General features: G+C 63.4%; 50 protein-coding genes (2 of these 50 cut by a window edge). 21 read left to right on the forward strand and 29 right to left on the reverse strand.

Features of this window, described 5'->3' with window-relative positions:
* The 3 genes in view from IAG25_RS26695 to IAG25_RS26705 are tightly spaced (each overlapping or abutting the next) and all read right to left on the reverse strand, a layout consistent with a single transcriptional unit that may run on beyond the window.
* Nucleotides 1–131 carry the 5' end (the start) of a PqiB family protein gene (locus IAG25_RS26695; RefSeq protein ID WP_187607507.1) on the reverse strand. It extends 1,552 nt beyond the left edge of the window, so 131 of the gene's 1,683 nt are visible here — the first part of the coding sequence; its start codon is at nt 129–131; its stop codon lies off the left edge, out of view.
* Nucleotides 124–804 carry a paraquat-inducible protein A gene (locus IAG25_RS26700; protein WP_187607508.1) on the reverse strand — a complete coding sequence of 227 codons (681 nt, stop codon included), beginning with the start codon at nt 802–804 and terminating at the stop codon, nt 124–126. Before IAG25_RS26700 ends, IAG25_RS26695 begins: the two co-directional genes overlap by 8 nt.
* A complete protein-coding gene (locus tag IAG25_RS26705; RefSeq protein WP_187607509.1) occupies nt 801–1,481 on the reverse strand; it encodes a paraquat-inducible protein A in 681 nt (226 codons plus the stop codon). Before IAG25_RS26705 ends, IAG25_RS26700 begins: the two co-directional genes overlap by 4 nt.
* A gap of 460 nt (nt 1,482–1,941) precedes the next feature.
* Here IAG25_RS26705 and IAG25_RS26710 point away from each other — a divergent pair, with 460 nt between their 5' ends.
* From IAG25_RS26710 to IAG25_RS26720, 3 genes are all read left to right on the forward strand, one after another.
* Complete coding sequence (locus IAG25_RS26710; RefSeq protein WP_187607510.1) at nt 1,942–2,511, forward strand: cytochrome b; 570 nt, start codon at nt 1,942–1,944, stop codon at nt 2,509–2,511.
* Nucleotides 2,512–2,627: 116 nt separating this feature from the next.
* Nucleotides 2,628–3,185: a YceI family protein gene (locus tag IAG25_RS26715; protein ID WP_187607511.1), complete on the forward strand. Its 558-nt coding sequence runs from the start codon at nt 2,628–2,630 to the stop codon at nt 3,183–3,185.
* Between the two features lie 56 nt (nt 3,186–3,241).
* Nucleotides 3,242–3,820 (forward strand): YceI family protein, encoded by a 579-nt coding sequence (locus IAG25_RS26720; protein WP_187607512.1) that lies wholly within the window; start codon nt 3,242–3,244, stop codon nt 3,818–3,820.
* A gap of 76 nt (nt 3,821–3,896) precedes the next feature.
* Here the strand turns inward: IAG25_RS26720 and secF are convergent, their stop codons facing one another.
* From secF to queA, 5 genes are all read right to left on the reverse strand, one after another.
* A complete protein-coding gene (gene secF / locus IAG25_RS26725; protein ID WP_187607513.1) occupies nt 3,897–4,847 on the reverse strand; it encodes a protein translocase subunit SecF in 951 nt (316 codons plus the stop codon).
* A gap of 26 nt (nt 4,848–4,873) precedes the next feature.
* A complete protein-coding gene (secD, locus tag IAG25_RS26730) occupies nt 4,874–6,940 on the reverse strand; it encodes a protein translocase subunit SecD (protein ID WP_187607514.1) in 2,067 nt (688 codons plus the stop codon).
* 127 nt (nt 6,941–7,067) lie between these two features.
* Nucleotides 7,068–7,397 carry a preprotein translocase subunit YajC gene (gene yajC, locus IAG25_RS26735; RefSeq protein WP_035497714.1) on the reverse strand — a complete coding sequence of 110 codons (330 nt, stop codon included), beginning with the start codon at nt 7,395–7,397 and terminating at the stop codon, nt 7,068–7,070.
* A gap of 209 nt (nt 7,398–7,606) precedes the next feature.
* Nucleotides 7,607–8,767 carry a tRNA guanosine(34) transglycosylase Tgt gene (gene tgt / locus IAG25_RS26740; protein ID WP_187607515.1) on the reverse strand — a complete coding sequence of 387 codons (1,161 nt, stop codon included), beginning with the start codon at nt 8,765–8,767 and terminating at the stop codon, nt 7,607–7,609.
* A 46-nt stretch (nt 8,768–8,813) separates the two neighbouring features.
* The gene (gene queA / locus IAG25_RS26745; RefSeq protein ID WP_187607516.1) at nt 8,814–9,860 is read right to left on the reverse strand and encodes a tRNA preQ1(34) S-adenosylmethionine ribosyltransferase-isomerase QueA; all 1,047 of its coding nucleotides are present in this window, start codon (nt 9,858–9,860) and stop codon (nt 8,814–8,816) included.
* 3 nt (nt 9,861–9,863) lie between these two features.
* Here queA and recG point away from each other — a divergent pair, with 3 nt between their 5' ends.
* The 6 genes from recG (at nt 9,864) to IAG25_RS26775 (ending at nt 16,383) form a co-directional block, all read left to right on the forward strand.
* Complete coding sequence (gene recG / locus IAG25_RS26750) at nt 9,864–12,122, forward strand: ATP-dependent DNA helicase RecG (RefSeq protein WP_187607517.1); 2,259 nt, start codon at nt 9,864–9,866, stop codon at nt 12,120–12,122.
* A gap of 130 nt (nt 12,123–12,252) precedes the next feature.
* Nucleotides 12,253–13,212, forward strand: a complete 960-nt coding sequence (locus tag IAG25_RS26755; protein ID WP_187607518.1) for a hydrogen peroxide-inducible genes activator — start codon at nt 12,253–12,255, stop codon at nt 13,210–13,212.
* Between the two features lie 226 nt (nt 13,213–13,438).
* Nucleotides 13,439–13,591 carry a hypothetical protein gene (locus tag IAG25_RS26760; protein ID WP_187607519.1) on the forward strand — a complete coding sequence of 51 codons (153 nt, stop codon included), beginning with the start codon at nt 13,439–13,441 and terminating at the stop codon, nt 13,589–13,591.
* Between the two features lie 144 nt (nt 13,592–13,735).
* Entirely contained in the window at nt 13,736–14,224 is a 489-nt protein-coding gene (locus IAG25_RS26765) for a Dps family protein (RefSeq protein WP_035497719.1), read from the forward strand.
* Nucleotides 14,225–14,343: 119 nt separating this feature from the next.
* Nucleotides 14,344–15,204: a 4-hydroxybenzoate octaprenyltransferase gene (ubiA, locus tag IAG25_RS26770; protein WP_187607520.1), complete on the forward strand. Its 861-nt coding sequence runs from the start codon at nt 14,344–14,346 to the stop codon at nt 15,202–15,204.
* A 417-nt stretch (nt 15,205–15,621) separates the two neighbouring features.
* The gene (locus tag IAG25_RS26775; protein ID WP_309243968.1) at nt 15,622–16,383 is read left to right on the forward strand and encodes an FkbM family methyltransferase; all 762 of its coding nucleotides are present in this window, start codon (nt 15,622–15,624) and stop codon (nt 16,381–16,383) included.
* A gap of 31 nt (nt 16,384–16,414) precedes the next feature.
* Here IAG25_RS26775 and proC read toward each other — a convergent pair whose 3' ends face one another.
* The 6 genes from proC to IAG25_RS26805 form a co-directional block, all read right to left on the reverse strand.
* Nucleotides 16,415–17,227 (reverse strand): pyrroline-5-carboxylate reductase, encoded by an 813-nt coding sequence (gene proC, locus IAG25_RS26780; protein WP_187607522.1) that lies wholly within the window; start codon nt 17,225–17,227, stop codon nt 16,415–16,417.
* A 13-nt stretch (nt 17,228–17,240) separates the two neighbouring features.
* Entirely contained in the window at nt 17,241–17,936 is a 696-nt protein-coding gene (locus tag IAG25_RS26785; protein ID WP_187607523.1) for a YggS family pyridoxal phosphate-dependent enzyme, read from the reverse strand.
* Nucleotides 17,937–17,980: 44 nt separating this feature from the next.
* Nucleotides 17,981–19,207 carry a glycolate oxidase subunit GlcF gene (glcF, locus tag IAG25_RS26790; protein ID WP_035497726.1) on the reverse strand — a complete coding sequence of 409 codons (1,227 nt, stop codon included), beginning with the start codon at nt 19,205–19,207 and terminating at the stop codon, nt 17,981–17,983.
* Between the two features lie 8 nt (nt 19,208–19,215).
* On the reverse strand, nt 19,216–20,304 hold the full coding sequence (gene glcE, locus IAG25_RS26795; RefSeq protein ID WP_187607524.1) for a glycolate oxidase subunit GlcE: 1,089 nt from the start codon (nt 20,302–20,304) through the stop codon (nt 19,216–19,218).
* Nucleotides 20,305–20,448: 144 nt separating this feature from the next.
* Nucleotides 20,449–21,960, reverse strand: a complete 1,512-nt coding sequence (locus IAG25_RS26800) for an FAD-linked oxidase C-terminal domain-containing protein (RefSeq protein WP_035497956.1) — start codon at nt 21,958–21,960, stop codon at nt 20,449–20,451.
* Nucleotides 21,961–22,060: 100 nt separating this feature from the next.
* Nucleotides 22,061–23,479, reverse strand: a complete 1,419-nt coding sequence (locus tag IAG25_RS26805) for an FAD-binding oxidoreductase (protein WP_187607525.1) — start codon at nt 23,477–23,479, stop codon at nt 22,061–22,063.
* A 253-nt stretch (nt 23,480–23,732) separates the two neighbouring features.
* On the opposite strand from IAG25_RS26805, the gene IAG25_RS26810 reads away from it, so the two are divergent.
* On the forward strand, nt 23,733–24,287 hold the full coding sequence (locus IAG25_RS26810; RefSeq protein WP_187607526.1) for a cob(I)yrinic acid a,c-diamide adenosyltransferase: 555 nt from the start codon (nt 23,733–23,735) through the stop codon (nt 24,285–24,287).
* Between the two features lie 63 nt (nt 24,288–24,350).
* On the forward strand, nt 24,351–25,409 hold the full coding sequence (locus IAG25_RS26815; protein ID WP_187607527.1) for a hypothetical protein: 1,059 nt from the start codon (nt 24,351–24,353) through the stop codon (nt 25,407–25,409).
* A gap of 64 nt (nt 25,410–25,473) precedes the next feature.
* On the opposite strand, the gene aroG is transcribed toward IAG25_RS26815, so the two are convergent.
* From aroG to IAG25_RS26835, 4 genes are all read right to left on the reverse strand, one after another.
* Nucleotides 25,474–26,547, reverse strand: a complete 1,074-nt coding sequence (gene aroG, locus IAG25_RS26820) for a 3-deoxy-7-phosphoheptulonate synthase AroG (RefSeq protein ID WP_187607528.1) — start codon at nt 26,545–26,547, stop codon at nt 25,474–25,476.
* 331 nt (nt 26,548–26,878) lie between these two features.
* The gene (tldD, locus tag IAG25_RS26825; protein WP_035497732.1) at nt 26,879–28,345 is read right to left on the reverse strand and encodes a metalloprotease TldD; all 1,467 of its coding nucleotides are present in this window, start codon (nt 28,343–28,345) and stop codon (nt 26,879–26,881) included.
* Nucleotides 28,346–28,493: 148 nt separating this feature from the next.
* Nucleotides 28,494–29,324 carry a carbon-nitrogen hydrolase family protein gene (locus IAG25_RS26830; RefSeq protein ID WP_035497733.1) on the reverse strand — a complete coding sequence of 277 codons (831 nt, stop codon included), beginning with the start codon at nt 29,322–29,324 and terminating at the stop codon, nt 28,494–28,496.
* 67 nt (nt 29,325–29,391) lie between these two features.
* A complete protein-coding gene (locus IAG25_RS26835) occupies nt 29,392–33,681 on the reverse strand; it encodes a YhdP family protein (RefSeq protein WP_187607529.1) in 4,290 nt (1,429 codons plus the stop codon).
* 183 nt (nt 33,682–33,864) lie between these two features.
* On the opposite strand from IAG25_RS26835, the gene glnE reads away from it, so the two are divergent.
* Nucleotides 33,865–36,657, forward strand: coding sequence for a bifunctional [glutamate--ammonia ligase]-adenylyl-L-tyrosine phosphorylase/[glutamate--ammonia-ligase] adenylyltransferase (glnE, locus tag IAG25_RS26840; protein ID WP_187607530.1), 2,793 nt, complete (start codon nt 33,865–33,867; stop codon nt 36,655–36,657).
* 9 nt (nt 36,658–36,666) lie between these two features.
* Here the strand turns inward: glnE and recN are convergent, their stop codons facing one another.
* A complete protein-coding gene (recN, locus tag IAG25_RS26845; RefSeq protein ID WP_187607531.1) occupies nt 36,667–38,319 on the reverse strand; it encodes a DNA repair protein RecN in 1,653 nt (550 codons plus the stop codon).
* 31 nt (nt 38,320–38,350) lie between these two features.
* Complete coding sequence (locus IAG25_RS26850; RefSeq protein ID WP_035497738.1) at nt 38,351–39,247, reverse strand: NAD kinase; 897 nt, start codon at nt 39,245–39,247, stop codon at nt 38,351–38,353.
* Between the two features lie 185 nt (nt 39,248–39,432).
* Between IAG25_RS26850 and hrcA the strand changes: the two genes are divergently transcribed.
* From hrcA to IAG25_RS26865, 3 genes are all read left to right on the forward strand, one after another.
* On the forward strand, nt 39,433–40,449 hold the full coding sequence (gene hrcA, locus IAG25_RS26855) for a heat-inducible transcriptional repressor HrcA (RefSeq protein ID WP_187607532.1): 1,017 nt from the start codon (nt 39,433–39,435) through the stop codon (nt 40,447–40,449).
* Between the two features lie 123 nt (nt 40,450–40,572).
* Nucleotides 40,573–41,640, forward strand: coding sequence for a ferrochelatase (hemH, locus tag IAG25_RS26860; RefSeq protein ID WP_187607533.1), 1,068 nt, complete (start codon nt 40,573–40,575; stop codon nt 41,638–41,640).
* Nucleotides 41,641–41,665: 25 nt separating this feature from the next.
* The gene (locus IAG25_RS26865; protein ID WP_187607534.1) at nt 41,666–42,073 is read left to right on the forward strand and encodes an RNA-binding S4 domain-containing protein; all 408 of its coding nucleotides are present in this window, start codon (nt 41,666–41,668) and stop codon (nt 42,071–42,073) included.
* Here IAG25_RS26865 and IAG25_RS41215 read toward each other — a convergent pair.
* Complete coding sequence (locus tag IAG25_RS41215; RefSeq protein ID WP_181291003.1) at nt 42,045–42,206, reverse strand: hypothetical protein; 162 nt, start codon at nt 42,204–42,206, stop codon at nt 42,045–42,047. The two genes, IAG25_RS26865 and IAG25_RS41215, sit on opposite strands and share 29 nt — an antisense overlap.
* A gap of 361 nt (nt 42,207–42,567) precedes the next feature.
* Here IAG25_RS41215 and grpE point away from each other — a divergent pair, with 361 nt between their 5' ends.
* From grpE to pabB, 4 genes are all read left to right on the forward strand, one after another.
* A complete protein-coding gene (grpE, locus tag IAG25_RS26870) occupies nt 42,568–43,158 on the forward strand; it encodes a nucleotide exchange factor GrpE (protein WP_187607535.1) in 591 nt (196 codons plus the stop codon).
* 263 nt (nt 43,159–43,421) lie between these two features.
* Nucleotides 43,422–45,377, forward strand: coding sequence for a molecular chaperone DnaK (dnaK, locus tag IAG25_RS26875; RefSeq protein ID WP_187607536.1), 1,956 nt, complete (start codon nt 43,422–43,424; stop codon nt 45,375–45,377).
* Nucleotides 45,378–45,613: 236 nt separating this feature from the next.
* Nucleotides 45,614–46,750 (forward strand): molecular chaperone DnaJ, encoded by a 1,137-nt coding sequence (gene dnaJ / locus IAG25_RS26880; RefSeq protein WP_035497750.1) that lies wholly within the window; start codon nt 45,614–45,616, stop codon nt 46,748–46,750.
* 37 nt (nt 46,751–46,787) lie between these two features.
* Nucleotides 46,788–48,575 carry an aminodeoxychorismate synthase component I gene (gene pabB / locus IAG25_RS26885; RefSeq protein ID WP_187607620.1) on the forward strand — a complete coding sequence of 596 codons (1,788 nt, stop codon included), beginning with the start codon at nt 46,788–46,790 and terminating at the stop codon, nt 48,573–48,575.
* A gap of 5 nt (nt 48,576–48,580) precedes the next feature.
* Here the strand turns inward: pabB and dgoD are convergent, their stop codons facing one another.
* Entirely contained in the window at nt 48,581–49,729 is a 1,149-nt protein-coding gene (dgoD, locus tag IAG25_RS26890) for a galactonate dehydratase (RefSeq protein WP_187607537.1), read from the reverse strand.
* A gap of 182 nt (nt 49,730–49,911) precedes the next feature.
* Between dgoD and IAG25_RS26895 the strand changes: the two genes are divergently transcribed.
* Nucleotides 49,912–50,547, forward strand: a complete 636-nt coding sequence (locus tag IAG25_RS26895) for a FadR/GntR family transcriptional regulator (protein ID WP_255503955.1) — start codon at nt 49,912–49,914, stop codon at nt 50,545–50,547.
* On the opposite strand, the gene IAG25_RS26900 is transcribed toward IAG25_RS26895, so the two are convergent.
* Complete coding sequence (locus tag IAG25_RS26900) at nt 50,544–51,404, reverse strand: MBL fold metallo-hydrolase (RefSeq protein ID WP_309243969.1); 861 nt, start codon at nt 51,402–51,404, stop codon at nt 50,544–50,546. The two genes, IAG25_RS26895 and IAG25_RS26900, sit on opposite strands and share 4 nt — an antisense overlap.
* 150 nt (nt 51,405–51,554) lie before the next feature.
* Here IAG25_RS26900 and IAG25_RS26905 point away from each other — a divergent pair, with 150 nt between their 5' ends.
* Nucleotides 51,555–52,571: a DedA family protein/thiosulfate sulfurtransferase GlpE gene (locus tag IAG25_RS26905; protein WP_187607538.1), complete on the forward strand. Its 1,017-nt coding sequence runs from the start codon at nt 51,555–51,557 to the stop codon at nt 52,569–52,571.
* A 1-nt stretch (nt 52,572) separates the two neighbouring features.
* Here the strand turns inward: IAG25_RS26905 and IAG25_RS26910 are convergent, their stop codons facing one another.
* From IAG25_RS26910 to glyS, 6 genes are all read right to left on the reverse strand, one after another.
* The gene (locus IAG25_RS26910; RefSeq protein WP_187607539.1) at nt 52,573–53,502 is read right to left on the reverse strand and encodes a DMT family transporter; all 930 of its coding nucleotides are present in this window, start codon (nt 53,500–53,502) and stop codon (nt 52,573–52,575) included.
* Between the two features lie 152 nt (nt 53,503–53,654).
* Nucleotides 53,655–54,041 (reverse strand): lactoylglutathione lyase, encoded by a 387-nt coding sequence (gloA, locus tag IAG25_RS26915; protein WP_061117759.1) that lies wholly within the window; start codon nt 54,039–54,041, stop codon nt 53,655–53,657.
* 81 nt (nt 54,042–54,122) lie between these two features.
* The gene (locus tag IAG25_RS26920; RefSeq protein ID WP_187607623.1) at nt 54,123–55,043 is read right to left on the reverse strand and encodes a M48 family metallopeptidase; all 921 of its coding nucleotides are present in this window, start codon (nt 55,041–55,043) and stop codon (nt 54,123–54,125) included.
* An 82-nt stretch (nt 55,044–55,125) separates the two neighbouring features.
* On the reverse strand, nt 55,126–55,899 hold the full coding sequence (locus IAG25_RS26925) for a lysophospholipid acyltransferase family protein (protein ID WP_187607540.1): 774 nt from the start codon (nt 55,897–55,899) through the stop codon (nt 55,126–55,128).
* A 12-nt stretch (nt 55,900–55,911) separates the two neighbouring features.
* Nucleotides 55,912–56,484 carry a D-glycero-beta-D-manno-heptose 1,7-bisphosphate 7-phosphatase gene (gmhB, locus tag IAG25_RS26930; RefSeq protein WP_187607541.1) on the reverse strand — a complete coding sequence of 191 codons (573 nt, stop codon included), beginning with the start codon at nt 56,482–56,484 and terminating at the stop codon, nt 55,912–55,914.
* 9 nt (nt 56,485–56,493) lie between these two features.
* A protein-coding gene (gene glyS, locus IAG25_RS26935) for a glycine--tRNA ligase subunit beta (RefSeq protein WP_187607542.1) crosses the window boundary here: on the reverse strand, nt 56,494–57,671 show its 3' portion. 922 nt of this gene lie beyond the right edge of the window; only the last 1,178 of its 2,100 coding nucleotides appear in the window; its start codon lies off the right edge, out of view; it ends in the stop codon at nt 56,494–56,496.

Below are 57,671 nucleotides of genomic sequence, written 5' to 3' on the forward strand. Positions count from 1 at the left end.
CTGCGCGGCTCGATCACGGGATCGGGCAGGTTCGGCGGCAGGCCGCCGCCTTTGCCTTTGTTGCCGTCGCCGGGGTTGTCTGACGGCGGCGCCGGCTGCTTCGGGTCGTTCGGACCTTGGGCACTAGTCATATTTCTTTCCTGACGGTTCGATGTTGTCCCACATGAGGCGCGGGTCGAATTGCATGGACGCGATCATCGTCAGTACGACGACCGATGCGAACGCGAGCGCGCCCGGCCCCGGCGTGATGACCGCGAGCGACTTGAAGCGCACGAGCGCGATGGTGAGCGTGATCACGAAGACGTCGAGCATCGACCAGCGGCCGATGCCTTCGACGATGCGAAACAGCGTCGTGCGCTGACGCGGCCGCCAGATGGAGCGCCGCTGCACGCTGATGGTGAGAAAGCCGAGCGTGGCGAGCTTCAGCATCGGCACGAGAATGCTGGCGACGAAAATCACCGCGGCGAGCGGATAGTCGCCGTCGTTCCAGAAGAGCGCGACGCCGCTCATGATGGTGTCGTCCTCGGAGCCGAGAATCGACGACGTGTGCATGATCGGAAAGAGATTCGCCGGGATATAAAGGATCGCCGCGCTGATGAGCAGCGCCCAGGTGCGCGCGATGCTGTCGGGATGGCGCCGGTGCACCACCGCGTCGCAGCGCGTGCAGCGTTGCTTCTCGACGGTGCGCGCGAGCGGCTGCACGAGCCCGCATGCATGACACGACACGACGTTCGCGCGCGACGCCGTGGTGTAGTACGTCTCGCTGGCTTGCTCGCCGGTGGCCGGATCGATCGGATCGTTCACGATTTCTGCCTCGCTTCAGAGGGGATGCGCTTGCGGCCGTTCGCGCGCTGTGTCGCGTCGCGCCGGCCGAGTTCGGTCGCGATGTCCCAGAGCGCGCGCGGATCGAAACTCACGACGACCGCGAACATGAGCGTCAGCGCGCCGAACGCGAAGAGCGCCGCTTCGGGAATCACGCGCGCGATGCTGACCATCTTCACGAGCGTGACGAGCACGCCGAGCATGAAGACTTCAATCATTCCCCACGGGCGCACGAACTGAATGCCGCGCAGCAGCGCGTTGAAGCCCGGCGGAACGTAGCCCGAGCGCAGCGGCAGCAGCACATAGAGCAGCGCGAGCAGTTCGCACAACGGAAACAGAATGGTCGAGCAGAAGACGAGCACCGCCATCAGTTCCATCTGCTCGTTCCACAGCGCGACGATCGCGCCGATGAGCGTGGTCTGCGACGTAAGGCCGTTCGCATCCAGTTCGACGATGGGAAAGCCCTGCGCGATCACGAACGTGACGAGCGCCGCCAGCGTCATCGCGCAGATTTTGTCGAGGTTCGACGAGATGCTGCGATAGAGCAGCGATCCGCATCGCGGACATTTCGCCGAAGTGCGCTGAGGCAGCGCACGTTTATGGAAGAGCGCGTCGCATTCGTGACACGCGATGAGATCATCCGGTTCGTTCGCGTTCATGGTCGAGGCCCGAGACTTGTCGAGCATAGTGGTCGGGCGCCGCGAAGGCCGGCTCCGACGGAGCTTAGCAAGCCGTGGGCCAGCACAAAAAGTAACAGCATGGTATCAAATGGCGAGTCGCTGACGGATGTGGCGGGATGCTTCGTGCGTGCGGAATGAAATCGCCACTCCGCTCGTTAATACATTGATGCCGGAATCAAGCGCGGATCGCGCCGCTTGTTCGCGCCTTCATCGACCGTTGCACGCGTGGAATAGTTCGTTGCATGCGCGGCACCCGAAGGCTCCGCAACATGGTTCGAAAGCCTGCAAAGCCGCGCCGGGACTGGCTTTGCGGGTTCGGTGCGGGCTTTTTCGCGCGCGCTGGCAATTCGTTATCGTTGATGTAGCATGGCGGCCTTGAACACCTGTCGTCGGCTGGCGACTGGGCAGGGCAACATCGAACATATGAGGTGAAAGGAAAATGGAAAGCACCGCTCGCATCGCGGCGACGCCGCCGGCGCAACGCTACAGCGCCACGGCGATCGGGCTGCATTGGCTGATCGCGTTGTTGATCGTGTGCGGCTTCTGGCTCGGCTGGATCATGACCGACATCCCGGGGTTCACGCCGACGAAGCTCAAATACTTCTCGTGGCACAAGTGGATCGGCGTGACGGTGTTCGCGCTCGCGCTGTTGCGCCTCATCTGGCGCGCGACGCATCAGGCGCCGCCGATGCCCGACGGCATGCCGCGCTGGCAGCACAACGCGGCGAATCTCGCGCATTTTTTGCTCTACGTGCTGATGCTCGTCATTCCCGCGTCCGGATATCTCTACAGCTCGGCGGCCGGCATCCAGGTGGTCTATCTCGGCGTGCTGCCGCTGCCGACGATCATCGGTCCGGACAAGGCGCTGAAGGCAACGCTGCGCATCGTGCATGTCGCGCTGAACTATACGTTGCTGTTCTTCGTCGTGATGCACGTGCTCGCTGCGCTGAAGCACCATTTCGTCGATCGCGACGGCTTGCTCGCTCGTATGCTGCCGTTCCTCAAGTAAGCGCATCGCATTGTTTCTTCGCCGTTGGCAGGGCGTTTCCCGGCGGCTGATTGTTATCGCGTTCTAATGATTTCCAATACCGGTTTGTTCGATCGGACCGTTTGAATAGGGCACACATGAAAGTGAAACTCAATCGTTGGATGCTGGCTACGGCGGCTTCGCTTGCTCTGGTCGCCGGCGCACAGGCGCAGGTGGATGCGAGCAAGAGCACGGTGATCGCCACCTCGAAGCAGATGAACGTCCCCACCGACGGCAAGTTCAACAAGTTCAGCGCGCAGATCGCCTTCGATCCGGCGAAGCCGACCGCGGGCACGGCGAACATCACGATCGACACCGGCAGCTACGACCTCGGCGACGACGACTACAACAAGCAGGTCCGCGGCGCGGAATGGTTCGATGCAGCCAAGTTCCCGACGGCGACCTTCGTCTCCAGCGCGATCGCGCCGGCGGGTGGCAACAAGTACAACGTGACCGGCAAGATCACGATCAAGGGCAAGTCGCAGACGGTCACGGTTCCTGTGACGGTCACGCAGCAGGGCGCGACTGAAACCTTCGACGGCGCGCTGCCGATCAAGCGCACCCAGTTCGATGTCGGGACGGGCGAATGGAAAGACACGTCGATCGTCGCGGACGACGTCGTCATCAAGTTTCACATCGTTGCCGCGAAGAAGTGAGCGGCGGTTTTGTCACACACGCATATTCAGCGTACTTAGTTAGTCAGGAGAAGAACTTGAAAAAGCTTTCGATCATCGCCGCGGGCGCGGTTGCACTGGGTCTGTCGTTCGGCGCGATGGCTGCCGACACGTACAAGCTCGACCCGAATCACACGTATCCGAGCTTCGAAGCCGATCACTTCGGCGGCGTGTCGACGTGGCGCGGCAAGTTCAACAAGAGCAGCGGCGAAGTCACGCTGGATCGCGCGGCGAAGACCGGCACGGTGAACGTGACGATCGACCTGTCGTCGGTCAACACGGGCAATCCGAAGCTGGACGAGCATCTGCAAAAGGCCGAGTTCTTCGACGTCGCGAAGTATCCGACGGCCGAGTACAAGGGCACGTCGATCAAGTTCGACGGCGACCAGCCCTCGGAAGTCATCGGTACGCTGACGATGCACGGCGTGACGAAGCCGATCAACCTGAAGGTCGAGAGCTTCAAGTGCTTCGTGAATCCGATGATGAAGAAGGAAGTGTGCGGCGTGGAAGCGACGACCACCTTCGATCGCGGCGACTTCGGAATGGACTACGGCAAGTCGTATGGTTTCAGCCTGAAGACGGTGCTGCATATTCAGGCCGAAGGCGTGAAGCAGTAAGTTCGACGCCTCAATGCAAAGCGGCCGGTCTGCGAAGACCGGCCGCTTTTTTACGCCCCTGCGAAGTGCGTGCGCTTCAAACCTGCGCGCCCGCGTTCGGATCGTTCGGGTCGAACTTGTCCTTCTTGTCCTTCACGAGATCCTCGCGCTTCACGCCGAACCACATCGCGAGCGCCGCCGCGACGAACACCGACGAATAGATACCGAACAGAATACCGACGGTCAGCGCCAGCGCGAAGTAATGCAGCGTCGGGCCGCCGAAGAAGAACATCGACAGCACCATCATTTCCGTACAGCCGTGGGTGATGATGGTTCGCGACATCGTGCTCGTGATCGCGTGGTCGATCACTTCCCGCACCGTCATCTTGCGCTGCTTGCGGAAGGTTTCGCGAATCCGGTCGAAGATAACCACCGACTCGTTCACCGAATAGCCGAGCACCGCGAGAATCGCCGCCAGCACGGACAGCGAGAACTCCCACTGGAAGTAGGCGAAGAAGCCGAGAATGATCACCACGTCGTGCAAGTTGGCGATGATGCCCGCCACCGCGTACTTCCATTCGAAGCGGAACGACAGATAAATCACGATGCCGATCACCACGCACGCAAGCGCGAGCAGGCCATTCGTCACGAGTTCCTTGCCGACCTGCGGACCGACGAACTCGACGCGCTGCAGCTTCACTTCGGCGTTGTCGGTCTTGAGCGCGGTCATCACCTGATCGCTCTGCTGCGCGGACGTCAGGCCCTGCTTGAGCGGCAGACGAATCAGCACATCCTGCGACGTGCCGAAGTTCTGCACTTGCGCGTCGGGGTAGCCGAGCCTCGACATCGACGCGCGCACCGGTTCGAGCTGCGCGGCTTGCGGATACTGCACTTCGACGACCGTGCCGCCGGTGAACTCCACCGACAGATGCAGGCCGCGATGCATGAGGAAAAATACGGCCACGAGAAACGTCACGAACGAAATCACGTTGAAGATCAACGCGCGTTCCATGAACGGCAAGTCGCGGCGAATACGGAAGAATTCCATTGTCTATCTCTCCGGACTCAGCGGAATCAGCGGGACTCGCCCGGTTTCTGTTGATCGATGCCGGGGCCCGAACGACGGCGCACCGTCGGCTTGCCCGAGCGCGCCTGCGCCTGAGGCGCCGGGCGCGGCGCGGCCACTGCCGTCTTCGTCTTGCCCTTCGCGGTCTTCACGATTTCGTCGACAGGCGATTCGTCGCCGCGCTGTGCCGCGAGATAGGCCGCCGCGGCCGCTTCGGCGTTCGCGCCTTCCGGACGCCACACCTGACCGATCGCGAGCGACTTCAGCTTCTTCTTGCCGCCGTACCACAGGTTCACGAGCCCGCGCGAGAAGAACACCGCCGAGAACATCGACGTAAGAATGCCGATACAGTGCACGACCGCGAAGCCGCGCACCGGACCCGAGCCGAACGCGAGCAACGCGAGACCGGCGATCAGCGTGGTGACGTTCGAGTCGAGAATCGTCGCCCAGGCGTGCTTGAAGCCTTCCTGAATCGCGGTCTGCGGCGGCGCGCCGTTACGCAGTTCCTCGCGGATACGTTCGTTGATCAGCACGTTCGCGTCGATTGCCATACCGAGCGCGAGCGCGATAGCCGCGATGCCCGGCAGGGTCAGCGTCGCCTGCAAAAGCGAGAGCACCGCGACGAGCAACAGCAGATTGACCGACAGCGCCAGCATCGAAAACACGCCGAACAGCAGGTAGTACGCGATCATGAAGATGGCGATCGCGGCGAAACCGTAGGTCACCGAATCGAAGCCCTTCTTGATGTTGTCCGCGCCGAGGCTCGGGCCGACCGTGCGTTCCTCGATGATGTCCATCGGCGCCGCGAGCGAACCGGCGCGCAGCAGCAGCGCGAGATCGGTGGCGGCTTGCGGCGTCGGCTGGCCGGTGATCGAGAAGCGGTCGCCGAGTTCGGACTGGATCGTCGCGACCGTCAGCACTTCGCCCTTGCCCTTTTCGAACAGGACCATGGCCATCGGCTTGCCGATGTTGTCGCGCGACACCGCCGACACCGCGCGGCCGCCGGCCGAGTCCAGACGGATATTGACCGACGGGCGCTGATGCTCGTCGAAGCCCGCCGATGCGTCGATGATGCGGTCGCCGGTGAAGATCACCTGCTTGCGCAAGAGCACGAGGCGGTCGCCCTGCTTGAACGCTTCGTCGCCGGGGGGCACCGCGTCGTTCGGGCCGATGTAGGTGTTGACCGGATCGGCCAGGCGCGCTTCGAGCGTCGCCGTGCGGCCGATGATGTCCTTCGCCTTCGCGGTGTCCTGCACGCCCGGCAGCTCGACCACGATGCGGTCCGAGCCCTGCTGCTGGATCACCGGCTCCGCGACGCCGAGTTCGTTCACGCGGTTATGCAGCGTCGTGATGTTCTGCTTGAGCGCGCTGTCCTCGACGATCTTCTGCGCGTCCGGCGAGAACGTGCCGACCACCTGGAAACCGTCGCCGCCCTGGCGCGTCGTCCATTGCAGTTCGGACACGCCCGTCTGGAGCTGCGTGCGCGCGCTGTCCGCGCTCGCCTGATCCGAGAAGTTCACGACCACTGATTGCCCGACGCGGTTCACGCCGCCATCGCGGATATTGCGATCGCGCAGATAGGTGCGCGCGTCGGCGGCATCGGAATCGAGCTTCTTGTTGAGCGCGCCGGCCATGTCGACCTGCAGCAGGAAGTGCACGCCGCCGCGCAGATCGAGACCGAGGTACATCGGCAGCGCGTGCAGCGCCGTCAGCCAGCGCGGCGAGGCGCTCTGCAGATTCAGCGCGACGATGTACTGCGGATCGGTCGGATCGGCGTTCAGCGCCTTCGAGAGAAGATCCTTCACGTGCAACTGCGTGTCGGTGTCCTTCAGGCGCACGCGGATGTTCGCGTTCAGCTGCGAGTTATCGAAGGTGACTTCGTCGGCCTTGATGTTGCTCGCGGCGAGCGCGGCTTCGACGTTCGCAAGCGTCGAGGAATCGAGCTTGACCGTCGCCTTGCCGCTCGACACCTGAACTGCAGGCGCCTCGCCGAAGAAGTTGGGGAGCGTGTACACGAGACCGATGACGAGCGCCACCAGCATCACGACATACTTCCAGAGGGGATAACGATTCATGGGAATGGCCGACCGGAAAGTTGGCTTCGGAGGAGAGGGCGTCCGGCGTTATGCGCGATGAGCCGGTCGTGAAGACTCGGACGGCTCGGTGAGCGAGGCCGCGCCGGACGCGGTGGAACGAGTGGCCTTACAGCGACTTGATCGTGCCCTTCGGGAGAATGGTCGTCACGGCAGCCTTCTGGATGGTGATTTCCGTGCCTTCGGCGATTTCGACGCCCACGTAAGCATCCGTGACCTTCGTGACCTTGCCGACGATGCCGCCGTTCGTCACCACTTCATCGCCCTTGGCCATGGCGGAGAGCATGTTGCGATGCTCCTTCTGACGCTTCATCTGCGGACGGATCATGATGAAGTACAGCACCGCGAACATCAGGATCAGCGGCAGGAAGCTCATCAGGCTCGATTCCGCGCCACCCGCGGTAAGGCCTTGTGCATAAGCATTGGAAATGAACGACACGTTGGTCTCTCCGTTAAAACGTCACAAATACGTTCGAAAAACTCGAATGGAAATTAGCCCGGTATTCTACCACTCGCGTATGCCGCGACACTCCGGGAATGCGCTTTGCCATCAAGCCGTTACGACGCGCTTTCCCGGACTTTCGCGGCATTTCTCGCAAGCGGTAGAAAGGCGATTGTAATGCTTGCCGCGCCGTTTCAAGACCTGGCCTAATCGACTCCGCGCGCCCGATTCTCCGCAAAGGTCTTGCGGAACGCTTCGAACGTATGATTTTCGATCGATTCCCGCACTTCGCCGATCAGCTCCAGGTAGTAGTGCAGGTTGTGAATCGTGTTCAGCTGCGCGCCGAGAATCTCGCCGACGCGATGCAGATGATGCAGATAGCCGCGCGTGAAGTTCCGGCACGTGTAGCAGCCGCAGCTTTCGTCGAGCGGCTTCATCGAGTTCTTGTGCGTCGCGTTCTTGATCTTGAGATCGCCGAAGCGCGTGAAGAGCCAGCCGTTGCGCGCGTTGCGCGTGGGCATCACGCAGTCGAACATGTCGACGCCCGCCGCGACGCCCGCGACGAGATCCTCCGGCGTGCCGACGCCCATCAGGTAATGCGGCTTGTCCGCCGACAGCTTCGGGCCGATGTGATTCAGCACGCGCATCATGTCTTCCTTCGGCTCGCCGACCGACAGCCCGCCGATCGCGAAGCCATGAAAACCGATGTCGGAAAGACCGGCGAGCGATTCGTCGCGCAAGTCTTCGAACATGCCGCCCTGCACGATGCCGAAGAGCGCGTTCGGGTTGCCGAGCTTGTTGAATTCGTCGATGGAGCGCTTCGCCCAGCGCATCGACATGCGCATCGAATCCGCGGCGTCCTTGTGCGAAGTCGGAATGCCGTTGGTCGAGTAGGGCGTGCATTCGTCGAACTGCATGACGATGTCGGAGTTCAGCACCTTTTGAATCTGCATCGACACTTCGGGCGACAGGAAGAGCTTGTCGCCATTGATCGGCGACGCGAACGTGACGCCTTCTTCCGTGATCTTGCGCAGTTCGCCGAGCGAAAACACCTGGAAGCCGCCCGAATCGGTCAGAATCGGCCGGTTCCAGCCCATGAACTTGTGCAAGCCGCCGTGCGCGCCGATCACTTCCAGCCCCGGACGCAGCCACAGGTGGAACGTGTTGCCGAGGATGATCTGCGCGCGAATCTCTTCGAGTTCGCGCGGCTGGATCGCCTTGACGGTGCCGTAGGTGCCGACCGGCATGAAGATCGGCGTCTCAACGACGCCGTGATTGAGCGTGAGACGGCCGCGGCGCGCCTGGCCGTCGGTCGTCAGCAATTCGAACTTGAGCCCGTTCTCGGGCGGGGTATGGGTTGCGGTCATTTGAATTCCTGCCACTGGAAAACAGTCCAGCGCATTGGTTAAAAATCTAGTCGCGGCGCGTCAGCAGCATGGCGTCGCCGTAACTGAAGAAACGGTACTTCTCCTCGATCGCGTGCGTGTACGCATCGCGGATCGTTTCCATGCCGGCGAACGCGGACACGAGCATCAGCAGCGTCGACTTCGGCAGATGGAAGTTCGTCACGAGCCGGTCGACGACGCGAAATCCGTAGCCCGGCGTGATGAAGATATCGGTTTCGGCCTGCGTCGCCGCGAGCGGCCGGCCGGCTTGGGCCGCATCGCGCGCGGCGGCTTCGAGCGCGCGCATCGACGTCGTGCCGACCGCGATCACCTTGTTGCCGCGCGCCTTCACCGCCGCGATGCGATCGACGAGCGATTGCGGCAGGTCGTACCACTCGCTGTGCATCTTGTGCTCGGCGATGTTCTCCACGCGCACCGGCTGGAACGTGCCCGCGCCGACGTGCAGCGTCAGCGTCGCGCGCTCGACGCCGCGTGCATCGAGCTCGGCGAAGAGCGCGTCGTCGAAATGCAGGCCGGCAGTCGGTGCGGCCACCGCGCCCGGATTCGCCGCATACACCGTCTGATAGCGCGTTTCGTCGTAGGCGTCGGCGTCGTGCTCGATATACGGCGGCAGCGGCAAGCGCCCGTATTGCTCGATGAGCGTCAGGCATTCGGCCGGAAAGTGCAGCGTGTAGAACGGCTCGACGCGTTCGCCGACGGTCACATCGAATGCATCGGCGAGGCGGATCGTGGTGCCTTCACCCGGGCTCTTGCTCGCGCGAATCTGCGCGAGCGCCGTGGTCGCGCCGGTCAGCCGCTCGACCAGCACCTCGACGCGCCCGCCGCTGGCCTTCTGGCCGAAGAAGCGCGCCTTCAGGACTTTGGTATCGTTGAACACCAAAAGATCGCCCGGCGCGATCAGATCGGGCAGTTCGGAGAAACGCCGGTCGATCAGCGTAGCGGGCGTGGCGCGGTTGTCCACCTCGAGCAGTCGGCTCGCGCTGCGCTCGGCGAGCGCGCTCTGCGCGATCAGCTCGGGCGGCAGATTAAAATCGAAATCGGAAAGCGTGAACATGGCGTGAACGAAGCGCGAACGACACGAGAAACGCGCCGAACAAACCTCATATTGTACTTGCGAAGAGAGTCAATGCCCTTGTCCGACCGCCGCCTGGCTTCCCCGACCGATGCGCTCCCGACTGCGGACGAAGCCGAAGCGCCTGTCGCGCGCAAGCGGGCAAAGACGGCCGAAAGCGCCGAGAAGAAGCCGAAACCCGTCGTCAGGACGGCGGACAAGCTCGCGAAGCTGGGCCTGAAATCCGACATCGATCTCGTGCTGCATCTGCCGATGCGCTATGAGGACGAAACCTCGCTCACGCCCATCGGCGAACTGATTCCGGGCGATATCGCGCAGACCGAAGGCGTCGTGTTCGACAACGAGATCGCGTATCGGCCGCGTCGCCAGTTGCTCGTGAAGATCAACGACGACGCCGGCGACGAACTCACGCTGCGCTTCCTCAACTTCTACGGCTCGCAGGTCAAGCAGATGGCCATCGGCGTGCGCCTGCGCGTGCGCGGCGACGTGCGCGGCGGCTTTTTCGGCATGGAGATGGTGCATCCGGCGGTGCGTCCCGTCGATGACGGCGCGCCGCTGCCACAAGCGCTCACGCCGGTTTATCCGTCGACGGCGGGCATCTCGCAGGCGTACTTGCGCAAGGCAATCGATTCCGCCATCTCGCGCGTGTCGCTGCCGGAACTGCTGCCCGAGCCGATCGCGCGCGCGCATCTCGCGCCGCTGAACGTGCCAGGCCTGCTCGATGCCGTGAAGACGCTGCATCATCCGCGCGCGGATTCGGATGAAACCGCGCTCATCGACGGCACGCATCCGGCATGGACGCGCATCAAGTTCGAGGAATTGCTCGCGCAGCAACTGTCGCTCAAGCGCGCGCACGAGGAACGGCGCACGCGCGCCGCGCCCGCGATGCCGCGCCGCCTGCCTGACGATGACGCTTCGCTCGTCGTGAAGCTGTTGCGCGCCTTGCCGTTCGCGTTGACCGGGGCGCAGCAGCGCGTGGTCGCGGAAATCGCGGGTGAATTGACGCTCGCGCATCCGATGCAGCGTCTGCTTCAAGGCGATGTCGGCAGCGGCAAGACGATCGTCGCGGCGCTGGCTGCGGCGCAGGCCATCGATGCCGGCTATCAGGCCGCGCTCATGGCGCCGACCGAAATCCTCGCGGAGCAGCACGCGCGCAAGCTGCGCGGCTGGCTGGAGCCGCTCGGCGTCACGGTCGCGTGGCTCGCGGGCAGCCTGAAGGCGAAGGAAAAGCGCGCAGCGACGGAGGCGGCGGCGCTCGGCACGGCGCAGCTCGTCATCGGCACGCACGCGATCATTCAGGATGCAGTGGAGTTCGCGCGCCTCGGACTCGTGATCGTCGACGAGCAGCATCGCTTCGGCGTCGCGCAGCGGCTCGCCTTGCGCGCGAAGGCGCTCAACGCGGCGGACGGCGCGCGCGATTTCCAGCCGCATCAACTGATGATGTCCGCGACGCCGATCCCCCGCACGCTCGCGATGACCTACTACGCGGATCTCGACGTCTCGACCATCGACGAACTGCCGCCCGGCCGCACGCCGATTCTGACCAAAGTGGTGTCGGACGGCAGGCGCGACGAGATCATCGGCCGTGTGCGCGAGGCGGCGCTGACCGGACGCCAGGTGTACTGGGTCTGTCCGCTGATCGAGGAAAGCGAGACGCTGCAGTTGCAGACGGCTGTCGAGACTTACGAGACGCTGGTCGCCGCGCTGCCCGAACTGCGCGTCGGGCTGGTTCACGGACGGCTCGCGCCCGCGGAAAAAGCGGGGGTGATGGACGCGTTCTCGCGCAACGAAGTGCAATTGCTCGTCGCGACGACGGTGATCGAAGTCGGCGTGGACGTGCCGAACGCGTCGCTGATGGTGATCGAACATGCGGAGCGTTTCGGCCTCGCGCAGTTGCATCAGTTGCGCGGGCGCGTGGGGCGGGGCAGCGCGGCGTCCGTGTGCGTGCTGATGTATGCGAACCCGCTATCGCAAACCGCGCGCGCGCGCCTGAAAACCATGCGCGAGACCACCGACGGCTTCGAGATCGCCCGCCGTGATCTCGAAATTCGCGGCCCCGGCGAGTTTCTCGGCGCGCGGCAATCGGGCGAAGCGATGCTGCGTTTCGCGAGTCTCGAAAACGATGGCTGGCTGATCGAGCCGGCGCGCGCCGCCGCCGATCAGATGCTCGCGCAATTCCCCGACGCGGTCACGCGGCACCTCGCACGCTGGCTGGGCGCGCGGGAGCACTATTTGAAGGCCTGACTGAACTCGCGCGGGTCATGTCGGTCCCTATTTAACCGATGCGGACCGGCGAATCGGCAGAAGTTGTCGAACGACGGTTGGCAGGTGTATAACTCAAACCTATTGAATCAACGTATTTCATTGGCCGCCAATGACCCTCACTGAACTGAAGTACATCGTCGCGGTCGCGCGCGAGCGGCATTTTGGTCGCGCGGCCGAGGCGTGCTTCGTCAGCCAGCCGACTTTGTCGGTGGCAATCAAGAAGCTCGAAGACGAACTCAATGTGCAGATCTTCGAGCGCGGCACGAGCGAAGTCAGCGTGACGCCTATCGGCGAGCAGATCGTGACGCAGGCGCAGCGCGTGCTCGAACAGACGCTCGCCATCAAGGAGATCGCCAAGCAGGGAAAAGATCCGCTCGTCGGACCGCTGCGCCTCGGCGTGATCTACACCATCGGACCGTATCTGCTGCCCACGCTCGTCAAGCAGATGATCAAGTCGGTCCCGCAGATGCCGCTCATGCTCCAGGAGAATTACACGCTCAAGCTGATCGAGCTCCTGAAGCAGGGCGAAATCGATGTCGCGATCATGGCGCTGCCGTTTCCCGAAACCGGCCTGATGGTGCGCGCGCTCTACGACGAGCCGTTCGTCGTCGCGATGCCTTCCGGGCACGCGTGGGAGAACCGCGCGAAGATCGATCCGGACGATCTCAAGCAGGAAACCATGTTGCTGCTCGGCAGCGGCCATTGCTTCCGCGATCACGTGCTCGGCGTATGCCCCGAACTCATGCGCTTCTCGCAGAACGCGGACGGCATCCAGAAGACGTTTGAAGGCTCCTCGCTGGAGACGATCCGCCATATGGTCGCGAGCGGCGTCGGTATTACGGTGCTGCCGCGCATGTCCGTGAGCGAGGTGAGGCCGCACGCGGGAGGCATCGATTCCGGCCTGCTCAGCTACGTGCCGTTCGATGAGCCGGTGCCGGACCGGCGTGTCGTGCTCGCGTGGCGCAAGAGCTTCACGCGCATGCCGGCCATCGACGCGATCTCCGAAGCGATCGCCAATTGCGATTTGCCAGGCGTCAGGAAGCTGGATATGCCGGTGGCGGTGAACTGACGATGTTCGCGCGATTGGATGCGCTGTGGTTCTGACGAACACAGCGCTTCTGACTTTCCTCTCTTTTTTGTCGATTGCTTAGGTTGTCTAAGTAGTTCGTTCGGTCCGACTTCAGAATCCCGCCGCGCTTGACTATCGAATAAATAAAATTAATCAAATTATAAATTTCGATAGTTCTCTGTAAGCTCCCTCTATCGGTCCCAAGACCACAACGGGAGAAACCATCATGTCGCAAGCGTTGAATCACATCGCACAGGCGGTCGAGCATATCGAAGCATCCAGCCGTCACGCGTCGCGCACGATGCGCGTCGCGCTTGCTTTCGGCATCGTCGCGGCGGGCTATGGACTTGTCGTCGCGAGCGGTGTGGTCGGCGGCTGAAGGTCGTCAAGACGCTCGAAAGTCTTGTCACGATAAGGCGTTCCCCGTTTCTCTAAGATAAACTGTCGAGCGCTCGAAGCGCCGCGCGACAAGGCGATGCAAGCGGCGCTCGCACCGTTCGAATCACTCTCTCACGGAGTCATCATGGCGAAGAAAGGCACTGCACCTGCCGTCAACATCGGCATCAGCGACAAAGACCGCAAGAAGATCGCCGACGGGCTGTCCCGGCTTTTGGCCGACACATACACGCTCTATCTGAAGACCCACAACTTCCACTGGAACGTTACGGGTCCGATGTTCAACACGCTGCATCTGATGTTCGAGACGCAATACACCGAACTCGCGCTCGCCGTCGATTCGATCGCGGAACGCATTCGCGCTCTGGGCGTGCATGCGCCGGGCAGCTACAAGGAGTTCGCGAAGTTGTCGTCGATTCCGGAAGCGGACGGCGTGCCGGCTGCCGAAGAGATGATCCGCCAACTGGTGGAAGGTCAGGAAGCGGTGGTGCGCACGGCGCGCGAGATCTTCCCGGCGACCGAAGCCGCCAACGACGAGCCGACCGCCGATCTGCTCACGCAGCGCATGCAGACGCACGAGAAGACCGCGTGGATGCTGCGCGCGATGCTGGCCTGATACTTCTTCGGTTGCGAAGCGATAAAACCCCGCTCTCATGCGGGGTTTTTGCTTTTGAGGATGAACGAACGCGCTGATCTAAAATAGCCGGACCGCGTTTCTCTGCATCGACATCCGCCATGCTCGCCCGTCTTCCGCTCTACATGCGCCTCGTGCGCCTCGACAAGCCCATCGGCAGCCTGTTGCTGCTATGGCCGACGCTCAACGCATTGTGGATCGCATCCGACGGCCGTCCGTCGCCGATGCTGCTCGTGATCTTCACGATCGGCACGATTCTGATGCGCTCGGCGGGCTGCGCGATCAACGACTACGCCGACCGCGACTTCGACCGCCACGTGAAGCGCACCGCCGAGCGGCCGATCACGTCGGGCAAGATTAAGGCCTGGGAAGCGGTGGCGCTCGCGACGGCGCTCGCGCTCGTCGCGTTCCTGCTGATTCTGCCGCTCAACACGCTCACCAAGGAGTTGTCGGTGTTCGCGCTGTTCGTCGCGGGCACGTATCCGTTCACCAAGCGCTTCTTCGCGATTCCGCAGGCGTATCTCGGCATCGCGTTCGGCTTCGGCATTCCGATGGCCTTCGCCGCCGTGCAAAACCATGTGCCGATGCTCGCGTGGATCATGCTCGCGGCGAACGTGTTCTGGTCGGTCGCGTACGACACCGAATACGCGATGGTCGATCGCGACGACGATATCAAGATCGGCATCCGCACGTCGGCGCTCACGTTCGGCCGATACGACGTGCTGGCCGTCATGCTGTGCTACGCCGTGACGCTCGCGATCTATGTGGGTATCGGCATCGCGCTGGGATATGGCTGGCTTTACTGGCTCGGCTGGCTCGCGGCTGCGGGTTGCGCGGTTTATCACTACGGGCTGATCCGCAATCGCGAGCGGATGGCGTGCTTTGCCGCGTTCAAGCACAACAACTGGCTCGGGGGAATGTTGTTCGCGGGGATTGCGCTGCATTACGCGTTCTCGAATTGATCCCTTTTGCTGGATCGCGTGTCGCAACGTGCGCAAGGCGCGTTGCTGAAAGCGGCAGCTCGCCGCTTTATGCAGTCCGCGAAACAGTCTGAGAACGACAAAAGTGTTCACATCGCGGCTTCGCGGCCTTATGTTTTGATAGGGTCGTAAGTCAGGCAAACGATTAATTCCTGGGAACGCTGAAAGAGGCGCCTCCCATGGTGCCCGGTGATTCATATCGAAAGCACCGTTCCTTCCTTCGCCAAGCCGATCAGACGCCCAGGGCTTTCCGCGCGGCGACGATAGCACGCAGGCACGCGCACCGCGCACGAATGCCGGTTTCCGCACGATTCCTCATTTCCTTAAAGATAGATACCTGCCATGTCCTTACCCGAGCGTCCTATTGCTTTCGTCCTTGCCGCGTCGAATCACGGCACCATGATCATCAATCGAAACGATGTCGCCGTTCAGGATGATTTCGCTTATGGCGTGGGTCATCAATTACTCAGTACATCCAGTTTCGACGCCAGCGAAGTCTCGTTCGTGCTCGAGTTGCTTGCGCTGCGCCGCAAGTATTTCGGCGACGGCGTCTTTGCGATCGACGGCGGCGCCAATATCGGCGTGCATTCGATCGAATGGGCGCGTCGGATGTACGGTTGGGGCAATGTGCTGAGCTTCGAGGCTCAGGAAATCGTGTATTACGCGCTGGCCGGCAATCTCGCGATCAATAATTGCCTGAACGCGCGCGCGAAACTCACGGCGCTCGGCGAATCGGTCGGCCGGATCATCATCCCGCAGCCGGATTATTATTCGCCTGGAAGTTTCGGAAGTCTGGAACTGCGCGAGCTGGAAAATACGTTGAGTGTCGGACAAGAGGTTTCGTACGATCCCAAGAAAGGCGTTGCGGTGCCGATGATCAGCATCGATTCACTGGAGCTCGAACGCGTCGATTTCATCAAGATCGACGTCGAGGGCATGGAAATGGATGTGTTGAAAGGCGCAACCGAAACATTGAAACGCTGCGCGCCGGTCCTGCTGGTGGAAACGCTCAAAAGCGATGCGAAGACGATCCGCGCGTTTCTGGCCAGCGTGGGTTATGCGGATTTTTACACGGTGAATCCCAACCTGCTGGCCATCAGCGAGCGCGACCCCGTGCGCCAGAACATCGTGGAACGCGATAACGTCGTCTATATCGGCTGAAGCGGGGAATCGCAACGAGCCGCGCCGTCGCTCAAGCCCCGCCCAGCTCATCCCCCATCTCTTTCGCCCGCGCTTGCGCCGCCAGCGCGCCGCGCACGATCGCATCCTTCACGCCCTGAGCATCGAACGATGCGAGCGCCGCCGCCGTCGTGCCGCCCTTCGATGTCACGCGCTCGCGCAGCACGCTCGCCGGCTCGCCCGATTGCGCCGCCAGTTGCGCCGCGCCCGTGAACGTGGCGACCGCGAGCGCTCGGCCTTGCTCCTCGTCCATGCCGAGCTGGCGCGCCGCTTCCTGCATCGCTTCGATGAAATAGAACACGTAGGCCGGGCCGCTGCCGGAGATCGCGGTGACGGCGTCCAGTTTCGCTTCGTCGTCGAACCAGACGGCCGTGCCGACCGCTTCCAGCACCTCGCTGCTGAGCGCCTTCGCCGCGTCGCTCACGCCGGGCAGCGCGGCGAGACCCGTCACGCCCATGCCGATCAGCGCGGGCGTGTTCGGCATCGTGCGCACGATTTGCGTGTAGCCGTTCAGCCAGCGCGAGAGATCCGTCGCGCGGATGCCCGCCGCGATGCTGATGATCGTCTGCTTCGACAGATGCGGCACGAGCGCTTCGGCCACGCTCTTGAGCACTTGCGGCTTCACGGCGAGCACGATCGCGTCGTAACCGGCGAGCTTCGCGTCGACGGCCGCGCCGGTCGCGATGCCGAACTGCTTCGCGGTGCGCGCGCGCGCTTCGTCGTTGATGTCGACGGCGTAAATGTCGGACGGCGCGACGCCGCGCTTGACGAGACCGCCGATGAGCGCCGCGGCCATGTTGCCGCCGCCGATGAATGCAATTTTCATGGTTGAGATGAGGTCAGGTGGTGTAAGTGCGCGCGCCGAAAATCGCGCTGCCGATGCGCACCATCGTCGCGCCTTCGAGCACGGCGGCTTCGAGATCGGCGGACATGCCCATCGAGAGCGTGTCGAGATCGAGGCCATCGGCGCGCAGCGTGTTCATCAGATCGCGCAGGCGGGCGTGCGGCACGCGTTGCGCGTCGAGGGTATCGGCGGGCTCGGGTATCGCCATCAGGCCGCGCAGACGGAGACCGGGCAGGGCGGCGACCGCATGCGCGAGCGCGGCGGCTTCCTCAGGCTCGACGCCGCTCTTCGACGCCTCGCCGCTCACGTTCACCTGAATGCAGACGTTGAGCGCGGGCGTGCCGTCGGGACGTTGCGCGGAAAGCCGCTCCGCGATCTTCAGCCGGTCGATGGAATGCACCCAGTCGAACTGCTCGGCGACGAGCTTCGTCTTGTTCGATTGCAGCGGCCCGATGAAATGCCATTCGATATCGCCGCGCAGATCGGCCAGTTCCGCGATCTTCGCGATGCCTTCCTGCACGTAGTTCTCGCCGAACGCGCGCTGGCCGGCGTCGAAGGCGGCGCGCACGTCGTTCGCGGGAAAGGTCTTGGACACGGCGAGCAGCGTGACGGAAGCCGCATCGCGCGACGCGCTTTGCGCGGCCTTTGCGATGCGTTGATGGACTTCTTCGAGATGTTGAGCGATGGACATACCTGAGCCAGCCTAAAGAACCATCCGGCCATTATACGAAGCGCTCAACCGTACAGCAGATGCTCCAGCAGTTGAATCCAGTGCGTGACGGGCGTCGATGTGCCGCTTTGCAGATGCGCGATGCAGCCGACGTTCGCCGACACGATCATTTGCGGCTCCAGCTTCTCCAGCCGATCGAGCTTCTGATTGCGCAGCGTGTACGAGAGCTTCGGCTGGAGGACCGAATACGTTCCCGCCGATCCGCAGCACAGGTGACTATCGGCGGGCAGGCGCACTTCGAGCCCGAGCGCGGTCAGCAGATGCTCGACGTGTCCGCGAATCTGCTGTCCATGCTGCAACGTGCACGGCGGATGGAACGCCACGGTATGCACGCCGCGCCGGCGCGAAAGCGCGACGAGTTCCTCTTCGTACATCGGCAGGATTTCGGCGAGATCGCGCGTCAGATCGACGATCTTCCGCGCCTTCTCCGCATACGCGGGATCGTTGCGCAACAGATGCGCGTATTCCTTCACAGTCGCGCCGCAGCCCGACGCGTTCATCACGATCGCCTCGACGCCGCTTTCCACATACGGCCACCATGCGTCGATGTTGTTGCGCACGTCGTCGAGCGCGTCTTCGTTGTAGCCGAGATGCAGGCGGATCGCGCCGCAACAGCCCGCCGACGGCGCCGTGACGATCTCGATGCCGAGCGCATCGAACACGCGCGCCGTCGCCGTGTTGACGTTCGGCATCATCGCCGGTTGCACGCAGCCCGCGAGCATCAGCATCTTGCGTTCGTGCTTGTTCGTGGGCGGCGCGAGCGGCCGCTCGGGCACGGGAATCTTCGCGCGCAACTTGCGAGGGAGGATGCCGCGGAACTGCTGGCCGAGCTTCATCGCGGGGGTGAAGAGCGTGCTGTTCGGCAGGAAGCTTGCGAGCAGGCGCCGTTGCAGGCGATGACGCATCGGCCGCTCGACCTTCTCTTCGACGATCTTGCGCCCGATCTCGACGAGCCGACCATACTGCACGCCCGATGGGCACGTGCTTTCGCAATTGCGGCACGTGAGACATCGATCCAGATGCAGTTGCGTGCTGCGCGAGACCGGCGCGCCTTCGAGCATCTGCTTCATCAGATAGATGCGCCCGCGCGGCCCGTCGAGTTCGTCGCCGAGTATCTGGTATGTCGGGCAGGTCGCCGTGCAGAAGCCGCAGTGCACGCACTTGCGCAGGATGGCGTCGGCTTCGTCGCCATCGGCCGTGCCGCGGATGAAATCGGCGAGATTGGTTTGCATCGAAGCGCCTAGAAGTCGGGATACAAACGCGCGCGGTTGAAGATGCGCGCCGGATCGAATGCGGCTTTCAATCCACGATGAATCTTCATCAGCGGCGCGGGCAGCGGCGTGAACACGCCTGCATTGCGATCGTAGGCGGAACCCGCGCGGAAGATCGTCGCGTGTCCGCCCGCCTGCTTCGCGCTGATACGCACGGTCTGCGGATCGGTATCGGTGATCCACCAGCGCTGCGCGCCGCCCCATTCCATCAGTTGCGCGCCCGGCAGATGCAGCGGCTCCGCGATCGACGGCAACGCGAGCCGCCACAGCGCCGAGCGCGGTTCGATCACCGCGAAGAACGGGTCCGTCTGTTCGCGCATGCCGATCCAGAAGCGGTCGGCTTCGACCGCATCGACGACCTCGCCGCCGAGCGTATTGCGCGCCGTTTTTACGGCCGCTTCCGCGCCCGCGAGACGCAGCGCGAGCGTGCCGTCGCGCCACGCGCTGCCGCAGATCGGCAACGGATGGCCGCCCCATTCGTTGAGCTTGCGCACGCCATCGGTCGCGTGCATGTCGAACTTCAGCGTGGCTTCGGCGACGGGGCGCGGCAACACCTTGATCGACAGTTCGAGGATCAGCCCGAGCGTGCCGAGCGATCCCGCGAGCAGGCGTGACACGTCATACCCGGCGACGTTCTTCACCACCTGACCGCCGAAATGCAGCACTTGCCCGTGCCCGTTCATGACGACCGCGCCGAGCACGAAATCGCGCGGCGCGCCGGTCCATGCGCGGCGCGGGCCCGCGAGCCCCGCGGCGATGCAGCCGCCCAGTGTCGCATTGCGCCCGAAGTGCGGCGGCTCGAACGGCAGCATTTGGTTATGCGCTCTGAGCGCCGCTTCGATTTCGGCCAGCGGCGTGCCGCTGCGCGCGGTGATGACAAGTTCCGCCGGGTCGTACTCGATGATCCCGCGATGCGCCCGCGTGTCGAGGATTTCTCCCTGGAGCGTCTGGCCGTACCAGTCCTTCGTCCCGCCGCCGCGGATGCGCAGCAGCGTGCCGGATTCCGTGGCCCGGGCGATTCTCTCCGACCAGCCGGCGACGATGTCGTCCTGTTCCATGGGTGTTCCGCTAGTTCGTCGATTTCGGGCTTCGACTTCTGTGTCAGCTTTCTGACGGCTGTCCGGTCGATTGTACCGGCCGCTTAACGCCGCCGCACTCGGAGAAACATGGATAGCGGAACGCGCGCCGCGCCTCGTGAGAAATCAGAAACGCGGCAATTCGGGATGCGGCAACAGCCCGCCGCGCACATGCATCTTGCCGTACTCGGCGCAGCGCGCGCGCGTCGGGATGCCCTTGTCGGGGTTGAGCAGACCCGGCGGATCGAACGCGCGCTTGACCGCGAAGAACGCGTCGCGCTCTTCCGGCGAGAACTGCACGCACATCGAATTGATTTTCTCGATGCCCACGCCATGCTCGCCCGTCACCGTGCCGCCGAGTTCGACGCAACATTCCAGGATGTCGCAGCCGAACGCCTCGGCGCGATGCCATTCGTCGAGATCGTTGCCGTTGAAGAGAATCAGCGGATGCATGTTGCCGTCGCCGGCGTGGAACACGTTGATGCAGCGCAGCGCGTACTTCTTCTCCATCTCTTCGATACGCGCGAGCAGCGGCCCGATCGCGCGGCGCGGCACGGTGCCGTCCATGCAGTAATAGTCCGGCGAGATGCGGCCCGCCGCCGGAAACGCGTTCTTGCGGCCGGACCAGAACTTGAGGCGCTCGGCTTCGGACCGCGAAATCTGGATGCGCGACGCGCCGTGCTCGCGCAGGACAGCCGTCATGCGGACGATTTCCTCGGCGACTTCATCGTGCGTGCCGTCGGATTCACATAGCAGGATCGCGGCGGCATCGAGGTCGTAGCCCGCGTTGACGAACTCTTCGACAGCGCGCGTCGCGGGCTTGTCCATCATTTCGAGTCCGGCCGGGATGATGCCCGCGGCGATGATCGCGGCGACTGCGTTGCCGCCTTTCACGACGTCGTCGAAGCTCGCCATGATGACCTGCGCCGTTTGCGGCTTCGGGATCAGCTTGACGGTGATCTCGGTGACGATCGCGAACATGCCTTCGCTGCCGATCAGCACCGCGAGTAGATCGAGACCCGGCGCATCGGGGCCGAGCGAGCCGAACTCGACGACATCGCCGTCCATCGTCACCGCGCGCACGCGCAGGACGTTGTGTACCGTGAGGCCGTATTTCAAGCAATGCACGCCGCCGGAGTTCTCGGAGACATTTCCGCCGATCGTGCACGCGATCTGCGACGATGGATCGGGCGCGTAGTACAGACCGTAGGGCGCGGCCGCTTCGGAAATCGCGAGATTGCGCACGCCCGGCTGCACGGTCGCGGTGCGCGCGTAGGGATCGACTTCGACGATCTTGCGAAAGCGCGCAAGCGACAGCACGATGCCGTGGCGGATCGGCATTGCGCCGCCGGAGAGGCCGGTGCCCGCGCCGCGCGGAACGATCGGAATGGATAGACGCGCGCAGATCTGCACGACGCGCTGCACTTGCGCCTCGGTTTCAGGCAGCGCCACCGCGAGCGGCAGCCGCCGATACGCGGCGAGGCCATCGCATTCGTACGCGGCGGTATCTTCGTCGCGAAAGAGCAGACAGTGCGTGGGCAGCACGGCCATCAGCGCCTGCACGACCTCGCGTTGACGCGCGGCGAGCTGATCTTCGGTCAGCGCGGGCGCGTCCTCGTACGGCAGGTTGGGCGGCATCTGCTCGGCTTTGAGCTCGTCGGGTGCGTTCATGTCTCCTCCTTTTGATGCCTGCGCAGACAGTCGCGCTTATTTGATGCTTGCATCTTGCGCGACTTCGTCAGCCTTCGAAAGTGAAGATTTTCCCCGGGTTCATCAGGTTTTTCGGATCGAGCGCCTGTTTGATGGCGCGCATGGTCGCGATGGCGTCTTCGCCATGCTCATCGATCAGGAAGCCCATCTTGTGCAGCCCGACGCCGTGTTCGCCGGTGCAGGTGCCGCCCATCGCGAGCGCGCGTCCGACGATGAGTCGATTGATGCGCTCCGCTTCTTCCAGCTCCTCGGGCTTATTGGGATCGAGCAGCATCGCGACGTGAAAGTTGCCGTCGCCGACGTGACCGACGATCGGGCTCGGCAAGTACGAGCCGCGCAGATCCCTTTCCGTTTCCTCGACACATTCGGCGAGACGCGAGATCGGCACGCAGACGTCGGTGGTGACGGCGCGGCAGCCGGGCTTCAGTTGCAACATCGCGAAGTAGGCCGAATGGCGCGCGTTCCAGAGACGGCTGCGGTCTTCGGGACGCGTCGCCCATTCGAAGTCCTCGCCCTTGTTCTCCGCGACGATGTCCTGCACGGTCTGCGCCTGTTCCTTCACGCCGGATTCGGTGCCGTGAAATTCGAAGAACAGCATCGGCGATTCGCGCAGCGTCAGATTCGAGTGACGGTTGATCGCGCGCACGGCGAGCTTGTCGACGAACTCGACTCGCGCGATCGGCACGCCCATCTGAATGGTTTCGATGACGGCGCGCACGGCGTCTCCCATCGACGGAAATGCGCACACGGCCGCCGATATCGCCTCGGGTTGCGGATAGAGACGCACCGTGATTTCGGTGATGACGCCGAGCGTGCCTTCCGAGCCTACGAAAAGACGCGTGAGGTCATAACCCGCCGACGATTTGCGCGCGCGCGTGCCGGTCTTGATGACGCGTCCATCGGCGAGCACGACGGTGAGGCCGAGGACGTTCTCGCGCATCGTGCCGTAGCGCACGGCGTTGGTGCCGGAGGCGCGCGTCGCGGACATGCCGCCGATGCTCGCATCTGCGCCCGGATCGATCGGGAAAAAGAGGCCGGTGTCCTTGAGCGCTTCGTTCAGTTGCTTGCGGGAGATGCCGGGTTGCACCGTCACCGTGAGGTCTTCGGCGTTGATCGCGACGATCTGGTTCATCTCGGACAGATCGATGGAGACGCCGCCCTGGACCGCGAGCAAGTGACCTTCGAGCGAGGAGCCGTTGCCGTAGGGGATGATCGGGACGCCGTGTTCCGCGCAAAGCTTCACGATGGCCTGCACTTCCTCGGTGCTGCGCGCGAAGACGACGGCGTCGGGGAGTTGCGGATCGAACGGCGATTCGTCGCGGCCGTGGTGTTCTCTTACTGCTTGCGCGGTTGAGATGCGGTCGGCGAATTTTTGCTTCAGGGCTTCGAGCAGCGCGGCGGGGAAGGGGCGTTTTTCGAGCGCCTGGTGTTCGGTGGGGTGGTTCACAAGGTGTCTCCGGGCGGTGCGGATTTGTGTTCTTGATTGCGCGCTTGGTATGAGCGTTGCGGCTTTTCGCGTGATGCCTTTGCGACCGGGCCGTTTTGTCCAGGCTTGCGATCGGCGCGAAAGCCGTACGGTGTTTATCTCATTTTACGCCGTCCGGGGGGAAGGTCGGCGGGGCGGGGTTTTTGGGGCGTTTTGGACGCGCGGGTCTGTCTATAATGGGTCGGGTTTTTGTCTGCTTATCAGGGAGTCAGCGATGGGTAACCGCTTGAGCAAGATCACCACGCGTACCGGCGACGATGGAACGACAGGATTGGGCGATGGAAGCCGCGTTTCGAAAGACGATGCGCGGATCGCCGCGATTGGCGATGTCGATGAATTGAATTCCTGTATCGGCGTGCTTTTGTGTGAACCGATGCCTTCGGATGTGCGGGACGCGCTGACGCAGATTCAGAATGATTTGTTTGATCTTGGCGGGGAGTTGTCGATTCCCGGGCATTCGATGATTCAGGAGTCGCATCTTGAACGGCTGGATGCGTGGCTCGCAGAGTACAACGCTACGTTGCCGCCGCTCAAAGAGTTTATTTTGCCGGGTGGGTCGAGGGGGGCTGCGCTGGCGCATGTGGCAAGGACTGTTTGTCGGAGGGCGGAAAGGGCGATTGTGGCGCTGGGGCGTGTGGAGACAGCGGGGGTTAATGAGGCGCCACGGAGGTATGTGAATCGGCTGGGTGACCTATTGTTCGTTTTCGCGCGAGTTCTCAATCAAACAGATGGCGGAGCCGATGTTATGTGGCAGCGGGACGTCGAATAGCAACAAATGCAAGGTGACCTTTGCTTTGTATTTTCGAAGAAAATTTTATCGTGAGTAAATCAGTTGAACAGAGACTCAATAAACAAAATTAAAAAAAAGAAAGAGCGTTCGATAAGAACAGGAAAACCCGGTCTTGCGGAAATGTGGGATATTGAACGTCTTCTGTCGGGTCACGCATACGGAAGTGAGATTGAGAATTCGCTGAGCATCGCGGGAATGGCAGCGTGCCTTGAGGTCTCCGTAAGGAATTCAATCAGAAAATTGATTGACCACGGAGAACCCTACCTTGATAGGACCGGTGATTTCAGCGAACAAATGAAATTCGATTTCAGGTTGACAAGGGCGTTAAGCGAGCGCGAGATTAGTTTCGGAGAGTATGTTTCTCACTTGCTTCCAATTAGCAGTTTTTCCCAAATTGTCTCGTACCTCAATGTTTTGCTAGGAGGGAGCAAGAAATCAGGCGCTATAAAAAGCGCACTTTCGAATATCAAGGGATTTGAAGAAATCGACACGGACGACCTGTCTCAATACGACAGTTTCGAGGAGGACACCTACTCTGGATTCGGTCTGAACGATTTTAGCTTTTGGCCCGTCACGCTACCGATCTTAAATCTGAACGATCTCCTCCGCGATATTGAGAAGATCTTTCAGCTTCGTCACATCGTTGTGCATGAGGCAAACTTCAGTTTGGTTAACTCCAAGCAGCTTGATCCTCTAATTCTCAGTGCCCGGACATTTATGCTTGCTCTTTACGAAATTACAGAGCAACTAATCAACCCGGGAGTGCCTCGATCGCCGGTTCGCTTATCGTTTTTCGAGGCAAGGCGAGCGGAGGAAATGCACTCTGAGATTATTTCAAGCCAGAGTGAAATACTGCGAATACTTGCTTCAAAGGGCAGCGAAAGTTTTTCACAAATCGCTTTGTTTCTACTCGCTCAGAATGCCTTTTCAGCCTTTGTGTCGGCGGAAGCAGAGTTTCGCGCTTTATCATGCCTGGATTTCCGCAGAGCCACACGTCGGAGTATCGACGCGCGACTCAAGAGTGAATTTTACGAGCGACGCCTCGCATACCTACGAGAACTTAAGGGTGCGATAACCGCTCCAGACGACTTATTGCTTTAGCGCGTCGTAAGGGCGAGGTGCCGCGAAATGGCCGCTATACACCTCGCAAGAACGATCTCGCTTTCTAGTTTCCGCCACCTCGAACGACTCGTCGTTGTTTGACTGAATCCGCCAAGCCTTCCAACACTTTCACGCTTTCATCCCACCCAATACAAGCATCGGTAACGCTCTGCCCGTAGGTCAACTCGCACCCTTCCTTCAAATCCTGCCGCCCCGCAACAAGATGCGACTCCACCATCACCCCCACGATCCGCTCATCGCCGGCGGCGAGCTGCTTGCCGATATCCTCGCAAACCGGAATCTGATTCTCATGCTTCTTGGAGCTATTGGCGTGACTCGCATCGATCATCAGCCGCGCAGCAAGACCAGCCTTCCCGATATCACTACAAGCCGCATCCACACTCGCCGCATCGTAATTAGGCGCTTTACCACCGCGCAAAATAATATGGCAATCCTCATTCCCCGCGGTGGAAACGATCGCCGAATGCCCGCCTTTAGTAACGGAGAGAAAATGATGCGGCTGCGACGCCGCCTTGATCGCATCGACAGCGATCTTCACATTCCCATCCGTACCGTTCTTGAACCCGACAGGGCACGACAAACCGGAAGCAAGCTCGCGGTGTACTTGAGATTCGGTAGTCCGCGCCCCAATCGCCCCCCACGAAATCAGATCGGCGATGTACTGCGGACTGATCATGTCGAGATACTCGGTGCCAGCGGGAAGCCCAAGCTCGTTGATATGCATGAGCAACTCGCGCGCGGCCCGCAACCCGTCATTGATCTTGAAGCTGTTATCCATATACGGATCGTTGATGAGCCCCTTCCATCCAACGGTAGTACGCGGCTTTTCGAAATACACCCGCATCACGATCTCCAGCTCGCCCGCGAACCGCTTGCGCTGCTCGATCAGCTTCCCGGCATATTCAAGAGCCGCACGCGGATCATGAATCGAGCAAGGCCCGATGATCACGATCAACCGGTCATCCATCCCGTGAAGAATGCGATGCATCGACTGTCGCGCGTTGTAGATCAGCTCCGAAACCGGCTCGGCGCAGGGGAATTCGCGGATCAGATGCGCGGGCGGCGTCAGCTCTTTCAACTCGCGGATACGAACATCATCGGTATTGTGCGGGGGCATGTCGATTCTCCAACGGCAGCGTTCTAATCAAACTATGAGACGAAAAAAAACCGCCAGGCTTGCTGGCGGTTTTTTCGGGAATTCGGTCTATTGAACCTGTGTACGACTCACCCCTCTCGATCCGCCAGCGGCTTGAGATGCCAAAAGAAATAAAAATAAAACTTGGCGGACATGATGGATCGAAGGTGTGTCGAAAAAGTTGTGACTGCTTTTATAACCGCAAACGCACGGCGCTGACAAGCCTGCAACTACAAAAACGCGGACAATCCGCATCGGGCAGCGCGGCCACGCCGCAAATAAAGCCGCCCGATGCGGAAAACCCGCATGACAATCACACAGTCCCGCCGACCGTCATCTTCTCGATGCGCAACGTCGGCTGACCGACGCCCACCGGCACGCTCTGGCCTTCCTTGCCGCACACGCCCACGCCGCTATCGAGCGACATGTCGTTGCCGATCATCGTCACGTACTTGAGCGATTCCGGCCCGCTGCCGATCAGCGTCGCGCCCTTCACCGGATACGTGATCTTGCCGTTCTCGATCATGTACGCCTCGGACGCCGAAAACACGAACTTGCCGTTGGTGATATCGACCTGACCGCCGCCGAAATTCACCGCATACAAGCCGTTCTTCACCGAGGCGAGAATCTCCTGCGGGTCCTTGTCGCCGTTGAGCATGTACGTGTTCGTCATGCGCGGCATCGGCAGCGCGGCGTACGATTCGCGGCGCGCGTTGCCCGTCACCGGCATCTTCATCAGACGCGCGTTGAGCGAATCCTGAATGTATCCCTTCAGGATGCCGTCCTCGATCAGCGTCGTGCACTGCGTCGGGTTGCCTTCGTCGTCGATATTGAGCGAGCCGCGCCGATTCGGCAGCGTGCCGTCATCGACCACGGTGACGCCCTTCGCCGCCACCTGCTCGCCGATCATCCCCGCAAACGCCGACGATCCCTTGCGGTTGAAATCGCCCTCCAGCCCGTGTCCGACCGCCTCGTGCAGCAGCACGCCCGGCCAGCCCGGCCCGAGCACGACGGTCATCGCGCCTGCCGGGGCAGGGCGCGCTTCGAGGTTGACGAGCGCGGCGTGCACGGCATCGTCGACGTATTTGTTCAGGATGGCATCGGTGAAATAGCCATAGTCGAAACGTCCGCCGCCGCCGCCCGAGCCGATTTCGCGCCGGCCATTCTGCTCGGCGATCACCGTCACCGATACGCGCACGAGCGGTCGCACGTCAGCCGCGAGCGCGCCATCGCTGCGCGCGACCAGCACGACGTCATACTCGCCGGCGAGACCGGCCATCACCTGCGTGATGCGCGGGTCCTTGCCGCGCGCCATCTGCTCGACGCGCTCCAGCAATTTGACCTTGGCGTTCGCATCGAGCGAATGCAAAGGATCGGCGGGCAGATACAGATCGCGGCCCGACACGCCCGTGAGCGTGCTCGCCGGCTTGATCTTGTGTTTGCCGCCGCCGGCTTTGGCGATCGCGCGCGTCGCGATTGCGGCCTGACGGATCGATTCGGGCGACAGGTCGTCCGAATACGCGAACGCCGTGCGCTCGCCCGACACGGCGCGCACGCCGACGCCCTGATCGATGCTGAAGCTGCCCGATTTGACGATGCCTTCTTCGAGACTCCACGCTTCGCTGCGCGTGGACTGGAAATAGAGGTCCGCGTAATCGACACGATGCGTGAAGATTTCCGCGAGCGTGCGGGTGATCAGTCCTTCGTCGAGGCCGTAGGGCGTGAGCAAAACGTCCTTCGCCGTGACCAGATTCCGAATGCCGGGTTCGATGATGTTCATGCGGTGCCTATTGCGTGTTCTGTGACGAGTTCGATGATATTTCAGACGAATTGCAGACTATTCTACGGTCTGATCCAGTCGTTTCATGTGCGGGGAGAAACCCGCGTCTTCAAGTCATCAGTCGAGTTGATCCGAGTAAGCCGCGCGATCACCCGATCACGCGATGTCGATAAGCCGGCAAGCTCTGCCGCACGGCTGCGATGCGTTGCAAATCGATGCCGCCGATCACGACGCCCGGCCCTTCGTCCCGAACGTCGACGATTTCGCCCCACGGATCGATCAGCATGCTGTGACCCCACGTGCGGCGTCCGTTCTCGTGATTGCCGCCCTGCGCCGCGGCGAGCACATAGCATTGATTCTCGACGGCGCGCGCCTTGAGCAGTGTTTCCCAGTGCGCACGGCCGGTCGTGTAAGTGAAGGCCGAAGGCACGACCATCAGCGCGCAGTCGCCGAGCTTTCGATACAGCTCCGGAAAGCGCAGGTCGTAGCACACCGACAATCCCACGCGTCCGAACGGCGCGTCGAAGGTCCGCACTTCGCTGCCCGGACAGATGGTGCGCGCTTCGTCGAACGATTCCTCGCCTTTTTCAAAATTGAACAGATGAATCTTGTCGTAGCGCGCCACCTGCGTGCCGCTCGGATCGAAGACGAGCGTCGTGTTCAGCACGCGGTTCTCTTCGGGCGAACGCAGCGGCAGCGTGCCGCCGATGATCCACACGCGATGCTCGCGCGCCGCATCGGACAGAAATTGCTGGATCGGACCCGAGCCGGGCGTTTCGCGGATCGCGAGCTTGTCGGTGTCCTTGAAGCCCATGTAGCAGAAATATTCGGGCAGCAGCACCAGTTGCGCGCCGCCGCGCGCGGCTTCGGCGATGAGGCGGCCGGCGTCGGCAAGATTGCGGTCGCGGTCCGGCGTGCTGACCATCTGGAGCGCGGCGACCTGAAACGGGGCCGCGCTTTCGCTCGATCTTTCGCTCATGTCTCTTTGCGCTGGTAAAAAAAGGGGACGAAAACGGCGCCGCCGGGGCAGATGCAAACGCCCGTTTTCAGCGGGCAGCGGACGGAACCACGGCGGCGGCGGGTGTTTCGATCTTACCCTGATCGCCATTGAGCCGCTTAACGACGGGTTTGCTCCATGAGCCGGTGATCGAATAGTCGAGCGCAAAAGCCTTCTGAATCGATGCCGACAGCGCGATGTCCGCCGCGAGCACGCCGAGGCCGAGCAGCGGATTGATCACCGCCGCGCCGATCGCCGCCGCGCCCGCGCCGACGGTCGGCACCACCTTTACGTGGAGATCCTGCGTCTGCTTCGGCATATCGACGACGCCCTGCATCTGCACGCGCGCGGGCGACGTGACCATGAGGAAGTCGTCCGTGCGGCTGATGCCGTCGACGATCTTCGCATTGCCCGTGATCTTCTCGAACGGCAGCCCCTTGCCGACGACATCCTCGAAGTGCAGCGTCAGCAGGTTGGCGAGACTGCGCAGGCTGAAGATGCCGAGCCACTTCGCCGCGCCCGGCGCACGCAGGATCTGGCCGTGACGCAGATCGACGGCGACGTTGCCATCGAGCGTATTCACATCGACGGCAGTCGGACCGCCGTTCCAGCCCGCGTGGCCCGAGACCGTGCCGCTGCCCGAATTGACGACATGCGGCGCGCCGAAGCGATCGATCAACTGTCCGCCGTTCTTCACATCGAGCTTGAAATCGAGCGACGTGCGGCGCGGGATGGCGTCTTCCGTGTCTGCCTTCAAGACGCCGCCCGGCAGCGTGCGCCACGTCGCGTTCGCGGTGAGCGTCGCGTCGGGGTTGATGAGTTCGAGCTTGTCGAGCGTCCAGATCGGCTCGTCGGCGATGACTTCGTTGTGCGCGTCGACTTCGAGCCGCCCGAGGCTGTGACCGCGAAACACGAGCTCGTTCACGATGAGATCGATCGTCGGCACATTCCGCGGCGGCTTCCTGATGACCGGGCCGACGGTATCGCCCGCCATCTTCTCCGGAATCACGACCTTCGCGAAACGTCCCTGCAAGGTGCCGGGGCTGTCTCTCGTCGCGCCCGGCGTCCAGGCGACATCGCCCGACACCTGATCCGACGCGATGTTCGCCTGCCACTTGCGATCCGCTCCGCTCGCGCCGATCGCGATGTTCTCCCAGCGCCGGTCGAGCAGCTTGAGCGTCGTGAAGTGGATCGCGGCGCGCGTCGGAATGAACTGCTTGACGTTCTCGCTCATCGGCGGGCGCGGCGCGTTCGCGGCGGCTGCCGCTTCCGGCGTCGCGGTGCTGGCGGCGCTGATGTCGGCGAAGGTCTTGCGCCATGCGTCGGCATCGAGCTCGTTCAGATCGGCGTCCACGCTGACGCCCTCGGCCGGCAGATCGGCGGGCTTGTTCACGCCGATCGCGCCGCGCACGACTTTCAGACGCGCGCGCATGTTCATCGGTTCTGCGGCGTTCTGCGGATCGATCTTGACCTGCGCGCGGCCGATCTGCTGCAACACGTAATGCGCCGTCACCGGCCCGAAGCTCAACTTCGCGTCGTGCAGATCCGACGCGCCGCCCGGCGCGGGCTGGAAGGTGAAGTAGAAGGGCATCGGCGTGCCTTGCGCCTTGCCGAACGGCGCGGGCAGATCGATGCCGAGACCCGTCAGATCCGAGTTCGCCTGCACGTTCGGCAGCGCGTTCTTCACGCCGTGCACGTGCAGTTCATAAGGCGCGGCGCCGTTGATGCGCTTCATGAATTCCGCGACCTGTGGCGTGATCCGCCGGTTGAGCCGCGTGGCGGCATCCGCGCCGATGCGCCCGTTCACGTCGATCGCATAGCTGCCGTCGGGCTGCACGCCGCCTTTCGCGCGCACGTCGCCGCCGAGCAGTTGCGCGGTCAGGCCGTCGAGCGTCACGGTCTTGGCGGCGAAGTCGGCGCGGCCGCGCAGATGCGTGAGCGGCGGCAGATTGCCGTACGTGACTTCGTTGTCCGCGAAGGTGATCGAGCCTTTGTAATCGGGCTTGAGCGGCGGCAGCGGCGCGGGCGGACGGAAGCGCGGAATGCCGAGCGTGAGCGCGAGCGACGCGTCTCCTTTGGCGTCGATCTTGCGCGTCGCGTGCTTCGCCATCAGGCCGAGCGAGCTGTCGTCGACGTATTGCAGCATGTCGGCGAGCGGGCCGCGCGCGCGGCCGTCGATCCACAGCTTGGTCTCGCGATTGCCCGTATCGTCGATGCGCCCGACGACCTTCGAGACCTTCACGCCGCGGTAATGCCCCTTGTCGATATCGAAGCCGAGCTTGTTCTGCGCGAGCGTGAACGTGCCGTCGATGCCCTCGAACGCCGGCCAGAAGTTCGGCAGGCCGTTGGCCATCTTGCGCGGCGGAAACGGCGTCGGGTCGAACTTGCCGCCGGTGAACGGCGCGTTGATGCGGAAGATGCCCGCGTCGGGAAATTTCGCGTAGGGAAAGCGCGTGAGATCGCCGTGCACTTCGATCGTCCCGTTCTTCGCGACGCCCGCCTGCAGCGCATGGCCGAGATAGACGCGCACGCGCTCGTTCAGGCTCGTCGGCAGATAGCGCACGAGGCTCGTCACCTTCAGATGCGCGACCTTCGCCTTCAGATCGAGATTGCCGCGTCCGTGGCCCTGGTTCCAGTAATCGGCGGTGGCTTCGCCTTCGGCGTCCGCGTTCTTGACGCGCAGACGGTCGATATGGATCGTGAAGGCGCGCCGCAATTCGCCCGGCGCGATGGCGTCCGCGACGGTCCAGTGCGCGTTGCCCTGCAGCGAGTCGAAGGTGAGACGCGGATCGTCGAACGCGCCGGGAATGATGACAGCCGCGTTCTTCGTGTCGATCGTGATCCTGCCTTCCTTCTCGTTCGCGTCGACGGTGCCCCACAGATTCTCGACGCCCGGAATGCCCGCACGCGGATGGTTGTTGATCGTGAGGCCGGGCGGCGGCTCCTGTGCCTGCACGCTCAGGCCTTCGAGATCGCCCTTGAACGCGTAATGCAGCAGCGGCGCATCGCCCTTCGTGCGCTGTTGCTGCGCTTCTTCCTCGTTCTTCGGCGCGGCGCGCTCGGTGAAGATCGTGTAGTTCGCCACCTGGCCGCGCGGATTGAAGCGCACGAGCTCGTTGAGCACCCTCGCCGGCACCGGCAGCGCGCGCACGAATTCCGCGAGGATGCCGATATCGACGGAATCGCCCGTCAGCCGCACCAGTTGCCCTTTGCCGGCACTTGGCGGGCGGAACGTGCCCGTCAGCGAGCGCGACACGAGCAGGCGCGCGACCGGCGTGCCGTCATCGAGCGGCGGCTGGCCGAGCTCCGCATGCAGGTCGCGCAGATTCAGCGTGTACTCGGTGTCGTTCTTCTCGATGCTCCAGCCGAAGCGCGCGATCGGCAGATCGAGACGCGGCTGCGTCGCGCGAACGCGCAGCGCCACGTTCGCGCCGGTCAGTTCTCCGGTCGCGTTCTGCAACTGGCCGCCCGCGAAGTTCAGCCAGATCTGGTTGTTGATGCGCCCGTCGTACATCTGAAATGGCAGCTTCACGTAGCGCGCGAGCATCGGCAGATCGACGGGGCCGGTCGACATGTAGAGACGGCCAGTCCAGTTCGCGGGCGCGCCCATCGCGGAAAAAGGCTGATGACGGAAGTCCGCGCGAAAGTCGAGCGGCCCGTGCAAAACGTCGCCGTCGGCGGGCGCCTTGAGCGCGAGCCGATGGCGCGTGCCGTCGTTGATGATCGCGAGATTCAGGCGCTTGAACGCGATCTCGGGCGCTGCGCGTTGGGCGTCGCGCCAGCGCAGCGTGCCGTCGCGCAGAAGAATGCGGTCCTGGCCGAGCAGCCAGGTCGTGAACGCGTTCGAGCCGGTGCGATGCGTGGGCAGCGGCACGCCCGCGACGGACACCGCGCCGTCCGCATTGCGCGCGATGATCACGTCGGGACCATCGACGGTCAGGTCCGCGAGCTTGGGCCGCAGATGCAGCAGCGACGCCCACGCGATGCTCGCGCTCGCGTGCGGCACGGCGAGACCCGGCGAGCCGTCGGCGGCATCGATGCTCAGATTGTCGATATCGAGTGTCGGAGAAAGCCCGGACCATCGCGCGGAAATCCTGCCGATATGCAACTGCGCGTGGATCTTCGACGAGACGAGCTGCTCGATGCGCGGCCGGAACGAATCGACCTGCGGCATGACGACATAGCGCAGGCCGACATACACGCCCGCGACCACGAAATACGCGATGGCCGCGACGACGAGAATGATTTTGAAGACGCGTGAAAGCACGCGCTCGGCGTTGCCGCTGGGCTTGGCTTGTCCAACTTCGTTCGGGTCGACGGATCGTCTGCTGTCGGACATGCTGCGGCTGTCGGGCGATATGGTAGTTTTGCGTGTTTGACGCTGAAATGTAACACGGGCATCGCGGGGATGGCCGCGGCCCGTGCACTCGTGGATGCTCGCAAAGCCGCGCCCGGCAAGACTCGCGGCGCGTTGCGTGAAGTGCGATGTCTTACCGGAAGCAATGAGCGAACCCAACCTTTCATGACCGACGCCACTCTTCTCAGTTCCGACTATTCCAACTATGCGGCGCGCGCGTATGCGGCGCGGCCCGAACTGGCGTCGAATGTCGCGCAGTGGGCGCGCTCGCGCATCACGCGCGAATGGATCGAAGCGCGCCTCGATGCGCACTGCACGCCATGCACCGAAAACGGCGTGCTCGACGAAGCTGCGCTCAAGACCGCGCTGCGGCGTCTGCGAACCGACGTGTTCTGCACGGTGATGGAGCGTGATCTCGCGGGCGCGGCCGACGTCGCCGAAGTCACCGGCGCGATGACCGATCTCGCCGAAGTCACGGTGCGGCGCGCGCTCGCGGTGTTGTCGGCGGATCTCGAAGCGCTCTTCGGCGAGCCGCGCGGACCGGACGGCGAGCGGCTGACGCTCGGCGTCGTCGGCATGGGCAAGCTCGGCGGGCGCGAGCTGAACGCATCGTCGGATATCGACCTGATCTTCGTTTATGAAGAGGACGGCGAAACCTCGGGCGGCACGCGCTCGGCACTCCCGACGCAGGAATTCTTCACACGGCTCGGCAAACGTCTGATCGGCGCGCTCGCGGAGATCACGCAGGACGGCTACGTGTTCCGCGTCGATATGCGGCTGCGGCCCAATGGCGATTCCGGCCCGCTCGTGTGCAGCCTCGGCATGCTCGAAGAGTATTTCTACGTGCAGGGCCGCGAGTGGGAGCGCTACGCGTGGATCAAGGGGCGGCTCGTTTCGGAGACGCAGAGCGATTCCGCGAAGCGCCTCGCGAAGCAGCTCGAAGCGATCGCGACGCCGTTCATCTACCGGCGCTATCTCGACTACGGCGTGATCGCGGCGATCCGCTCGCTGCATCAGCAGATTCGGCAGGAAGCGCGGCGGCGCGCGTCGATGCGTCCCGACAAGGCCGACGACATCAAGCTCGGACGCGGCGGTATCCGCGAGATCGAGTTCAGCGCGCAGGTATTCCAGTTGATTCGCGGCGGCCAGGCAGCGGATTTCCGAATTCGTCCGACGCTCGCGGTCCTCGAACGCGCCGCCGCCAATGGCCTGCTCGCGCCCAATGTGTGCGAGGCGCTGTCCGACGCGTATCTGTTCCTGCGCACGGTCGAGCATCGGCTGCAGTATCGCAACGACGCGCAGACGCACGCGATGCCCGTCGCGGACGACGAGCGCACGCTGCTCGCGAAGTCGCTCGGTTTCGCGGACTATGCCGCGCTGATGGACAAGCTCGACGCGCATCGCGAGCTCGTCGAGCAGCAGTTCGACGCGATCTTCGCCGACAAGGTGAGCGGGCAGGGCGGCTGCGGCGTCTCGGAGGATTCGGCGGCGTCGTGGATCTGGAGCAGCGCACTCGCCGACGACTCCGCGCAGGAAGAACTCGCCGCGCGTCTCGCGGAACTCGGCTTCGCGGACCCCGCGCCGGTGCTTTCGCGTCTGACGGGCGTGTGGAATTCGGCGCGTTATGCCGGCTTGCCGTCGCAGAGCCGGGAGCGCTTCGACATCGTCGCGCAGCGGGCGCTCGAAGCCGTGCAGTCGATCGATGCGGGCAAGCGCGGCGACATCATCGTGCGTCTGTTCGATCTGCTCGAAGCCATCGGCAAGCGCGGCGCGTATCTCGCGCTGCTGACCGAATATCCGGCGGCGCTGGAGCGCGTGCTGTCGGTGCTATCGGGTTCGCGCTGGGCGGCGGGCTATCTGATCCGCCATCCGCAGTTGCTCGACGAATTGCTCGACGACGAAGCCATCGCCAGCCCGTTCGACTGGTCCGAGTTCAAGCGCTCGCTGATCGCGCGGCTCGACGCCGCCGAGGACGTCGAACATCAGATGGATCTGCTGCGTCATGCGCATCAGGCCGAAGTTTTTCGCATTCTGCTGATCGATCTCGCCGGTCATCTGAGCGTCGAGCATGTGAGCGACCGTCTTTCCGAACTCGCCGACGCCGTGCTCGACGTGACCGTGCGCACCGTGTGGAAGCAGTTCCCGAAGCGGCATCGCGAGACGCCGCGCTTTTCGGTCATCGCGTACGGGAAGCTGGGCGGCAAGGAACTGGGCTACGCGTCGGACCTCGATCTCATCTTCCTTTACGACGATGACGACGACGCCGCCTCCGACATCTACGCGATGTTCACGCGCCGCCTCATCACGTGGCTCACCGCGGCGACGGGCGCGGGCACGCTGTTCGATGTCGATTTGCGCCTGCGCCCGAACGGCGAATCCGGCCTGCTCGTGACCGACCTCGCAACGTTTCGGCGCTATCAGATTCGCGAGGGCGACGCGGCGAACACCGCGTGGGTCTGGGAGCATCAGGCGCTTTCGCGCGCACGTTACAGCGCGGGCGACGCGGAAATCGGCGCGGAGTTCGAGAAGATTCGCGCCGACGTGCTCGTCATGGAGCGCGACGCCGCCGCACTGGCACGCGAGATCGCGTCGATGCGCCAGCGCGTCGCCGACGGCCATCCGAATCGCAGCGAGCTGTTCGACCTGAAGCACGATCGCGGCGGCATGGTCGATATCGAGTTCATCGTGCAGTACTGGGTGCTGCTGCATACGCGTGAGCATCGCGCGTTTCTGCGCAACGCGGGCAACATCACGCTGCTCAAGATCGCCGCGCAAAGCGGATTGATCGCCGAAGATCAGGCCGATGTGATCGGCGCGGCCTACCGGCACTACCGCAAGCTTCAGCACACGCTGCGGCTCGACGGCATGGAGAAAGCGCGCGTCGATCCGGCCGAGGTTCAGGCCGAACGCGACGCGGTGACGGCGTTGTGGAATCGGGTGTTCGCCGTGGCGGGCTGAGCCCGGCGTTCAGGCGGCCAGCATTTCCTTTGCGTGCTTGCGCGTGGTCGCGGTGATTTCGAGGCCACCGAGCATGCGCGCCACTTCCTCCACGCGCCTGCTCTTGTCGAGCGGCGTTACCGTGCTCACGGTGCCGCCGGCATCGTCGGGCGACTTCGCGACCTGGAAATGCTGATCGCCGCGTGCGGCCACTTGCGGCAAATGCGTGACGCACAGCACCTGACGGTCGCGCCCGAGTTGATGCAACAGACGCCCGACCACTTCCGCGACACCGCCGCCGATGCCCGTGTCCACTTCGTCGAAGATGAGCGTGGGCGTCGGGCTCGCGGTGCTCGCGATCACGGCGAGCGCGAGGCTGATGCGCGCCAGTTCGCCGCCCGACGCGACTTTCGCGAGCGGCCTCAACGCGACGCCCGCGTGACCGGCGACGCGGAACTCGATCTGCTCCAGCCCGTTCGCACCGCCTTCCGCGAGCGGCACGAGCGCGACGTCGAAGCTGCCGCCCGCCATCGACAATTCCTGCATGCCGGCAGTGACCGCGTTCGACAGATGCTTCGCGGCCTTTGCGCGCGCCTTCGACAGCACTTTGGCCTGCGCCAGATATTCGGCTTTCGCTTTCTCCGCTGCGGCGTTGAGCGCGTCGAGATCGGCAGCGGCGTCGAGATCGGCGAGCTGTTGGCGGCGCGCGTCGTGTTCTTCGGGCAGCGTCTCGGGCTGAAGGCGGAACTTGCGCGCCGTCGAGTGCAGTTGATCCATGCGCCTTTCGACTTGTGCGAGCCGGTCGGGATCGAGTTCGAGCCTCTGCGCGTAGTGCGACAGCGAATACGACGCCTCCTGCAACTGGATTTCCGCCGGTTCGAGCGACGCGAGCACGTCGTTCAGCGCGGGATCGATATCGGCGAGACCGCGCACCTTCGAGATGATCGCGCCGAGCTGCGAGATCATCGCTTCGTCGGATTCGGAGAGCGCGCCGAGTGCGCCCTGCACGCCGTCGATGAGACTCGCCGAATGCGACAGCCGATGATGTTCCGCGCTCACTTCCTCCCATTCACCGGGCTGCGGCGCGAGTTTGTCGAACTCGCTCAGTTGCCACGCGAGACGCTCGCGTTCCAGTTGCAGTTCGCGGTCGCGGCTTTGCGCGGTCTCGACGGCCTGCTGCGCATCGCGCATGGCGCGCCACGCGCGATTCACCGCGCCGGCGGTATCGAGCAACTGCGCGTGCGTGTCGAAGAGTTCGCGTTGCGCGTCGGGACGCATCAGCAACTGATGCGCGTGCTGCCCGTGAATGTCGACGAGCATTTCGCCCACTTCGCGAAGCTGCGCGAGCGTCGCTGGCGTGCCGTTGATGAACGCGCGCGAACGGCCGCCCGAATCGATCACCCGGCGCAGCATGACCGAGTCGCTGTCTTGCGACAACGCGTGCTCGTCCAGCCAGCGCGTGACTTGCGGATGCGTGCCGAATTCAGCGGTGATATCCGCGCGCGCCTGGCCCGTGCGCACGACGCTCGCGTCGCCGCGGGCGCCGAGCGTGAGTGCGAGGGCATCGATCAGGATCGACTTGCCCGCGCCGGTTTCTCCCGAAAAGACCGTGAAACCTGGATCGAAATCGATGTCCAGGGTGGCGACGATGACGAAATCTCGAATGGAAAGATGACGGAGCATGGACGCTTCGGGGAAGGGGAATTCGGGAAGTTCAGAGAGAAGAGGCGTCCTGCGACGGATGCTCGTTCCAGTGCAGCTTCTTGCGCAACGTCGCGTACGAGCTGTAGCCGACCGGATGCAGCACCGGCACCGTGTGCTTCGAGCGCCGCACTTCGATCGCGTCGTTCAGTTCGACGGCGGTGAACGACTGCATGTCGAAATTCACGTTGACGTCCCGCCCGCCGATGATCTGGATGGTCACCTTCGAATCGTCGGGCAGCACGATCGGACGGTTCGACAGCGAATGCGGCGCGATCGGCACCAGCACGAAGCCCTGCAACTGCGGATGAAGAATCGGTCCCGCCGACGACAGCGCGTAAGCGGTCGAGCCGGTTGGCGTCGCGACGATCAGACCATCCGAGCGCTGGTTGTACATGAAGTGGCCGTCGACCGACACGCGCAACTCCGCCATGCCAGAAAAGCCGCTGCGATTCACCACGACGTCGTTGAACGCCAGCGCGTGATAGATCGGCTTGTCGTCGCGCATGATGCGCGCTTCGAGCAGGCTGCGCTCCTCGCGCTCGAACTGGCCGGCGAGCATCTGCGGGATGATCTCCTGCATCGCCTTCAACGGAATGTCCGTGATGAAGCCGAGCCGCCCGTGATTCACGCCGATGAGCGGCGTCTTGTACGGCGCGAGCTGCCGGCCGATGCCGAGCATGGTGCCGTCGCCGCCGAGCACGATCGCGACGTCCGCGCGCGCGCCCATCTCCGCGATGGAGAGCGCCGGAAACTCCGTCACCTCGACATCTTTCGCGGTGCCTGCCTCGAACACGACCTCGAAGCCTTGCTGCGCCAGAAGACCGGCGAGCGATCTCAGCGGCGCCTCGATGCCCGGCGTGTTGGTGCGCCCCACGAGGGCGACGGTCTTGAATTGGCCAATTTCCATGCCGGCATTACACCATAGTCAGAGAGCGAAAAGAACCGCGGGCGATGGCGGACGAGCGTGCTGCGACGGGACCGCACGACGCCGCACGGCACGCCCGTCGTTTATCGCTAGAATGGAGCGGACGTTGAACGCAGCGCACACGGCGCGGCTCGCCGTCCTCCGACTCGTTGAGCTAAAATTTCCCCATGCTAGACCCACGTGCACAAACCCTCCTGAAAACGTTGATCGAGCGCTACATCGCCGAAGGTCAGCCGGTCGGTTCGCGCACGTTATCACGCCATTCCGGTCTCGAACTGAGCCCCGCGACGATCCGCAACGTGATGTCGGATCTCGAGGAGCTCGGCCTCGTCTCGAGCCCGCACACGTCGGCGGGACGCATCCCCACGCCGCGCGGCTACCGGCTCTTCGTCGACACGATGCTGACTGTAGAAGCGCCGCAAGACGAAGCCATGACCACCGCCGTCAAGACCCGCCTGCAGGGCGAGGAGCCGCAGAAAATCGTCGCGGCGGCGGCGAGCGTGCTGTCCAGTCTGTCGTCGTTCGCGGGCGTCGTGCTCACGCCGCGCCGCAGCCACATGTTCAAGCAGATCGAGTTCATGCGGCTGTCGGACAAGCGCATTCTGCTCATCATCGTGACGCCCGAAGGCGACGTCCAGAACCGCATGATGGCGACGCAGCGCGACTACTCGCCCTCGCAGCTCGTCGAAGCCTCCAATTACATCAACGCGCATTTCGCGGGCCTGTCCTTCGACGAAGTGCGCCGCCGTCTGCGCGAGGAAATCGATCAGTTGCGCGGCGACATGACCGCGCTCATGCAGGCGGCCGTGGTCGCGAGCACCGCCGAGACGGACCCCATGGACACCGTGCTCATTTCCGGCGAGCGCAATCTGCTCGAAGTGGCGGACCTCTCGTCCGACATGGCGCGGCTGCGCAAGCTTTTCGATTTGTTCGACCAAAAGACGAGCCTCCTTCAACTGCTGGATGTATCGAGCCACGCGCAAGGCGTGCAGATCTTCATCGGCGGCGAGAGCAATCTCGTGCCGATCGAGGAAATGAGCGTCGTGACGGCGCCTTACGAGGTCAACGGGAAGATCGTCGGCACGCTCGGCGTGATCGGCCCGACGCGCATGGCGTATAACCGCGTGATTCCAATCGTGGACATCACCGCGCGCCTGCTCTCGATGTCCCTCAGTCATCAGTGACGCCATCTTGGCGCGGCACGCAAGGCTGCGCCACTAGGCCGTTCGGCCAATGATGCCCGCGTGAGGCCGCCGCTATAATGGTCTTCAACTTTTAGACGACCACCCTTCCGGCCCGCTTGCCCTATGCGTTTCGACCTCGAGTTGCCCTCGCAGCCCAGCGCTTCGCATCGCGTCGCGGTGCTGCTGATCAATCTCGGCACGCCGGACGCGCCCACGCCGCGGGCGGTGCGCAAGTATCTGGCGCAGTTTCTGTCCGATCCGCGCGTCGTCGAAATTCCGTCGCTCGTGTGGCAGGTCATTCTGCGCGGACTGATTCTGCCGTTTCGCGGACGGGCGTCGGCCAAGAAATATGCGCAAGTGTGGATGCACGAAGGCTCGCCGCTGCGCGTGCATACGGAAAAGCAGGTCGAGGGTCTGCGGCGGCTGTTCGCGGCGAACGACTATCACGTGATCGTCGACTATGCGATGCGCTACGGGTCGCCCGGCATCGGCGCGATGCTGAATCAGTTGAAGCTCGAAGGCGCCGATCGCATTCTTCTCTTGCCGATGTATCCGCAATACTCGTCGTCCACGACAGCCACCGCGTTCGACGATGCCTTCGCCGCGCTCAAACGCGTGCGCAATCAGCCGGAAATCCGCACGATCCGCCATTACGCGGATCATCCCGCGTATATCGGCGCGCTTGCCGAACAAGTGCGCGACTATTGGCGGCATCACGGCCAGCCGGATTTCGCCGCGGGCGACAAGCTCGTCCTGAGCTTCCACGGCGTGCCGAAACGCACGATGGATCTCGGCGACCCGTATCACGACCAGTGCCAGTCGACCGGCGCGCTACTCACGGCCGCGCTCGGGCTCACGCCGGTGGAATGCCGCGTCACGTTCCAGTCGCGCTTCGGCCGCGCGGAGTGGCTTCAGCCGTACACCGCGCCGACGGTCACGGAACTCGGCGCGGGCGGCGTCGCGCGCGTGGATGTGTTCTGTCCCGGCTTCACGGCGGATTGTCTGGAAACGATCGAGGAAATTGGCATCGAGGTGCGCGACGCGTTTCTGAAGGCCGGCGGCAGGCATTTCCACCGGATTCCCTGTCTGAACGCGACGCCCGCGTGGATCAAGGGGCTCGGCGAAATCGCCGCGCAGCATCTGCAGGGATGGCCCGTGCAGACCGTGCAGCCGCTTTCCGCGGTGGCCTGAGCACGGCTTTTTCAAGCATTCACCCATGAACTACAAGATTTCGACGGAACCTGGCGCGCGTTTGCGCATCGATAAGTGGCTTTGGGCAGCGCGTTTCTTCAAGACGCGTTCGCTCGCGAGCGATGCCGTGGAAAAGGGCCGTGTGAAGATCGGCGGGACGAACGTGAAGCCGTCGAAGGACGTGCGTGTCGGCGATATCGTCGAGATCGATATCGAGCGGCTTGTCTGGCAGGTCGAAGTGCGCGGGCTATGCGACGTGCGCGGCCCGGCGACGGTCGCGCAGACGCTCTATGCCGAAACCGAGGAAGGCCGGGCGAAGCGCATGGCCGAAGCCGAGCGTCGCAGGACGTTCCACGAACCCGCAGCCGGCTTGCAGGGCAGGCCGACGAAGCGCGACCGGCGGACTATCGACAAATTTTCTCGTTCGGATTGAAGTAACTTTCGATGGTCGCGTGAACGCCACCGTACTCGGTGTTACGGTCCGTCACGACGCCGGACATGCAGATGGTGGTCGTTCCCGCGACGAGTACCAGGGCGACCACCGCGATAGCAAAGGTCAGTTTCATGGTATCCCCGGAGAACGGGTTGCCCGGTCAGAAAGCGGCCGGTTCAGGAAACGGGCAAGGGCTGAAAGCGGATTGAAGCATTTCGTAGGATTAGGGTAAACGTGCGTCCTGCGGTGCTTGATTGAAGTGTAGGCGAGTCAGGGCTTTCCCTCAATCTGAAATTGCGCGCTGCGGCGAAGTGTGGGTTACCGGCCATTTCGGTGCCATCGGGGCGCTCGAATTGGTCCGAAAAATTCGCGCAAAACCCTTGAAAATATCTTCGTCGCCCCAATTTCCGCCGCTAGTGCGAAAAACGCGATCCGGACTGCGCTCCGCCGCTTTCGCAACCGATTCAACTCAACAGCAATAGATATTGAGCGACATGGAAAACACGCAAGAGAATTCAGCGAGCCAGAACCCGACGCCCGCCGACGAGAACGCGCGCCAGGCCGCAGACACCACCAGCACGGCGCAGGCCGCACCGGCAGAAGCGGCTGCCACGCCGCAAGCTGCGCCGAACGAGGCCGAGGCCGCGATGGCCGAAGCGCAGGCCACTATCGCGGCGCTCAAGGAAGACTTCCTGCGCGCCAAGGCCGAGACGGAAAACGTCCGCCGCCGCAGCCAGGAAGATGTCGCGAAGGCGCATAAATTCGCCATCGAAAATTTCGCGGAGAACCTGTTGCCGGTGCTCGACAGCCTCGAAGCCGCGCTCGCCGACCAGTCGTCGGATCTCGCCAAGGTTCGCGAAGGCGTCGAACTGACGCTGCGTCAGCTCACCGGCGCGTTGGAGAAGGGCCGCGTGATCGCGTTGAATCCTGTCGGCGAGAAATTCGATCCGCATCGCCATCAAGCCATTTCGATGGTGCCGGCCGAGCAGGATCCAAATACCGTCGTCACGGTGCTGCAAAAGGGTTACGTGATCGCGGATCGCGTGCTGCGTCCGGCGCTCGTGACCGTCGCCGCGCCGAAATAACGCGTCTGCGGCGATCACGGCCAGTGTGCCGCCGTTCCGGCCGCATTCGCGGTCTTCGGCGGCGCACGAAAAGATCGGCGCCGCACAAAAAAAAGTTATAGACCGCATAGCGCTCAGGGTCTTGAAATCGAAACCGGCGCTCTTATCTTGCGTACAGGTATGAATTTTGGGCGTTCGGCCCGGTAAATCGGCAAAAGCCGGCGTCAGGCACGACACACCGCCGCCGCAACGCCACTGCGATCAAAGCTAGGAGAGGATAAAAAATGGGCAGAATCATCGGCATCGACCTCGGCACCACGAACTCGTGCGTGGCGCTGATGGAAGGCAACCAGGTAAAGGTCATCGAGAATTCGGAAGGCGCGCGCACCACGCCGTCGATCATCGCGTACATGGACGACAACGAAATTCTCGTCGGCGCGCCTGCCAAGCGTCAGTCGGTCACCAATCCGCGCAACACGCTGTACGCGGTCAAGCGTTTGATCGGCCGCCGCTTCGAAGAGAAGGAAGTGCAGAAGGACATCAATTTGATGCCCTACAAGATCGTCAAGCACGATAACGGCGACGCATGGGTCGAGGCGCATGGCAAGAACCTCGCGCCGTCGCAGGTTTCCGCCGAAGTGCTGCGCAAGATGAAGAAGACCGCTGAGGACTACCTCGGCGAGCCGGTCACGGAAGCCGTCATCACGGTGCCGGCGTACTTCAACGACAGCCAGCGTCAGGCAACGAAGGACGCGGGCCGCATCGCCGGTTTGGAAGTGAAGCGCATCATCAACGAGCCGACGGCAGCAGCGCTCGCGTTCGGTCTGGACAAGGCCGAAAAGGGCGACCGCAAGATCGCCGTGTTCGACCTGGGCGGCGGCACGTTCGATATCTCGATCATCGAAATCGCGGACGTGGACGGCGAAATGCAGTTCGAAGTGCTGTCGACGAACGGCGACACGTTCCTCGGCGGTGAAGACTTCGACCAGCGCATCATCGATTACATCATCGGCGAGTTCAAGAAGGAACAGGGCGTCGACCTGAGCAAGGACGTGCTCGCGCTGCAGCGCCTGAAGGAAGCCGCTGAAAAGGCGAAGATCGAACTGTCGTCGACGGCGCAGACCGACATCAACCTGCCGTACATCACGGCCGACGCGTCGGGTCCGAAGCACTTGAACCTCAAGTTCACGCGTGCAAAGCTCGAAGCGCTCGTCGAAGAACTGATCGAGCGCACGATCGAACCGTGCCGCATCGCGATCAAGGATGCGGGCGTGAAGGTCGGCGACATCGACGACGTGATTCTCGTCGGCGGCATGACGCGCATGCCGAAGGTGCAGGAAAAGGTGAAGGAGTTCTTCGGCAAGGATCCGCGCCGTGACGTGAACCCGGACGAAGCAGTGGCCGTTGGCGCCGCGATTCAGGGTCAGGTTCTGTCGGGCGACCGCAAGGACGTTTTGCTGCTCGACGTGACGCCTTTGTCGCTCGGCATCGAGACGCTCGGCGGCGTGATGACGAAGATGATCAACAAGAACACGACGATCCCGACGAAGCACTCGCAAGTGTATTCGACGGCCGACGACAACCAGGGCGCCGTGACGATCAAGGTGTTCCAGGGCGAGCGCGAAATGGCCGTGGGCAACAAGCTGCTCGGCGAGTTCAACCTCGAAGGCATTCCGCCGGCACCGCGCGGCACGCCGCAGATCGAAGTGACCTTCGACATCGACGCCAACGGCATTCTGCACGTGGGCGCGAAGGACAAGGCGACGGGCAAGGAAAACAAGATCACCATCAAGGCGAACTCGGGTCTGACGGACGCGGAAATCGACAAGATGGTGAAGGACGCCGAAGCCAACGCCGAGGAAGATCACAAGCTGCGCGAACTGGCCGATGCCCGCAACCAGGGCGACGCGCTGGTCCACAGCACGAAGAAGGCCGTCGCCGAATACGGTGACAAGGTTGACGCTTCGGAGAAGGAAAAGATCGAAGCGGCGCTGAAGGATCTCGAAGAAGCGCTGAAGAGCAATTCGAGCGACAAGGCCACGATCGAAGCGAAGGTCGAGGCGCTGGCTCAAGCCTCGCAGAAGCTCGGCGAAAAGATGTACGCCGACATGCAGGCGCAGCAAGGCGCGGCGAGCGCGGCGGCCGGTGCGGCAGGCGCGGGCGCGTCGGCTGATGCGGGCGCGAGCCAGCACCACGACGATGTCGTCGACGCCGACTTCAAGGAAGTGAAGAAGGACTAAGCCGCAAGGGCGCGGGAGTGGCAACGCTCACGCGCTTTTCGGTGGCAACACCGGGACGCGTCACGCGTCTTACGTGTAACGCGCCTGGCGAGCCTCACGGCTCTCCGGGCACGTTGTTTTTTCAGAGGCGTCTTGATTTAGGCGAGGCGCGCGAAGTTTTACGCGCGAGTCGAAGCAACGGACTCGCAGCATCTGACAGGAACCGTCGCGGGTAAGCGCGGCGGCATCGAACCGACATGGCGAAACGGGATTACTACGACGTTCTGGGCGTCGCGAAAAACGCGAGCGACGACGAGATCAAGAAGGCGTATCGCAAGCTCGCGATGAAGTATCACCCTGACCGCAATCCGGACAACAAGAAGGCGGAAGAGAATTTCAAGGAGGCGAAGGAAGCCTACGAAATGCTCTCCGACCAGCAGAAGCGGGCCGCGTACGACCAGTACGGCCACGCGGGCGTCGATCCGAACATGGCGGGCGCGGGCGCGCAAGGTTTCGGCGGTTTCGCCGATGCCTTCGGCGATATCTTCGGCGACATCTTCGGACAGGCCGCGGGCGGCGCTGCTCGCGGCGGGCGCGGCGGACCGCAGGTGTATCGCGGCGCGGACTTGCGCTACAGCATGGAGATCACGCTCGAGCAGGCGGCGCACGGTTACGACACGCAGATCCGCGTGCCGAGCTGGGTGAACTGCAACGTCTGTCACGGCTCGGGCGCGAAGCCGGGCACCAAGCCGGAGACCTGCCCGACCTGTCACGGCCAGGGCCAGGTGCGCATGTCGCAGGGCTTTTTCAGCATCCAGCAGACGTGCCCGAAGTGTCACGGCAGCGGCAGCTACATCCCCGATCCGTGCGCGAACTGCCACGGCGCGGGCAAGGTGAAGGAAACGAAGACGCTGGAAGTGAAGATTCCGGCGGGCATCGACGATGGCATGCGCATCCGCTCGGCCGGCAACGGCGAGCCGGGCATCAACGGCGGCCCGAACGGCGACTTGTACGTGGAAATCCACATCAAGCAGCACACGGTGTTCGAGCGCGACGGTGACGACCTGCACTGCCAGATGCCGATCCAGTTCACGACGGCGGCGCTGGGCGGCGAAATCGAAGTGCCCACGCTGGCGGGCCGCGCGAGCTTCACGGTGCCGGAAGGCACGCAGTCGGGCAAGACGTTCCGGCTGCGCGGCAAGGGCATCAAGGGCTTGCGTTCGAGCATCGCCGGCGATCTCTACGTGCATGTGCAGGTGGAAACGCCGGTCAAGCTCACGGAGCAGCAGCGCGATCTGCTGAAGCAGTTCGAAAAGTCGCTGGAGCAGGGCGGCGCGCGGCATAGTCCGCAAAGCAAGAGCTGGTTCGACCGCGTGAAGAGCTTCTTCGACTGATGCGGTTGAGTGCGGTGTACGTCGTGCGAGCATGACGATGAAAACCGAAGAGCGCAGCGCGGTGTTCGCGCTGCTCGACGATTGCGATGCGACCGCCGAAAGGCGGTCGAGTCGTTTGTACACGGACTTCGCGCACGAACGCGTGTGCGTGGATGCGCGTGAGCTCGACGCGGTTTGCGGCGACATCGAACGCGATCTGCGAGGCGGTCTTCATGCGGTGGTCGTCGCGGATTACGAGTTCGGGCGCAATCTCCAGTTCGGCAGCATCGGACGCGGCGACGATCATGCGCTGCGCGTGCTCATGTTTCGCGAGTGCGCGCGTCTGTCGCGCGATAAAGTCGACGCGTGGCTCGCGTCCGAAGGCGATGACCTGACGGCAGGCGTCGCGGGCATCGAAGCGAGCGTCAAGCGCGATGAATTCGATGCGTCGATCGCCGCTGTGCAGGACGCGCTGCGCGAAGGCGAGTCGTATCAGATCAACTACACGTTCCGGCTGAACTTCGATGTGTACGGCGCGCCGCTCGCGCTGTATCGGCGATTGCGCGAGCGGCAGGCCGTGCATTACGGCGCGTTGATCGCGTTGCCGGATGGCAGATCGGTCGTGTCGTGCTCGCCGGAATTGTTCGTCGAAAAACAAGGCGATCTGCTGCGCGCCCGGCCGATGAAAGGCACCGCGCCGCGCGACGCCGATCCCGAGGCGCTGCGCCACGATCCGAAGAATCGCGCCGAGAACGTGATGATCGTCGATCTGCTGCGCAACGACATGTCGCGCGTGGCGGTCACGGGTTCGGTGAATGTGCCCGTGCTGTTTTCGGTCGAGCCTTACGCGTCGGTGTGGCAGATGACATCGACGATCGAAGCGCGCGTAATTCCCGGCACGTCGTTCGCCGCCATCGTGCGCGCGCTCTTTCCATGCGGTTCGATCACCGGCGCGCCGAAGTATCGGACGATGCAACTGATCGACGAAATCGAGGGCACGCCGCGCGGTCTGTATACGGGGGCGATCGGCTGGCTGGATGCGAGCGGCGATTTTTGCATGTCGGTGGCGATCCGCACGATCGTCGTCGATGCCGCGGGCAGGCGTGGCGTGCTCGGCATCGGCGCGGGCATCGTGCTCGATAGCGTCGCCGCCGACGAATACGAGGAGTGTCTGTTGAAAGCACGCTTCCTGACCGGCGCGGACCCCGGCTTCGAGCTTTTCGAGACTATTTATGCGACGCGCGATGAAGGCGTTCGCCACTACGCGCGCCACGTCGCGCGATTGAAGGCGAGCGCCGCGTATCTCGGCTTTGCGTTCGACGAGCGCGCGCTCTCGGCTCAAATCGGGCAGCAGTGCGCGGGATTCGACGCGGGCAAGCCGTATCGTATGCGCATCGCGCTGGACAAGAGCGGACACATCGCGATGACGAGCGCGCCGCTCGCACCGTTGCCGTCGGATACCGTGGATGTGTTGCTCGCATCCGATCGCGGCTTTGCGCCGCAGTCGTCCGGCGATCCGCTGCTGCGTCACAAGACGACGCGCCGCGCCGACTACGATCGCGCATGGAAAGCCGCCGAAGCCGAAGACGCTTTCGACATGCTGTTCGTCAACGAACGCGGCGAGCTGACCGAAGGCGGCCGTTCCAGCGTCTTCGTGCAGATCGACGGCCAGTGGCTCACGCCGCCCATCGATGCCGGCGTGTTGCCGGGCGTGATGCGCGCGGTGCTCATCGACGAACTCGGCGCCGCCGAACGCACGCTGACGATAAACGACTTGCAGAAAGCCGAAGACCTGCTCATCAGCAACGCTTTACGCGGCGGCGTGAAGGCAAGACTTCGGCGCTGAACGCATCACCACTCGGCGACGCTGCCGTCCGCATGACGCCACACCGGATTGCGCCAGCGATGCCCGACCTTCGCCATCTCGCGCACCTTCTCCTCGTTCACCTCGATGCCTAATCCCGGTCCCTGCGGGATCGTCACCATGCCGTCTTCGTACTTGAAGACTTCCGGATTCCTGATGTAGTCGAGCAGATCGTTGCCCTTGTTGTAGTGGATGCCGAGACTCTGCTCCTGAATGAACGCGTTGTAGCTCACCGCGTCGATCTGCAGGCAGGTCGCGAGCGCGATCGGACCGAGCGGGCAGTGCAGCGCGAGCGCGACATCGTAGGCTTCGGCCATCGTCGCGATCTTGCGGCATTCGGTCAGGCCGCCCGCATGGGACGCATCCGGCTGAATGATGTCGACATAGCCGCCCGCCAGAATGTGCTTGAAGTCCCAGCGCGAGTAGAGCCGCTCGCCGAGCGCGATCGGCGTGCTCGTCTGGTTGACGATATCGCGCAGCGCCTCGACGTTCTCCGACAGCACCGGCTCTTCGATGAACATCAGCTTGAACGGATCGAGTTCCTTCGCGAGCACCTTCGCCATCGGCTTGTGCACGCGTCCGTGAAAGTCGACGCCGATGCCCACGTTCGGACCAACCGCTTCACGCACGGCGCGCACGTTGTCGATGACGCCTTGCACCTTGTCGAAGGTATCGATGATCTGCAACTCTTCCGAGCCGTTCATCTTCACGGCCTTGAAGCCGCGATCGACCACCGCGCGCGCGTTGTTCGCGACATCGCTCGGACGGTCGCCGCCGATCCACGAATACACCTTGATCTTGTCGCGCACCTGGCCGCCGAGCAGCGCGTGAACCGGCACGCCGTGATACTTGCCGAGAATGTCCCACAGCGCCTGATCGACGCCCGCGATCGCGCTCATGCCGATAGGACCGCCGCGATAGAAGCCGGAGCGATACATGACCTGCCAGAGGTCTTCGATATGGCGCGGGTCGCGGCCGACCAGATAATCGGCGAGTTCATCGACGGCGGCTGCGACGGTATGCGCGCGGCCTTCGACGACCGGCTCGCCCCAGCCGGTGATGCCTTCGTCCGTTTCGATCTTGAGGAAGCACCACCGTGGCGGAACGATGAAGGTTTCGAGCTTCGTAATTTTCATTGAGCGTCTCCTGAAGGGATCTACATGTTAGCAAAAAGCCGCTGTGTAGGCATATTAATAGTATTATTCAATTCTAAGCGAATGTTTCGAAACTTCAGTCGAATACTCCATAATCGTGGCCACACCTAAAGGAGACCATCATTCACCGGGATCTACATGGCCGCGTGGCGCATGAACTGGGCATGGCGATTCTGCGTGGCGACGTCGCGCCCGGCTCGCCATTGCCGCGCGAAGCGGAATTGATGGAGCGTTTCGGCGTGAGCCGCACGGTGCTGCGCGAGGCGTTGCGCACGCTTACGTCGAAAGGGCTGATCGAGTCGCGGCCGAAAGTCGGCACGCGCGTGCGCGCAAGGGATGCCTGGAATCTGCTCGATTCCGACATGCTCGACTGGTATTCGCGCGTCGCGCCGCCGCTGCAATTCGCGCTCAAGCTTCAGGAAATGCGCGAGATGATCGAGCCGTACGCCGCCGCGCTCGCCGCCGATAACCACGAGCAACGCACGCGCGAGCGTCTCACACGCGCGCATGAGGCGATGGTCGGCGCACAGAATGTCGAAGAATGGGTGCGCGCGGACCTCGATTTCCATCTGTGCGTGCTCGCCGCGTGCAGCAACGAATTGCTGATACCGCTCGGCGCGTTGATCGAGCGCACGCTGGAAGGCCAGTTGCGCCTGAACGCCAAGCGCGCCGATGTCTACAACGCGTCGCTCGCGGAACATACGGCCGTGTTCCAGGCGATCGTCGCGCGCGATTCGGCCGGTGCGCGCCGCGCGATGGCCGATTTGCTCGGCGTGACGCGCGGCAGGATCGAAGGCTAAAAAGCGTTCAGCGGAATCTTCAGATAGGTCGTGCCGTTGCCGGCCGCGTCAGGAAAGTGGCCCGCGCGGATGTTCACCTGGATCGCGGGCAAGATGAGCGTCGGCATGCCGAGGGTCGCGTCGCGTGCCTCGCGCATCGCGACGAATTCGTCCTCGGTCTTGCCGCCCCCGACGTGAATGTTCTTCTCGCGCTGCTCGCGCACCGTGCATTGCCACTGCGGGTCGCGCGTGTCGGGCGGATAGTCGTGGCAGACGAAGAGGCGCGTCTCCGGATCGAGCGCGAGCAGGCGCTGAATCGATCGATACAGCCTGCGTGCGCTGCCACCGGGAAAATCGCAGCGCGCGGTGCCGACGTCCGGCATGAAGAGCGTGTCGCCGACGAACACAGCATCGCCGATCCGATACGCCATGTCGGCGGGCGTGTGGCCCGGCACGAACAGCGCGGTCGCCTCGATCTCGCCGATCATGAAGCGCTCGCCGTCCGAAAACAGATGATCGAATTGCGAGCCGTCGAGCTGAAACTCCGGTTCGAGATCGAAAATCTTCTTGAACACGCCCTGCACGGCGCGTATCGATTCGCCGATGGCGATCTTTCCGCCCAGCGTGCGCTTCAGATACGGCGCCGCCGAAAGATGGTCGGCATGCGCGTGCGTCTCCAGAATCCATTCGACGGAGAGCCGCTCTTCGCGCACGAACGCGACGACCGCATCGGCTGATTGCGTCGAGGTGCGCGCGGCTTTCGGATCGTAGTCGAGCACGGGATCGACGATCGCCGCTGCTGAACCGGCCTCTTTGTAGACGACATACGTCATCGTGCCGGTGTTGATGTCGAAGAAAGGCTGAGTGATGGCTTGCACGCTGACTCCCCCGGTTGTTGCCTCGCGTCCTGCTCTCGTCGCCCGGATCGATTGGGCGTGTTTGTCGGGATCGCGATACAGTGTAACCCTTTGCGCCGGACCCCAACGCGCCGGCGCTCACCTTCACGAAAGCTCGATCAAGAGGTTCGAATGCCGCACGTCCCGACTTCGCTCGCGTCGTCGTGGGGCGCGTGGGCCGTCTTCGTCAGCGTCCTCGCGACGCAACTCGGCGTGCCCGTCCCCGCCGCGCCGATGCTGATTCTCGCCGGCACGATCGTCGCCGCCGGCAACGCGCCGTTCTGGCAGATGCTCGCGGCCGCGGTGCTCGCCGTGCTCATCGCGGATTCACTCTGGTTCGCCGCGGGCCGCCTCTACGGCCGCCGCTTTCTCAACTCGCTCGTGCGCTTCTCGCTGTCCATCGATTCGACGCTGCGCACCGCGCGCCGCTGGTTCGAGCGCTTCGGCGTGCCGCTGCTCGCGCTGTCGAAGTTCGTGCCGGGGCTCGGGCTCGTGTCGGCGCCGCTGCTCGGCACCACGCAGATCGAAGTGCGCGTGTTCCTGTTGTGGGATCTGATCGGCGCGACCGCGTGGGCGAGTTTCTGGATGCTCGGCGGCGCGGCGCTGCAGGAACAGATCGCGCGACTCGTCGTGCTGGTGCGCGCCAACGGCACGACGGTGATCGATATTCTCGTGATGGTCGCGCTCGGCTTCCTGCTGTATCGATGGATCCGGCGCGAGCGGTTTCGTCAGTGGCTCGCGAAGTATCACATCACGCCGGACCAGCTCGACTCGATGATGCGTTCCGACACGCCGCCCGTGATCTACGACGCGCGCCCGGCGGAGATTCGCCGCCGCGAGCCGTATCGCATCGCGGGCGCGATCGCGCTGGATCTCGATTCGCCGGATCGCGTCGATCAGTTGTATTCGGAGCACGAGGTGGTCGTGTATTGCGTGTGCCCGAACGAGGCGACCGCGAAGATCATCGCGCGGCAGTTGCGCGCGAAGGGTTTCAGCCATGTGCGGCCGCTGAAGGGCGGGCTGGATGCGTGGGAGAAGCACGGCTATCCGGTCGAACCGATGCCGGCGGAGCACCTCCGTGCCGCGTCCGGTCACGACGACGACATCGATCACGACATGGTCACGATTCGCGCGACCGCGCCGGAATGAGCTACGTCCGGCGCGCGGGACGGTTCACCAGCGCGATGCCCGCGAGCACCATCGCCGCGGCGACCATGAAACGCGCGGTGAACTGCTCGCCGAGCAGCAGCACGCCGAAGGTGACGCCGAAGATCGGCGTGAGAAACGAGAACACCGAGAGCCGCGACGCCATATAGCGCGTGAGCAGCCAGAACCATGTCAGATAGCTGATGAACGCGACGACGATCGCCTGATACGCGAGGCTCGCGATCGCAAGCGGCGAGACGGCTCCGACGTGCGTCTGTCCGATGCCCGCCGCGAGCACGAGCAGCAGCACCGCCGACACCGCCAGCTGATAGAACAGCGTCTTGCTCGCGCTCGCATGCGATAGCGACGACGCGCGCACGACGACCGTCGTCGCGGCCCAGAAGATGCCGGCCATGATGCCGAGCGCATCGCCCGCGATACCCCGCATCGTCGATGTGCTGTTCGGATTGCCGTGCAGAAAGCCGTCGGCGAACGCGAGCGCGATGCCGCAGAACGCGAGCACGATGCCGCACCACTGTGTGCGCGAAAGCCGTTCGCCCGCGACGAACCAGTGCAGGCCGAGCGCGGTGAAGCAGGGCGCGGTGTAGAGAAACACGGCCATGCGCGTCGCCGTGGTGAGACTCAGGCCGAAGAAAATGCAGACGAACTCGCCGCCGAATAGCAGACCCGCGAGCAGGCCGGCCGGCAGCGTGTCGTCGCGCTGGAAAAGCGGCACGCCGCGCGTGCGCGTCCAGATCCATACGAGGCATGTTGCGATCAGCGAGCGGATGCCGGCTTGCAGCATCGGCGGAATCGATGCGTTAGCTTCCTTGATCGCGACTTGCTGGAATCCCCACGCGCCGCACAGCGCGATCATCACGATGATGGCGGTGGCGTCGGGGGCGCGGCGCAGGGAGACGGACGGCGTGCTCATCGGCTGGCTCGGTAAGCGTGGCCGGAGAGGCCATGCACTGATTTGGAGCGTCGATTGTGCCAGCGAACGGCCTTCGATGAGCGAAAGGTCGTGATGAGCCCGTGGAGATTGCGCGCCGCGACGAATGCGCGGCGCGCGATGTGCTGCGTGCGTTACGAATGCTTTTCGATCAGTTCGACCTTGTAGCCGTCCGGATCTTCGACGAACGCGATCACCGTCGTGCCGCCTTTCACCGGTCCGGCTTCGCGCGTGACCTTGCCGCCTGCCTGGCGAATGCGCTCGCATGCGTCGGCGGCGTCGTCGACTTCGAGCGCGATATGGCCGTAAGCCGTGCCGAGGTCGTACTTGTCGGTGCCCCAGTTATAGGTCAGCTCGAGCACGCTGTTCTCGCTTTCCGGGCCGTAGCCGACGAACGCGAGCGTGTACTTGTACTCGGTGTTCTCGCTTTGACGCAGCACTTTCATGCCGAGAATGCGCGTATAAAAATCGATGGAACGCTGCAGGTCGCCGACGCGCAGCATCGTATGGAGGAGTCGCATGGTGGGGTTCCTGTTGTGTGTCGTTTGCGGGGGACAGGAAGGAAATTGTACCGTCGGCGCCCGCCGCATGCTGACGACACCTCAGAGCGCCGGCAACAGATCCGGCGGATGATGCTTGAGCGTATGCCGCGCTTCGCGGAACTCGGGAAAGATGGACTCGACCGTCTGCCAGAAGCGCGGGCTGTGGTTCATCTCGCGCAGATGCGCGAGCTCGTGCGCGACGACGTAATCGATGATCGACATCGGGAAATGAATGAGCCGCCAGTTCAGGCGGATCTTGCCGTCGCTGGAACAACTGCCCCAGCGCGTCGCCGCCGATGACAACGCATACGCGCGATACTCGACGCCGAGCTTCGCCGCATACACCGCGAGCCGCCCGCCGAAGATGCGCTTCGCTTCCGATTGCAGCCAGCCCTGCACGCGATCCTTGATCTGCTGCGCGTCGGCTAGCGTGGGCAGCGCGAGCGAGAGCACGTTGGTCTTGTCGTCGAAGGACAGCGCGCTTGCCGTCGAGCCGAGCGACACGCTGATCGTCTTGCCGAGATACGGAAACTGCGCGCCATCCTTCCAGTCGATGCGCGGCAGCGCGCGCTGCTCGACGCGCGTCTGCCATTCGGTGAGCTTCTTGACGATCCAGTTCTGCTTGTCGAGGATCGCGCTTTCAATATCCGCGATCGTCACCCAGCGCGGCGCGGTGATCGCGAGCCCGGTGCCGTCGATGCAAAAGCCGATCGTGCGTCGCGCCGAACGCCTCAACCGATACTCCAGCGCGCCCGCCTTCAACGCGATGCGGCGCAGGCGCACGCCATCGGGCAGCGGTGTTGCCGGAGCGGGGGGCGTGAGAACGGGAACGGGATCGGCGGCGGGGACATCGCCGCGCAGCGGAGCGGGTCCGTTCGCGGGCGGCGCGCCGGAGTATGCCGGCGCATGCTCGAACGGCAGATCGAGTTGCAGGGTATCGAGCGCGACGGCGGGGCGCTGTCGCGATGGGGCTTTCTGCATCGGCTCGGCTTTGCGCTCACGGCGCAGGAATGACGAGAAGAATGAGTAAGGCACGCCGCGGCTCGATTCGAACGCTGCCGCTTCAGCGGCCCGCGCCCGCGGCGCCGGCTTCACCCGGCTGCGCGTTCGGCGCGGCGTAAGCGTGCGGATCGATGCGGCGCATTTCCGCCTCGATCCAGCTTTCGACGCGCGTGTTCACTTCCTCGGGCGTGAGGCCGGCTGTATCGATCGGCCTGCCGATCGACACCGTGACTATACCCGGATATTTGATGAACGAATTGCGTGGCCAGACGTGACCGGCGTTGTGCGCGATCGGCACGACCGGTGCGCCGGTCACGACAGCGAAGCGCGCGCCGCCGGTCTTGTACTTGCCCTGGCTGCCGACGCGCGTGCGCGTGCCTTCGGGAAACATGATGACCCACGCGCCTTCGTCCATGCGCGCGCGGCCCTGGCTCGTGACGGAAGCGAACGCATCGCGTCCCTGCTTGCGATCGATATGGACCATCTTGAGCAGCCCGAGCGCCCAGCCGAAGAACGGCACGTAGAGCAACTCGCGCTTGAACACGTAGCAGAGCGGGCGCGGCATCAACGCGGGAAACGCGAGCGTCTCCCATGCGGACTGATGCTTCGACAACAGCACGGCGGGACCGTCCGGCAGATTCTCCATGCCTTCGATCTTGTAGCGAATCCCGATCAGATGCCGCAGCACGACGATGGTCGATTTGCACCAGCCGGCCGCCATCCAGTAGCGCTTGTCGGCGCGCATGAACGGAAACGCAATGAAACAGGCGATCGCGTACGGCGTCGTGTACACGATGAAGTAAAGCATCAACAGCAGCGAACGGATGAAGCGCATGACGTCTCGGTGTTACTGGGCCGCGGAGCGGTCCTGATGCCGTGCGAGGAACTCGAGCGCGAACGCGCGCAAGTCCTTGTGAACCACGGTGCCTTCGGGCAACTGGCCTTCCTTGAGCGTCTTTTCGCCCTTGCCGGTGAGCACGAGATGCACGGGAAAGCCGAGCGCCGCGCCCGCTTGCAGATCGCGCAGCGAATCGCCGACGACGGGCGTGTCTTCAGGATCGATCTCGAAGCGGTCGATGATCTGCTGCAACATGCCAGGCCTCGGCTTTCTGCAATCGCATTGATCTTCCGCCGTGTGCGGGCAGAAGAACACCGCGTCGATACGTCCGCCGACGGCCGCGACCGCGCGATTCATCTTCTGATGCATCGCGTTCAGCGCGGCCATGTCGAAGAGACCGCGCCCGATGCCCGACTGATTCGATGCGATCGCCACGCGATAGCCCGACTGATTCAGGCGCGCGATGGCTTCGAGGCTGCCGGGAATGGCGACCCATTCGTCCGGCGACTTGATGAACGCATCGGAATCGGCGTTGATCACGCCGTCGCGATCGAGGATGACCAGTTTTCGGTTCATGACCATGGCGGCGCGTCAGGCAGCGAGCTTCGAAATATCGGCGACGCAGTTCATCTGCTGATGCAATGCGTTGAGCAATGCGAGCCGATTGTTGCGCAGCGCGGGATCTTCCGCGTTCACCATCACGTCGTTGAAGAACGTGTCGACGCTCTCGCGCAACGCGGCGAGCGCGGTCAGCGCTTCCGTATAGTTGCGCGCCGCGAGCTGACTCTGCACGCGCGGCGTCACCTGCTCGATCTGCGCGTAGAGATTCTTCTCCGCCGCTTCGACGAGCAGTTCCTTGTTCACCGACGAAGGCGCGCCTTGCTCAGACTTCTTCAGGATGTTCGAGATGCGCTTGTTGGCGGCCGCGAGCGCCGCCGCTTCGGGCAGCGCGGCGAACTCGCGCACGGCATCGAGGCGCGCGACGATGTCGTCGAGACGCGTCGGGTTCAGGCTCAGCACCGCTTCGATATCGTTCGCTTCGAAGCCGCGTTCGCGCAACAGACCACGCAGGCGATCGAGGAAGAACGCGTAGATGGCTTCGGTCGAATCGGCGACTTGCGGCATGCCCGCGAACTGGCGTTGGGCGCTGCCGACGAGATCGCGAAGATCGATCGGCAGCTTCTTTTCCAGCAGGATGCGCAGCACGCCGAGCGCGTGACGGCGTAGCGCGAACGGATCTTTTTCGCCGGTCGGCGCGAGACCGATGCCCCAGATGCCGACGATCGTTTCCAGCTTGTCCGCGAGCGCGACCGCGGCGCCGACGCCCGTCGACGGCGTTTCATCGCCCGAGAAGCGCGGCTGATAGTGCTCCGAACACGCGAGCGCGACTTCTTCCGGCTCGCCGTCGTGACGCGCGTAGTACGTGCCCATCGTGCCTTGCAGCTCGGGGAATTCGCCGACCATGTCGGTCAGCAAATCGGCCTTCGCGAGACGCGCGGCGCGGCGCGTGAGCGCGGCATCGACGCCGACCATCGGCGCGATTTCGCCTGCGAGCGCCTCGACACGCTCGACGCGTTGCAGCGTCGAACCGAGCTTGTTGTGATAGACGACGTTCGCGAGCAGCGGCACGCGGTCTTCGAGACGCTTCTTCTTGTCCTGCGTGAAGAAGAACTTCGCATCGGCGAGACGCGGGCGCACGACGCGCTCGTTGCCTTCGACGATCTCGTCGGGCGTCTTCGTATCGATGTTCGACACGATCAAAAAGCGCG

Origin of the sequence: Caballeronia sp. EK, assembly GCF_014384845.1 — a bacterium.
Taxonomy (GTDB): domain Bacteria; phylum Pseudomonadota; class Gammaproteobacteria; order Burkholderiales; family Burkholderiaceae; genus Caballeronia; species Caballeronia jiangsuensis.

What these genes read in the sequence shown, in the direction of transcription:
- IAG25_RS26705 (WP_187607509.1), bottom strand. Translation starts at nt 1,481, where the DNA reads ATGAACGCGAACGAACCGGATGATCTCATCGCGTGTCACGAATGCGAC.
- IAG25_RS26710 (WP_187607510.1), top strand. Translation starts at nt 1,942, where the DNA reads ATGGAAAGCACCGCTCGCATCGCGGCGACGCCGCCGGCGCAACGCTAC.
- IAG25_RS26715 (WP_187607511.1), top strand. Translation starts at nt 2,628, where the DNA reads ATGAAAGTGAAACTCAATCGTTGGATGCTGGCTACGGCGGCTTCGCTT.
- secF (WP_187607513.1), bottom strand. Translation starts at nt 4,847, where the DNA reads ATGGAATTCTTCCGTATTCGCCGCGACTTGCCGTTCATGGAACGCGCG.
- secD (WP_187607514.1), bottom strand. Translation starts at nt 6,940, where the DNA reads ATGAATCGTTATCCCCTCTGGAAGTATGTCGTGATGCTGGTGGCGCTC.
- tgt (WP_187607515.1), bottom strand. Translation starts at nt 8,767, where the DNA reads ATGACCGCAACCCATACCCCGCCCGAGAACGGGCTCAAGTTCGAATTG.
- queA (WP_187607516.1), bottom strand. Translation starts at nt 9,860, where the DNA reads ATGTTCACGCTTTCCGATTTCGATTTTAATCTGCCGCCCGAGCTGATC.
- IAG25_RS26755 (WP_187607518.1), top strand. Translation starts at nt 12,253, where the DNA reads ATGACCCTCACTGAACTGAAGTACATCGTCGCGGTCGCGCGCGAGCGG.
- IAG25_RS26760 (WP_187607519.1), top strand. Translation starts at nt 13,439, where the DNA reads ATGTCGCAAGCGTTGAATCACATCGCACAGGCGGTCGAGCATATCGAA.
- IAG25_RS26765 (WP_035497719.1), top strand. Translation starts at nt 13,736, where the DNA reads ATGGCGAAGAAAGGCACTGCACCTGCCGTCAACATCGGCATCAGCGAC.
- ubiA (WP_187607520.1), top strand. Translation starts at nt 14,344, where the DNA reads ATGCTCGCCCGTCTTCCGCTCTACATGCGCCTCGTGCGCCTCGACAAG.
- IAG25_RS26775 (WP_309243968.1), top strand. Translation starts at nt 15,622, where the DNA reads ATGATCATCAATCGAAACGATGTCGCCGTTCAGGATGATTTCGCTTAT.
- proC (WP_187607522.1), bottom strand. Translation starts at nt 17,227, where the DNA reads ATGAAAATTGCATTCATCGGCGGCGGCAACATGGCCGCGGCGCTCATC.
- IAG25_RS26785 (WP_187607523.1), bottom strand. Translation starts at nt 17,936, where the DNA reads ATGTCCATCGCTCAACATCTCGAAGAAGTCCATCAACGCATCGCAAAG.
- glcF (WP_035497726.1), bottom strand. Translation starts at nt 19,207, where the DNA reads ATGCAAACCAATCTCGCCGATTTCATCCGCGGCACGGCCGATGGCGAC.
- glcE (WP_187607524.1), bottom strand. Translation starts at nt 20,304, where the DNA reads ATGGAACAGGACGACATCGTCGCCGGCTGGTCGGAGAGAATCGCCCGG.
- IAG25_RS26800 (WP_035497956.1), bottom strand. Translation starts at nt 21,960, where the DNA reads ATGCCGCCCAACCTGCCGTACGAGGACGCGCCCGCGCTGACCGAAGAT.
- IAG25_RS26810 (WP_187607526.1), top strand. Translation starts at nt 23,733, where the DNA reads ATGGGTAACCGCTTGAGCAAGATCACCACGCGTACCGGCGACGATGGA.
- aroG (WP_187607528.1), bottom strand. Translation starts at nt 26,547, where the DNA reads ATGCCCCCGCACAATACCGATGATGTTCGTATCCGCGAGTTGAAAGAG.
- tldD (WP_035497732.1), bottom strand. Translation starts at nt 28,345, where the DNA reads ATGAACATCATCGAACCCGGCATTCGGAATCTGGTCACGGCGAAGGAC.
- IAG25_RS26830 (WP_035497733.1), bottom strand. Translation starts at nt 29,324, where the DNA reads ATGAGCGAAAGATCGAGCGAAAGCGCGGCCCCGTTTCAGGTCGCCGCG.
- IAG25_RS26835 (WP_187607529.1), bottom strand. Translation starts at nt 33,681, where the DNA reads ATGTCCGACAGCAGACGATCCGTCGACCCGAACGAAGTTGGACAAGCC.
- glnE (WP_187607530.1), top strand. Translation starts at nt 33,865, where the DNA reads ATGACCGACGCCACTCTTCTCAGTTCCGACTATTCCAACTATGCGGCG.
- recN (WP_187607531.1), bottom strand. Translation starts at nt 38,319, where the DNA reads ATGCTCCGTCATCTTTCCATTCGAGATTTCGTCATCGTCGCCACCCTG.
- IAG25_RS26850 (WP_035497738.1), bottom strand. Translation starts at nt 39,247, where the DNA reads ATGGAAATTGGCCAATTCAAGACCGTCGCCCTCGTGGGGCGCACCAAC.
- hrcA (WP_187607532.1), top strand. Translation starts at nt 39,433, where the DNA reads ATGCTAGACCCACGTGCACAAACCCTCCTGAAAACGTTGATCGAGCGC.
- hemH (WP_187607533.1), top strand. Translation starts at nt 40,573, where the DNA reads ATGCGTTTCGACCTCGAGTTGCCCTCGCAGCCCAGCGCTTCGCATCGC.
- IAG25_RS26865 (WP_187607534.1), top strand. Translation starts at nt 41,666, where the DNA reads ATGAACTACAAGATTTCGACGGAACCTGGCGCGCGTTTGCGCATCGAT.
- IAG25_RS41215 (WP_181291003.1), bottom strand. Translation starts at nt 42,206, where the DNA reads ATGAAACTGACCTTTGCTATCGCGGTGGTCGCCCTGGTACTCGTCGCG.
- grpE (WP_187607535.1), top strand. Translation starts at nt 42,568, where the DNA reads ATGGAAAACACGCAAGAGAATTCAGCGAGCCAGAACCCGACGCCCGCC.
- dnaK (WP_187607536.1), top strand. Translation starts at nt 43,422, where the DNA reads ATGGGCAGAATCATCGGCATCGACCTCGGCACCACGAACTCGTGCGTG.
- dnaJ (WP_035497750.1), top strand. Translation starts at nt 45,614, where the DNA reads ATGGCGAAACGGGATTACTACGACGTTCTGGGCGTCGCGAAAAACGCG.
- pabB (WP_187607620.1), top strand. Translation starts at nt 46,788, where the DNA reads ATGAAAACCGAAGAGCGCAGCGCGGTGTTCGCGCTGCTCGACGATTGC.
- dgoD (WP_187607537.1), bottom strand. Translation starts at nt 49,729, where the DNA reads ATGAAAATTACGAAGCTCGAAACCTTCATCGTTCCGCCACGGTGGTGC.
- IAG25_RS26895 (WP_255503955.1), top strand. Translation starts at nt 49,912, where the DNA reads ATGGCGATTCTGCGTGGCGACGTCGCGCCCGGCTCGCCATTGCCGCGC.
- IAG25_RS26905 (WP_187607538.1), top strand. Translation starts at nt 51,555, where the DNA reads ATGCCGCACGTCCCGACTTCGCTCGCGTCGTCGTGGGGCGCGTGGGCC.
- IAG25_RS26910 (WP_187607539.1), bottom strand. Translation starts at nt 53,502, where the DNA reads ATGAGCACGCCGTCCGTCTCCCTGCGCCGCGCCCCCGACGCCACCGCC.
- gloA (WP_061117759.1), bottom strand. Translation starts at nt 54,041, where the DNA reads ATGCGACTCCTCCATACGATGCTGCGCGTCGGCGACCTGCAGCGTTCC.
- IAG25_RS26920 (WP_187607623.1), bottom strand. Translation starts at nt 55,043, where the DNA reads ATGCAGAAAGCCCCATCGCGACAGCGCCCCGCCGTCGCGCTCGATACC.
- IAG25_RS26925 (WP_187607540.1), bottom strand. Translation starts at nt 55,899, where the DNA reads ATGCGCTTCATCCGTTCGCTGCTGTTGATGCTTTACTTCATCGTGTAC.
- gmhB (WP_187607541.1), bottom strand. Translation starts at nt 56,484, where the DNA reads ATGGTCATGAACCGAAAACTGGTCATCCTCGATCGCGACGGCGTGATC.